Source organism: Corallococcus terminator (genome assembly GCF_049194865.1).
GTDB classification, from domain to species: domain Bacteria; phylum Myxococcota; class Myxococcia; order Myxococcales; family Myxococcaceae; genus Myxococcus; species Myxococcus terminator_A.
This window is the reverse complement of record NZ_JBLZWL010000136.1, coordinates 1-57671: the sequence shown is the minus strand read 5'-3', so window position 1 is coordinate 57671 and position 57671 is coordinate 1. Positions and strand designations below refer to the sequence as shown.

Here is a 57671-nt window from a genome sequence, read left to right as displayed (position 1 = left end):
CGGGCACGCCGCCCAGCTCCTTCGCGAAGGGCTCCACGAAGGGAATGGACGCGCCGCAGCCGATGGCCACCGCCTTCGTCCCATAACCCTTCTCCAGCGCGCGGAAGGCCGCCTGGAACGCCGGGTGCGACGGGTCCGTGTACCACCAGCCCGACGCCCCCTCCGTGTGGAAGCCCACCTCCAGCCCCCACGGGCACACCTTGCTCAGGTGCTCCTTCAACCGCCGCTCCACGTCCCGTGCCTCCAGGTCCGGGACGATGCGGATGCCCACGCGCGCCCACGCCGCGTCGCAGATGATGTTGCGCGCGTCCTTGCGCGTGCTCGCCTGGATGGCGTTGATGGCGATGCTCGGCTGTCGCCAGTTCATCTCCCACGGGTGACGCCCGCCCAGCACCTGGACGCCCGGCAACAGCCCCACCTGCTCGCGGAAGTACGCCTCGTTCCCCGGCAGCGACTGGATGCTCTCGCGCTCGCCCGACGTGAGCGGCCTCACCTGCTCCTGCAACCCTTCAATCGCGATGGAGCCGTCCGCGTTCGTCAGCGTGGCCAGCATCCGGCACAGCCCCATCACCGGGTCCGGCACCGGCCCACCCCACATGCCGGAGTGCACCGCCTGCTTCAGCGCCTTCACCTCCACGTCCACCGTGACGAGCCCTCGCAGCGCCGTGGTGATGGACGGCAGCCCCGTGTCGAAGTTCGCCGTGTCCGTCAGGACGATGGCGTCCGCCTTCAACAGCGCCGAGTGCTTCTGCAGGAACGCGGACAGATGCCCGCTGCCAATCTCCTCCTCGCCCTCGATGATGACCTTCACGTTGAGCGGCAGCCGGCCCGTGCCCTTCAGCCACGCGTCCACCGCCGACGTGTGGACCACGATGCCCGCCTTGTCGTCCGCGGTGCCTCGTCCGTACAGCCGGCCGTCGCGCATCCGAGGCTCGAACGGCGGGCTCTTCCACAGCCCTTCGTCGCCCGCGGGCTGCACATCGTGATGGGCGTACAACAGCAACGTCGGTGCGCCTGGCGCCCTCAGGACCTCGCCGTAGACGTACGGATGCGCGTCGTCGATTTCGAGTAGCTGGATGTTTTCAAACCCACGGTCTTTCAAGAGTCGAGAAGTCGCCTCCGCGCTCTGACGCACTCGGGCAGGGTCGAACCCGGGAAACGAGACGCTGGGTATGCGCACGAGGGCCATGAGGTCCTCGAGGTAGGCGTTCTTCTGGGACTCGAAGTGAGAGAGGGCCTGAGCGATGGGCATGCTCACCCCTTAACCTAAAAAGGCAGGCAGGCACTCCAGGTCCTCGCGCGGATGTTGCGCGGTCCAAGTATCATGCGGTGCCATGTCCGACACCCCGACACTGCTGCTCGTCGACGACGACAGCTTCGTGCGCCGCATCCTCAAGGACGTCATCGCCGACACGGGCATCGAGCTGCGGTTGCTCGAGGCCGCGGACGGAGAGGAAGGCCTCGCGGTGGCAGCGCGCGAGCAGCCCGCGGTGATGTTCCTGGACCTGTTCATGCCGAAGAAGAGCGGGCTGGAGGTCCTGGGCGCCATCAAGCAGGTGTCGCCCGGCACGCGCGTGCTCGTCATCAGCAGCATGGATGCCGAGCCCGTCGTGGAGCAGGCCATGGCCGCGGGCGCGGTGGGCTTCGTGGGAAAGCCCTTCCATCCGCTGGAAATCGCCTCGGCCGTGCGCCAGGCGCTCGCTCACTGACTTCAGAGGTGTCTGCGTGTCGTCTCCTGCTGTGGGTTACTGGGTAGCGGACAACCTGGGCCGCGTGTTGGGCCCGCTCGCCCTCCAGGCCCTTCGAGAGCTCATCTCCTCCGGGCGGCTCAAGGCCGCCGTGCGCGCTTCTCGGGACGGCACCCAGTGGGTGGCCGTCCAGGAGCTGCCGGAGCTGCGCGACCTCTTCACCGCGCGGCCGTCGCCCGCCATGGAGCAACAGCAGGCCGAGCGCCTGCGCACCCAGCTCCGGGGCTTGCAGAACCTGCCGCCCCACGAGGTCTTCGGCGCCAAGCCGACCGCGAGCCTGGATGAGGTGCGGCTGGCCTTCTTCCGCATGGCCAAGCGCTTCTCGCCCGAGCACCTGTCGCCGGACACGCATCCGGAGCTGCGCACGGTGTCGGCGGAGATCTTCGACTTCCTGTCTCGCTGCATGCGCGAAATGGAGGTGCTCCACGCGCAGGGCGCCTACCAGCAGGAGCGGCCGCTGCCTCCCCGGCTGGACATGGACGGGCCGCTGCCACCCCCGCCGCCGCCGGCCGTGGCCTCGGTGGCGCCCATCATGGCGCCGCCCGTGGCCGCGCGGGTTCCCGCCGTCGCGCCGCAGGCCATGGCCGTTGCGCCGCAACCCGTCGCTCCCCCGCCCCAGCCGGTGATGCCGGCCCGTCCGCCGCCGCCGGTGATGCACGCGACGGCCGCGCCCGCCGCGCCGCGCCCGCCGCCGGTGCAGCGCACGCACACGCTGCCGCCGCCCGCGCCTCCGCCGCCCGCGGCGCCGCTGCGCAAGGTCGCGGCAGCGCCCACCTATTCCAGCGCGGAGTTCGTGGGTCTGGAGCGCCGCACGGATGATCGCATCCACGCGGACGTGAAGGTGTCGATGCAGAACACCGGCATCTTCACGGACCACCGCATCATCAACCTCTCCTCCGGCGGCCTCTTCATCGCCACGGACAAGCCGCTGCGGCTGGGCACCCTGGTGGAGCTGACGCTGCGGTTCGATGACCCCTCGCGCGTGATGACGCTGCGAAGCTCCGTCATCTGGGAGAACTCGCTGGAGGACGGCAAGAACCCGCGAGGTTATGGGTTGCGGCTCAGCAGCCTCCGTAAGGAGGAGCGGGATTTCATCCAGCAGTTCGTGAGCCGCAAGCCCCCGAAGAAGCCCTGAGCGAAAAGCAGTCCCGCTCCGGGCGGCTTGCTACATCAGCTGACCGAAGAACACGGCCCCGGTCATCACGAAAGCCGCCATCACCGCCATCACCGCCTTGAGCTCCAGGTCATCGCGGCCCATCACATTCATGAAGTTCATGGTGTCCATCCTTCGCTGTGTCCCCTCCCCCTTTCCTACGGGACACCTCGAAATCGATTGCATCCCCCTCCCGGCGCCCTCTCGCCGTCAGCCAGGATGACTTCCGTGCCCGCCGACGCCTCCGCCGCACCGCCTGCCTACTGGTTGCTCGAAGGGCTGCCCACCCCCGCGTCGGTCGTCCGGGGAGATGAGGTGGTGTTCGCCAACGTGGCCATGGCGGCCCTGCTGGGAATCTGCCTCGAGGAGCTGAAGGCCACGCCCGTCTCGGTGCTCATCGCCCGCGCCGCCCCCGTCGAGCGTGGCTGGGTGGAGGCGGTGCACGAGGCGGTCACCCGTGACGGAAACCGTCCGGAGCATCCGCTGTGGATGCGCCTTCGGGGCGCGGACGGGCGGGAGCACACGGTGACGGTGACCTATTCGCCGGGCGCCGCGCCGGACGAGACGGTGGTCCTGATGCACGACGCGGCGGGGATGGACACCACGCGCCGGCTCACCGAGGCGCTGGCCGCCGCCTCCGCGGACATGCTGCGCGCGCGCGACGAGCACGAGGTCCTCGAGACAGCCATCGAGGCCGTCCACCGCCAGGGCTTCTATTCCGCCATCCTCCTGGTGGAAGGAAACACGTTCCGGCACGGGCCCATGCGGCAGCAGCCCGCCATCGTCGCGCTGGCCGAGCGCAACTACGGCATGCCGATCTCCGAGGTCCGCATGCCTCTCGACACCCTGCCGCACCTGGCGGAGGTGCTCGCGCGGCGCAAGGCGGCCTTCCATCAGGACGCGCTCGGCGCGGCCCACCGCATCCACACCAGCGAGGTCTTCGAGGACATCCGGCGCGCCTATCCGCCCGGCATCCGCGCCCTGGACGCGCCCATCTTCGTGGAGGGCCAGCCCTTCGGCATCCTCACCGCGCAGGGCCTGGACCTCACGCCCTCCTCCGCGAGCACGCTGGAGTTGTTCGCGCAGCTGCTCGGGGCCGCGCTCGAGAACGTGCGTCACCACCGCATGGCGGCGGAGCGCCTGGGCGAGGTGACGCGGCTCCAGGAGGAGCTGGTGGCCCAGGAGCGGCTGACGGTGCTCGGCGAGGCCGCGGGCGTGGTGGCGCACGAGGTGCGCAATCCGCTCGGCGCCATCCTCAACGCGGTGGCGGTGCTGCGCCGCGAGGCGCACCTGGGCCCCACGGGGCAGGCCGCGGTGGGCATGCTGGAGGAAGAGGCCATCCGGCTGGAGGACATCGTCCGGGACTTGCTGGACGTGGTGCGCCCGCTGGAGCCGCGCCCGCGTCCCGTGCACCTGGGTGAGCTGGTGCGGCGCGCGCTGGGCCAGCTCCATGGTCCACCGGACGCGCCCACGCTGCGCTTTACCGTGGACGAAGCGCCGGACACGCCCGAAATCATGGGCGATGAGACGCTGCTCCAGCTCGCGGCGACGCACCTGGTGCGCAACGCGGTGCAGGCCTCACCGCCGGGTGGGCGCGTGCGGCTGAACGTGGAGCCGGTGGAGGGAGGCGTGAGGCTGGTGGTGGAGGACGAGGGCCCGGGCATCCCCGACGTGGACCCGCGCCGCGTCTTCGAGCCCTTCTTCCTCACGCGCGCCAACGGGCGGGGCCTGGGGCTCGCCATCGTCAAGCGCGTGGTGCTCGCGCACGGCGGGCAGGTGCACGCGAGCGGCCGGCCAAAGCGGGGCGCTCGCTTCGAGGTGCTGCTCCCGCTGGAGTCTAACCGTAGGTTTCCCGCCTGATTCGCTTGTCGTCGATGCCGAGCGCGTGCAGGTGGCCGAGCACCGTCTCCATGAAGCGCGGCGTGGCCGGCGTGCGCGTCTCCAGCGCCTTGCGGCGGTCCCACGGAGTAATCGCGGGGCCGCACGCGTAGACGAGGCACGTGGCGTGGTCCGGGATGAGCTCTTCCAGCAAGGCAAGATGGACGCGGCCCTTGCGCACGTCGGCGCCGAAGCGCGACTCGTCCAGCTCGCGGGTGAGCGTGTGCACCAGCCGGACGCGGCCCGGGTGCTGGCTCGCCAGCGCCTCCAGCTCGTCCCGGTAGAGCACGTCACCCCACGTCTTGTTGGACATGACGAAGGTGTGGCGGACCTTGAGGTCGCGGTGGAGCGCGTCCTTGAGGATGCCGAAGTTGGGCACCGCGCCGGAGCCGGCCACCAGGTGGACGACATGGTCCGTGCGCTGGTCCACGTCCTCCGGCAGCACATAGGGGCCCATGAAGCCCAGCACCTTGAGGCGCGCGCCGGTGAGCCGCCCGTGGACGAGGAACGGGGACAAGAGCGGCGGGTAGCGGGTGAGGCCGGGGATGAACTCCTCGTCCTTCACGGTGATGGCCACGTGAGGCTCGTGAGGCGCGGAGGCCAGCGAGTACGAGCGCTGGGGCTCCTTGCGCCCCTTTTGTTCCTGCAGGTAGGCGGACAGGCGCCCGAGCGCGTGGAACTGGTGCGGGTCGATGTTGATGAACTGGCCGGCCTTGTAGTCCGGACGGGGCTCCCCGAAGTCGAGGAAGAGCGTTGCCGTATCGTGCGTGTCCATCCGCACGTGGGCGACGGTGACCTCGTACTCCACGGGCTTCCTGCTGCGCGAGAGGGTGGATTCGGCGGCGCTCATGTTTTCCTCCCTTAGCGCAAACCCAGGGTCCTCGCCGATGGGTTCGAGCGTCCCGGGGTCATCGGTTCGTGACACGCGGGAGGGGTGGTCTGGCCCCGGAGTCGGTCCGGACCGTTGGCTGCACGACGGGACGGCTTGCGGGCAGGTGGGGGGCTTTGCGTGAGCACTGACCTGGAGTCGTCGCGGGACTACATCTTCTGGTGGCCAGTGGCGGCGCTGAAGCCCTGGCGGCGGTGGTCGGACGCCAGAACTCCGGCCGGTCCATGCTCTTGGGCCGTCCCCGCAGTGGAGGCGAACGACCCGTGCTCCGCATTCTCTTCTCCCTGATGGCCCGACTGCCGGAAGGTGTCCGGCGCCACGTGGTGCGCACCTTGATGGACGGCGTGTGGGATGCGCTGGCGGACGAAGTCGTGGAGGGCCGGGGCAACATCCCCGACGTGCCCTGCCTCTACATCTGCAACCACCTGTCCAACGCGGATGGCTTCACGCTGTTCCGCGCGTTCCGCCCCCGGAAGCTGTACTTCCTGGCGGGAGTGAAGCTCCAGAGCACGGTGATGACGCGGCTGGCCTCGGAGGTGATGGACACCATCGCCATCAAGCCCAACTCGCCGGACATCGAGGCGGTGCGCCGGGCGGTGGAGACGCTCAAGGGCGGCGACTCGGTGCTCATCTTCCCCGAGGGTGCGCGCAGCCGGAATGGCGCGCTGCAACAGGCGAAGAAGGGCGTGTCGCTCATCGCCAAGCGCGCGGGTGCCCCGGTGGTGCCGGTGGCGCTGATGGGGACGGAGAAGTTGATGCCCATCAACGACTCGGACATGGGCGGCGAGCAGCTGTATCACGCCCACGTCCGCGTGCGGGTGGGCCCCGCGTTCCGCATGGAGGACCTGGAGCCCGAGGTCGCTGGCGCGGAGGACCCGAGGCAGGCGCTGGTGGACGCGATGATGCGTCGGGTGGCGAGGCTCCTGCCCCCCGAGTACCGGGGCGTCTACGCGGATGACGCACCCCAGGTGCCCAGGCCGCTGGAGGCCGAGCCCCCCGCCGCGTCGCCGCCGTGATTCCGCAATGAGGCGTTGCGGTCGCCATGGGAGCACGGACAATGGGGGTCCCCCGTGACGACCGCCCGCGCCCGAGAACATGTCTACGTGTCCACCCTTCCCGGACTGGAGCCCGCGCTGGAGGCGGAGTGCTCCGCGCTGGGCTGGGAGCCTTACCTCGTCGAAGGGGGTGTGGAAGTCGAGGGGCCCCCCGGGCTGCACCAGGAGGCCAACCTGCGCTTGCGCACCGCGAGCCGGGTGTTGCTGCGGCTGGGCACCTTCCACGCGGATGACGAGGGGGCGCTGATTCGTGGCCTGCGCGGGCTGGACCTGTCACGCACGTGGGACCGGAGCGCGCCGCCCCGGCTCTCGGTGACGCTGCACCGCGCGGGAGTCCCGAGTCAGGGCGTCGTGTTCTCGGCGGCGGCGAAGGCGTGGGGGCTGGCCGACGTGGGCCGGGCGGGACCGCTCGACGACGAAGGTGGGCCAGGGCTCACGTTGCTGGTCCGCGTGGAGGGCAACGACTTCACGGTGAGCGCGGACACCAGCGGGGAGCCGCTGCATCGCCGGGGTTATCGACAAGAGGTGAGCCGCGCGCCGCTGCGGGAGACGCTCGCGGCGGGCCTCTTGATGCTGGCCGGGTATGACGGCACGCAGCCGCTGGTGGACCCGATGTGTGGCTCTGGGACCTTCCTGGTGGAAGGCGCGTGGATGTCCCTGCGCCGCGCTCCGGGCCTGCTGCATGGCTTCGCCTTCGAGTCCTTCCCAGGCTTCGACGCGAGCGCGTGGGCCGCTCGCAAGGCGCGCGCGGAGGCGGAGTCGCTGTCGGCACCTCGCGCGCCCGTGTATGGCTTTGACATCAACGCGGGTTCGCTGGGCACGGCGCGAAGGAATGCACGGCGCGCGGGGATGACGCTCTCGCTGGAGCGCAAGGATTTGCGCACGTTGACGGCGCCCTCGGGTGCGCCTGGGTTGCTGGTGGCGAACCCGCCGTATGGCAAGCGCCTGGGTGAAGGCGATGACCTGCCCGGCCTGTACCGCGCGCTCGGCAACACGGTTCGCAAGGGCTTCGCGGGCTGGCGCGCGGCGCTGCTGGTTCCGGACGACTCCGCGCTGGTGAAGGCGCTGGAGCTGCCCGGTGCGCGCAGCGTGCCCGTGCGAAACGGCGGGCTGCGGTGCCGGCTGCTGCTGACCTCGTGAGCCGTGCTCGGTGAGGGGCTCGGGAGGAACCGGATTCGCGGTTTCGCCCCGCGTATGCTCCAGTGGTCGCCCCTGTCAGGTCCACCCGGCCTCCCCCACCCCACCATGACGACTGGTAGCGATTCGACGCCTCAAGACCTTGGAATGAAGCGCGCGGTCTCCCGCTGGGAGCTGGTGGGCTTCTCCATCAACGACGTCATCGGCAGCGGGGTGTATCTGCTGCCCGCCGCGGCGGCGGCCAACCTCGGCTCCGCGAGCACGGGCGCCGTGGTGCTCGCCGGACTGGCCGTGCTGCTGCTCGTGCTGTGTTTCGCGGAGGCCGCCAGCTACTTCGACAAGCCCGGCAGCGCGTACCTCTACACGCGCGAGGCCTTCGGTGAGCTGGTCGGCTTCCAGGTGGGTTGGATGACGTGGCTGGCCCGCGTCTCGTCGGTGGCCTCGCTGTCCGTGGGATTCTCTCGCGCGCTCGGCTACCTGTGGCCCGGTGCCAACGAGGGTGTGGGCCAGGCGCTGGCCATCTCGCTTCCGCTGCTCGCGCTCACCGCCATCAACGTCTTCGGCGTGAAGGGTGGCGCGCGGACCGCCGTGTTCCTCGCCATCACCAAGACGGTGCCGCTGCTCATCTTCATCGGCGTGGGCATCTTCTTCGTGTCCACCCCGCTGGCCACTTCGGTGGTCGCGAAGAATGAGGGCAACCTGGGCGCAGCCGTGTTGCTGCTCCTGTTCGCCTATGCGGGTTTCGAGAACACCGCCGCGCCGGCCGGTGAGTTCAAGAATCCGCGCCGGGACGTTCCCTTCGCGCTCATCGTCCAGATTGGCGTCGTCACGCTCATCTACACGGCGGTGCAGTGGGTCGCCCTGGGCACGCTGCCCGGTGTCGTGGACGCGAAGACGCCCCTGGCGGATGCCGCCGCGCGCTTCCTCGGCGGCTGGGGCGGACTCCTGATGACGGTGGGCGGAGTGCTGTCCATTCTCGGAACCAACAGCAACACGGTGCTCGCGGGGCCGCGCTATCTCTACGCGCTGGCGCAGGACGGCTTCGGCCCGGCGGCGCTCGCCACGCTGCACCCGCGCTACCGCACTCCGATGTTCGCCATCCTGCTGCAGACCGCCATCGCGCTGCCGCTCGCCTTCTCCGGCTCGTTCGAGGTCCTCGCCACGCTCTCCGTGGTGGCTCGACTGGCCACGTACTTCGGCACGGCGGTGGCGGTGCCGGTGCTGCGGCGCAAGCTCCAGCAGCCGGCCAATGCGTTCCGCATCCCTGGGGGGCCGGTGATTCCCATCGCCGCCGCCTCGCTGTGTGTCGTGTTCGCGCTGAGCGCCGAGCGAAAGAACCTCCTCGCCGGGGCCATCGCCCTCGCTGTCGGCTTCGTGCTGTATCGCTTCCAGCGCAAGCCGGACGGCAAGGCCGCACTCGAGTAGCGCGGGGAGGGCCCGGCTCCCTGGCCCGTTCACCGGGAGCCCGGGTTTCATGCTAGCGGTGAGCGCGTGGACGCACGTGTCACCCTCTTCGAGCCCCGGACGAGTCCTCCCGAAGAGGGAGGAAGCCTCCCCAGCCCCTTCGACGAGCTGGGGCCCTCGGCGCTGGGTCGACAGGCCGCGGCGGTTCTTCAGGCGGAGCTGCGCTCGGGACACCTCGCTCCGGACGTGCCCACGTCCCTGCTGGAGAATCCCGAGGGCGGAAAGATGTTCGGCGTGCTCGTGGTGCGCCAGCCCGATGGACGCGTCGGGTTCCTGAGAGCCTTCTCGGGGATGCTCGCCGGACGCTGGGATGTGGAGGGCTTCGTTCCACCCCTGTTCGACCGCGAGGCACGAGCGCGCCTGGAGCCCACGGGCGAGGCGACGGTGAAGACGCTGCTGGCTCGGCATGAAGCCCTGCGTACAGCACCTGAGCTCCTCGAACTGCGTGCGGCACATGCGGCCCAGTCGGCTCGGCACACGGCGGAGCTCTCGGTGCTGCGCGAGCTGCACGAGGCCCGGCGCAAGCAACGTCATGCGCGCAGGGATGAACTCACCCGGAAACAGCCAGGAAGCAACGAGCCGTCATCCGGGGAAGCCACCCCGGAGAATCGCGCCGCGCTCCATGCGCTCGACCAGGAGAGCCGAGGCGACAAGGCCGAGAAACGCCGCTTGGAAGCGACTCAGGTCGAGGAGCGTGCGCACGTCGAGCCCCAGCTCGCGCGGCTGGAGCGACGACTTCGTGCCGTGGAGCGCCTGCGCCACATGGTGAGCCGTGCGCTCATGCGGCGCATCCATGACACCTACGCCATCACCAGCGCGCGCGGTGAGCGTCGCCTCCTGCGAGCGCTCTACGAACGCGCACAGCCGCCCTCCGGCGCCGCTGACTGCGCCGCACCCAAGTTGCTCGCGTATGCCCATGCCCATGGGCTGCGCCCTCTCGCGCTCGCGGAGTTCTGGTGGGGCGCGGCGCCTCCGGCGGGAGGACGTGTCTCCGGTGCGTACTACGCCGCGTGTCGCGACAAGTGCGGCCCGCTGCTCCCCTTCATGTTGGAGGGGCTTCAGGTCGCGCCTCCTCGAACCTTCTCACCGCCGCCCGCGGCCCCTGGCGCGCTGACGGTGCTGTTCGAGGACGCGTGGCTCGTCGTCATCGACAAGCCCCACGGGCTTCTATCCGTGCCGGGACGCGAAGAGTCGCTCACGGACTCCGTGCTCACGCGATTGAAGGCCCGACATCCCCAGGCCACGGGCCCGCTCCTGGTGCACCGACTGGACCTGGACACGTCGGGGCTGCTCGTCGCGGCGCTCGACTCACGCACGCATGCGGCGCTGCAGAGCCAGTTCGTGCACCGGGAAGTGCGGAAGCGTTACGTGGCGTGGGTGGACGGACACGTGCGGGAGGACCAGGGCCGCATCGACTTCCCGATGCGCGTCGACCTGAATGACAGGCCTCGACAGATTCACGACCCGGTCCACGGCAAGTCCGCGGTGACGGAGTGGCGCGTCCTCGAACGGCGTGACGGAAGAACCCGCGTGGCCTTCTTCCCGCTCACTGGAAGAACGCATCAACTCCGGGTCCACGCCTCGCATCCGCTCGGACTCGGAGCGCCCATCGTCGGAGACCGACTCTACGGCCATGACGGAGAACGACTCATGCTCCACGCGGAGTCACTCACCCTCCAGCATCCAGGAACAGGGGCGAGCGTCACCTTCGACTGCCCTGCTCCCTTCTGACGTCGGAGGCCAGCGCCTGCGTCAGCGGCCTGCGCAACGAGGAGGCCCCTTACGAGCCTCCTCGTCACACGCTCAGCCCTCGGCGGTCGGAGCAGTTTCCTCGGAGGACGCCGTCTGCGGCGCCTCGGGCAGCGGCTCGACAGGTACCGCGCCGCCCACGGACGCAGCGGGCTTCACGCCCAGCTCCCGCGTCAGCTTCGGATTCACACCCGTCTCCGCCAACAACCGCTCGAGCTGGATGCGCGCCCGTCGATTGTCCCGGTGCACCCGCCGCGCGAGGATCAACTCGTTCTTCAACGAGTGCTCCCAGCCCGTCAGCTCCGTCACCGTCACCTGATAGCCGAACGACTCCAGCGTCAGCGCGCGGATGACGTTCGTCAGGTGCGAGCCGAACTCGCGCCGGTGCCACGCATGCGCGTACAAGAGGCCCATGCTCCCGTGCGCCGCCTGTCGATTCTCCTTCAGCTGCGCGGCCACCTCCGCCTGACAGCACGGCACCACCGCGACGTGGTCCGCGCCATACCGGACCGCCGCGATGAGCGCGTCGTCCGTGGCCGTGTCACACGCATGCAGCGCCATCAGCAGGTGGATGCGCTCCGGATACGCGGCCTGGTCGATGTGCGCCGTCTGGAACTGCATCCGCGAGAAACCCAGCCGCTCGGCGCGCCCCTTCGCGCGCTCCGTCAGCTCCGGACGCCCTTCCACCGACAGCAACGTGCCCGTGGCGGCGTCCTTCAGGAACAGCTCGTAGAGCACGAACCCCAGGTACGCGTTGCCGCTGCCCGCATCCACGAACACGGAGGACTCGGGATGGCGCGCCTTCACGTCCTCCACCGCCGGACGCAAGAGCCCCATCAGGTGGTTGACCTGCTTGAGCTTGCGCAGCGCATCCGCGTTGAGATGGCCCTCCCGCGTGAGCAGGTGCAGCTCGCGCAAGAGCGCCTGCGACTGGTCCGGCAGAAGCTCCCGCCGGACCTGAGAAGCCTTGACGTTGCGCCTCAGATGGACACCACCTCGAGGACCTCGGGAATGATCTCCCGCAGGCGCCCCTCGATGCCCATCTTCAGTGTCGCCGTCGACGACGGACAGCCCGCGCACGAACCCTTCATGTGCAGGTAGACGATGCCGTCCTCGAAGCGGTCCAAGGTGATGTCGCCGCCGTCCATCGCGACCGCCGGACGAATCTCCGCGTCCAGGATGTCTCGGATGCGGGCCTCCACCGAGCCGCCACCGTCGCTCGCCGTCGCCTGACGCGCCGCCGCAATCGCCTCCTCGTCCACCACCGGCTCGTTCGCCGTCAGGTGCGTGTCCAGGGTCTCCATCACCTGGTCATTCAGCTCGTCCCACTCACCATCGTCACCCTTCGTCACCGTCACGAAGTTGGTGCCAATCATCACCGCCGTCACACCGCGCACGTCCATGAGCTTGCGCGCCAGGGGCGACTTCGCCAGGGCCTCCTGGGGATTCGTGATACTCACCGCGCCGCCCGCCAACAGTCGCCGATCCACCACGTACTTCAGCGTGCTCGGGTTGGGGGTCCATTCCAGCTGGATGTTCACCGACATGCAGTTCTCCTCGGTCCTCTCCTCTAAGGCGCTCGCGGCCCCATAGCAACCCGACCCTTGGGGAATCAAACCTTCGCCCCCTCCCCGCCACGTCCGCTCCCCGTGACTCATCGGGGAATAAAAGAACAGCCCGAATTCGCGGCAGAACCGGTTATCCACTATGGTGGACGGACCTCCGCGCCCCTGTGAGCTTCACATGGCCATCAGTCCCCTGCGCCGTCCCACCGAGCAGCCCCAGCCTCCGCCGCCCCGCATTCCTGGAAGCGTGCTAGAGGGGCTGTTCGTGCGGGGTCTGAAGGTCTCGGGTCGGCTCGTGGAGGAGCTGGCCGCGCTGGGCTACGACATCAAGAGGCCGGAGACGGACTACCCCGTCCAGGTCTGGCAGCGCGCCGTCGCCCTGGCCCGCCAGGAGGCCTTCGGCGAGCTGAGTGATGAAGAGGGCTACCGGCAGGTCGGTCGCACGCTCGTCAACGGCTTCGCTGAGACGCTGGTGGGACGCGTGGCGGCGGTGGCCCTGCCCATGATTGGCCCCGCGCGCGCCGCCGAGCGCATCCCCCGCTACCTGTCGATGATGGGCCGCGCCGATATCGAAATCACCATGTCCCAGGTGGGCGAGCGAGGCCGGCGGCTGCACATCACCGACCGCTACAACCGCCCGGACCTGATGGCCGGCGGCCTGGAGCGGATGTTGGAACTGGCCAACGCCCAGCCCCGAATCACGGTAGAGGAGCGCAGCACGGACGGTTACCGTCTGCTGGTCCGCTGGTAACTCGCGCCCGGGTCGTCGACGGCGCCCACTGGAGCGCCCATGTCCTACCCTCCCCGACTCGCCCATCTCGCCACCCGCGCCGTGGTGGTGGCCAAGCTGGCCCCCACCTACGCCCAGGCGCACCAAATCGACGAGGAGGAGGCCGGGCAGCGACTGTCGGCCGCCCTCGCCGGGAGGATGCTGCCCGCGCTGCTGGAGTCCGCGTGGGCCTCCATGAAGGGCACCACGAAGCGGCTCAATGACGACGGGCTGCTGGAGAAGGTCGCCACCACCCTGTCGGACCGCCCCACCCGCCCCGGCCGCGTGGCGCCCGCATCTCCCGCCTGGAGCGCGTTCCTCGTCCTGGCGGACCTGGAGGCCGGCACCGCCAGCGACGCGGCCCGCCGGGTGATGGAGTCCGAGGAGGGACGTCGTCGAGGTGACGCTGGCCTGGCCGAAGCGGGCCGCTTCCTTGCCGCCGAATTGACACGAGGGAAGTAGGGGCCGGCCGGCCGTGGCAAGGGGGGCCCGCCGTCGTTATAGGCTGGCCCCACGACCTGCCCGCGCCGACGCCGATGTCCACCCCGCTGCCCACCACCCTGCGCATCCTGCCCTCCATCCACGAGGTGCCCGCTTCCCTCTGGGACGGGCTCGTGGACGAGGCCGCCATGCCCTTCCTGGAGTGGGCCTTCCTCGCCGCGCTCGAGGACAGCGGCAGCGCGGTGCCGGAGCGCGGCTGGCACCCCCGGCACCTGACGCTGTGGCGCGGCTCGCGCCTCGTCGCCGCCGCGCCCGCGTACCTCAAGGACGACAGCCAGGGGGAGTTCGTCTTCGACGCGCCCTGGGCCACCGCCGCCGAACGCGCGGGGCTGCGCTACTACCCGAAGCTCGTCTTCACCGTCCCCTTCACCCCCGCCACCGGCCGGCGCGTGCTGGTGGCCCCCGGCGAGGACCGCGCCGCCCGCGAGGCGGAGCTGTACGCGGGCGCCCTGGAGTTCGCCCGCGCCGAGCAGCTCTCCGGCATCCACGTCCTCTTCCCCACCGAGGAGGAGCTGCCCACGCTGGAGTCCCAGGGCTTCGCCATGCGGCTGGGCGTCCAGTACCAGTGGCACAACGCCGGCTACCGGACGATGGAGGACTTCCTCGCCCGCTTCCAATCCAAGCGGCGCAACCAGGTGCGGCGCGAGCTGCGAGCCCCCGCCGAGCAGGGCCTCACGCTGCGCACCCTGCGGGGCGATGCCCTCCAGTCGGTGGACGTGGACACGCTGTACCGCCTCTACGTCTCCACGGTGGACAAGTACCCGTGGGGGGCGCGCTTCCTCACCCGCGACTTCTTCGCGCGGATGCGCTCCCACTTCCGGCACCGCTGCGAACTGGTGGAGGTCCGGAGGGAAGGGGCGCTGGTGGCCGGCGCGTTCAATTTCAGGGCGCCAAAGGTCCTCTACGGCCGTTATTGGGGATGCTTCGAGGAGCATCCGTTCCTGCACTTCAACGTCTGCCTCTACCACCCCGTGGCGGAGGCGATTGAACAGGGACTGACGCGCTTCGAGCCCGGCGCGGGCGGGGAGCACAAGCTCACCCGAGGCTTCGAGCCGCGCCTCACGTACAGTGCCCACCTGCTCCTCCACCCGGGGTTGGAGCGGGCGGTGCGTGGCTTCCTGGAGCACGAGCGGGCGGCCGTCCGGGGAGGGCTGCCTCAGTGGCGGGCGGAGACAGGTTTCAAGGGAGAGGCCTGAAACGGCCCGCTTCCGAGGTCATCAAAGGGAGTCCGACAGACTTATGGCGCAGAAGGACGAGCACGACAGCTCCGTCGTCACGGAGACGGTACCCAAGCAGAAGCTCAAGAAACCGACGCTCTACAAGGTTCTTCTGCACAACGACAATTACACGACGCGTGAGTTCGTGGTGGCCGTCCTGAAGGAGGTCTTCCACAAGTCGGAGTCGGATGCCGTGCAGATCATGCTGCACATTCATTACAACGGAGTCGGAGTGGCCGGCGTCTATACGTTCGAGGTCGCCGAGACGAAGCTCAAGACGGTGGAGGCCGCGGCTCGGGACAATGGTTTCCCCCTGCGACTCTCCATGGAACCCGAGGAAGGTTGAACCGTGGCAGGACCGCTGATTGCCAAAGAGTTGCAGGCCAGCTTCCGCACCGCCCTGGAAGAGGCGCGGAAGATGAGCCACGAGTACCTGACGCTGGAACACCTGCTCCTCGCACTCACCAAGGACTCGCGCACGCGGGAAGTCCTGAAGGCGTGCGGGGCCAACGTGAAGCGCCTCCAGGAGCGGCTCGTCTCCTTCCTGGAAGAGACGGTCGAACGCCTGCCGGACGGGGTGGAGGCCGAGCCTCAGCAGACCATCGGCGTGGAGCGCGTGCTCCACCGCGCCGCCATGCACGCCCTGTCCGCCGAGCAGAAGCTCATCGACGGGGGCGACGTGCTGGTGGCCCTCTTCCGCGAAGAGGAGAGCCAGGCCCTCTACCTGCTCCAGCAGGAGGGAGTCACCCGGCTCGACTTGCTCAACTACATCTCCCACGGCATCTCCAAGGACGAGGAGGCCGGCGAGGACGACGCGTCCGAGGGCGCCCAGGGAGGCAACGCGCCCGCGGGTGACGACGACGAAGGGGAGTCCCCGCGAAAGAACCCGCTGGAGGTCTACACCACCCAGCTCAACATCGAGGCCAAGGAGGGGCGAATCGACCCGCTCATCGGCCGCGACAAGGAGCTGGAGCGCACCATCCAGGTGCTCAGCCGCCGCCGGAAGAACAACCCGCTCTACGTGGGCGAGGCGGGCGTGGGCAAGACGGCCATCGCGGAGGGCCTGGCGCTCTACATCCACGAGGGCCGCGTCCCGGAGCCCTTGAAGAACGCCGTCGTCTACTCCCTGGACATGGGCTCGCTGCTGGCGGGCACCAAGTTCCGCGGCCAGTTCGAGGAGCGGCTCAAGGGCGTGCTCAAGGCGCTCCAGGAGCAGAAGGACGCCATCCTCTTCATCGACGAAATCCACACGATTGTCGGCGCGGGCGCCACCAGCGGCGGCTCCATGGATGCGTCCAACATCCTCAAGCCGGCGCTAGCCAGCGGGAAGCTGCGCTGCATCGGCTCGACGACGTACCAGGAGTTCAAGTCGTCCTTCGAGAAGGACCGCGCGCTGTCGCGGCGCTTCCAGAAGATTGAAGTCGCCGAGCCCTCCGTCGAGGACACCGTCCTCATCCTGGAGGGGCTGAAGAGCCGCTACGAGGAGCACCACGGCGTGAAGTACACGCCGGAGGCGATTCGCGCGGCGGCGGAGCTGGCGGCCAAGCACATCAATGACCGCTTCCTGCCGGACAAGGCCATCGACGTCATCGACGAGACGGGCGCGGCGGAGAAGCTCAAGCCAGAGGGCGTGCGCACCAACACCGTCACCGGCGCGGACGTGGAGACCGTCGTCGCGAAGATGGCGAAGATTCCCGCCAAGAGCGTGTCGGCCAGCGAAGGCGTCCAGCTCCAGAATCTGGAGAAGGAGCTGCAGGCGGTCATCTTCGGGCAGGACAGCGCCATCAAGGACCTGGTCGGCGCCATCAAGCTGGCGCGCTCGGGGCTGCGTGCGCCGGAGAAGCCCATCGGCTCGTTCCTCTTCTCGGGCCCCACGGGCGTGGGCAAGACGGAGCTGGCCAAGCAGCTCGCGCAGACGTTGGGCGTGGAGTTCCTGCGCTACGACATGAGCGAGTACTCGGAGAAGCACACGGTGAGCCGGCTCATCGGCGCGCCGCCGGGCTACGTCGGGTTCGACCAGGGCGGCCTGCTCACGGACGCGGTGCGCAAGCATCCGTACGCCGTGGTGGTGCTGGATGAAATCGAGAAGGCCCACCCGGACCTCTTCAACATCCTGCTCCAGGTGATGGACCACGCGACGCTGACGGACAACAACGGCCGCAAGGCCGACTTCCGCAACATCGTCCTCATCCTCACCACCAACGCGGGTGCCCAGGAGATGAGCACCAAGTCCATCGGCTTCGGTGACCTGACGAAGCCGGCCGACGCGATGCGCGCGAAGAAGGCGATTGAGCGCACCTTCACGCCGGAGTTCCGCAACCGGCTGGACGGGTGGATTCTCTTCTCCGGTCTGCCGCCTGAAATCATCCTCAAGGTCGTGGATAAGGAGGTCCGCCTCCTCCAGAAGATGCTGGACGAGAAGAAGGTGAAGCTGGAGCTGACGCCGGCCGCCCGCGCGTGGCTGGCCGAGCATGGCTATGACCCGGCCTTCGGTGCCCGGCCCATGGCCCGCCTCGTGGACAACGCGCTGAAGAAGCTGCTCGCGGAGGCGCTGCTCTTCGGTGACCTGAAGAACGGCGGCACCGCCCGCTACGACGTGGACCCGGCTGGCGAGGGGCTCAAGCTCCAGGCGATTGCAGTGCAGCCCGAGCCCGCGCTGGCTTAGTCGACTCCGCGCGGACGTCCGGAAATGAAGAGGCCCCGATTCCCAGGTGAGGGAGTCGGGGCCTCTTCGCATCCACGGTGTCGCCGTGGGTGGCGCTACTCGACGCGGTAGATTTTCACCGCGCTGGAGAGCTGCTCGGAGATGATCTGCAGCGTGGTGGCCGCCTCACCCGTGGAGCCGATGCGGGCGACGGTCTCATCCATCATCTTGGAGAGGTCATTCACCGCCAGGGTGATTTGGTTGATGCCCACGTTCTGCTGGCTCACGGCGGCGGCAATCTGACGGACGGCGGCGGCGTTGTCCTGGACGATGGAGGACAGCTCTCGCAGGTTCTGCCCGCTGGTGCGCACCTGGGCCAGGCCCGCCTCCATGCGCTCCGCGCCGCGCTCGGTGATTCGCACCGCGGCCGTCACCGAGTTGGCGATGTCGTCCAGCAGCTCGCGCACCCGCGTCGTGGCTTGAATGGATTGGTCCGCCAGCGCGCGGATTTCGCGCGCCACCACGCCGAAGCCCTTGCCGTGCTCGCCCGAGCGCACCGACTCAATCGCCGCGTTGAGCGCGAGCATGTTGGACTGGTCCGCCAGGTCCTTCACCGTCTGGGTGATGCCGCCAATCTGCTGCGTGCGCTCCCCCAGCTCGAGAATCTTCTGGGCAATCTCGCCCACCTGGACGCGGATGTCGTTGAGGCCCGCCATCGTCTGCTCGATGGCCGCCTCGCCCGAGCGGGCCAGGGCATCCGCGCGCTCCGCCACGGACAGCACGCTCTCCGCCTTCTGCGCGGCCAGCATGGAGGTCTGCTTGATTTCCTGCGCGGTGACTTGCGTCTCCTGGAGCGCGGCGGCCTGCCGGGAGATGGTCTGCGCCTGGTCCGTGGAGGAGGTGTTGAGGTGCTCGGTGGACTGCGTGAGCGCCTGCGCCGCCTGCTGGAGGTTGAGCGTCACCTCGCGCAGCCGGCCCACCATCTGCGCGAAGGAGCTGGCCAGCCGGCCCACCTCGTCGCCGCTCTTCACCTGGATGGGACGGGTGAGGTCCCCGGACTCGACGATGTGGCCCGCGACTTCCGTCAGCTCTCGCATGGGCCGGACGATGCTGCGCCCGAAGGCCGCCGCCACCGCCACGCCCAGCGCCACCAGCAGGAGCGCGAAGCCCACCATCCGCCAGCGCAGCTCGGACACCAGCATGTCGATGTGGTCCCGGGAGATGCCCACGTGCACCGCGCCCAGCCGACCACCGGCCACCGGCGCGGACACGTTCATCGCGTGAAGCACCCGCCCCTCGGACTCCACTTCCAGCACGGCGCCCCAGCCCGTCTCCGCGCTCACCTCGCCCTGCGCTGCCGTCGCCTCCTTCAGCGACTGCGGAAAGGCACCTGGGAGGCTGTGGGCCGTGACACCGCCGACGGCGTCCGTCAGGAAGACGTACGTGACGTCCTCGCTGGTGCGCGAGACGTTCAGCAGGGGCTGGAGCGCGGCGATGCCCGCCGTCACGCCCTGCTCGGCGGACACCGCGAGGGTACGGGCCAGGAGCTGGCCTTCGCCCATGTGGCTGTCGATGAGGTCGCTCTCCAGCCGCCGCGTGGCGATGCCGGTGAGGATGGCGGCCACCGTGGCGCTGACGAGCGTGGTGACGAGGACGAGCTTCGGCGCCAGTCCGAGCGACTGACGGAACTGCTGGCCGAGCTGCGTGGTGAACGAGGTCTGTTCGGTGCTCACGGCATCACCACCCGGAAAACTTCGGGACGACTCCCGCGCGGGCGCGGGGCGAAAGCGAACGACTCGGGACAATCATGCACGGGCAAGGTCACTTGCCCACCCCGCCCTCTCCGCGCCCACCGGAGCGGAAGTTGGGGGGGATGCAGCTCTGGAGGATGAGGTCCGGCACCGAGGCCAACGGCACGCCCTGGTCCGTCGCGCGCAGCTCCAGCGCCGCGCGCGGCATTCCATAGACGACGGACGTCGCCTCGTCCTGGGAGAAGGTGACGCCCCCGGCGTTGCGGATGGCCAACAGGCCCCGCGCGCCGTCCTCGCCCATGCCGGTGAGCACCACGCCGCCGCTGCGCCGGCCGAACGCCGAGGCCAGCGACGACAGCAGCACGTCACCGTTGGGACAGGGGCCGCCCCGGCTGCGCTGCATGCGCGCGAGGCCCGCGGAGTCCACCAGCAAGTCCTGGCCGTCCTGCGGGAAGTACACCCGGCCCGGCTCCAGCCGCTCGCCGTCACGGGCCACGTCCACCGTCAGCGGCGTCACCTGGGACAGCCAGCGCACCATGCCCTGGGTGAAGCCCACGGTGATGTGCTGGGCGATGAGGATGGGCACCGGCAAGTCTTTGGGCAGCTTGGACAGCAGCTCCGCCAGCGCGGGCGGGCCTCCCGTGGAGGCCACCACGCCGAAGACGTCCACCCGCGCGCCGATGGGCGGCGGCGTCACGGAGTTGGTGCGCTGGCGGCGGGAGATGACAGGCACCTCCGCCATGAGGCACACCGAGTGGGCCAGGTCGCGGCCCCAGCGGCGCAGCTCCTCCACGTTGGTGACGTTGGGCTTGCCGATGAGCTCCAGCGCGCCGGCGCTCATCGCTTGAAAGCCCAGGTCCACGCCTCGCTGCTCCGCCACGGCGCTCACCACAATCACCCGCGCGGGGGACTGGGACATGATGGCCGCGATGGCCGCCGGCCCGTCCAGGCCCGGCAGCAGCAGGTCCATGGTGATGACATCCGGACGGAGCAACCGCGCGAGCTGCACGGCGCGGTTGCCGTCCCCGGCCCGACCGACGACCTCGATGCGAGAGTCCTCGGTGAGCAGGGCCGTCAGCGTATTGGCCATGGTGGGCGAGTCGTCCACCACCAGCACGCGAATGGTACGACGGGTGTTCACGCGCGCCCTCCCCTGCGACTCATCACGTCGAGCACCTCGGCGAGGAGCCGACCCGCGGCACACTCGCGCTTGCTGAGATAGCCATCCGCGCCCGCCGCCATGCCCCGCTCCCGCGCGGCGGCACTGTCATGCGCGGAGACGAGGATGACGGGCAACGACGACGTCTCCTTCTTCTCGCGCAGGCGGGCGATGAGCTGTGTTCCGTCCATCTCTTCCATGTCCAGGTCGCAGATGACGACGTCGTACGTGTCCGTCGCCAGTCGGTCCAAGGCGCGTGCGCCGCTGGCCGCCAGGTGCACGCTGAAGCCACCCGCCTCCAGCATCGCCCGGTGCAGCGCTCGCGCGGTGAGCGAGTCATCCACCACCAGCGCCCGGCGCTGCGCGGCCACCGTCGCCTGCCCCGACTCCGTCACCAGCCAGTCCGGCCGGCAGATGAGCAGCAGCTCACCCCGGCTCAGCGTCGCCGCGCCCTGCCACGCGGGCACGTCCCGCACCTCGGACGGCAGCGGGCGGATGACCAAATCACGGTCTCCCACCACCGCGTCCACGCCCAGCGCCACGCGCTTGCCACCGCTCTGGACGATGAGCAGCGGCTGGCCTTCCGCGGGGGGCGCCAGGGCCCTCAAGCCCAGCCGCGCGCCCAGGTCCACCACCGGCAACAGCTGCCCCTGGTATTCCAGGTGCGCCTTGCGCTTGCCGATGCGCAGCGAGTCCGCGCGCGCCAGCTGCGTGGCCTCCACCGCCAGCATCGGCAGGCCCACCAGCTGCTCCAGCGCGCGCACCACCAGCACCGGCGAGCTGCCCAGGTCCACCGGCAGCGTCATCACGAAGCGCGTGCCCTGCCCCGGCGTGCTGTTCACCTCGATGCGGCCCTGCAGCGCCTCCACCGACGCGCGCACCGCGTCCAGACCCACGCCCCGGCCGGACGTATCCGTCACGTCGCTGCGGGTGCTGAAGCCCGGGCGGAAGATGAGGTCTCGCACCTGGTTCTCGTTGAGCCGCTCCGCCTCGTCGGAGGTGACGACGCCGCGCGACTCGGCCACCTTGCGCACGCGCATCACGTCGATGCCCGCGCCGTCGTCCGAGCACTCCAGGAAGAGCAGGTTGCCCTGCTGCTCGATGCGCAGCGTGAGCGCGCCCTCCTGGTGCTTGCCCGCCTTCTCGCGCTGGGCCGGCAGCTCCAGGCCGTGGTCCACCGCGTTGCGCAGCAGGTGCACCAGCGCGCCCTGGAGCTTCTCCAACAGGCGCCTGTCCAGCGACAGCTCGGAGCCCACCACGGACAGCCGGGCCTCCTTGCCCAGCTGGCGCGACAAGTCCCGCACCATGCGCTGGAGCGGATCCAGAATCGTGCGCACCGGGCGCGTGGTGATGGCCTTCAGGCCCTCCTCCAGTGCGTCGACGATGTCGCTCGTCTCCTCGCCGTCGGTGCGCAAGAGGCGCGACGTGCCGGCGAGCAGCGTGCGGGCCTCGGCCGTCTCCGCCAGCAGCCCCTGCTTGGCCAGCACCGTCACCGCGCGGTCCAGCTCGCGGCCTCGCTCCTCCACGCGCAGGCGAACCTCGCGCAGCCGCTCCACCTCGCGCATCAGCGACGTCACCTGCCGCACGCTGACGCGCCAGCCCGTGTCCGCCGACTCCGGCTGCGCGTCCTGGTTCAGCGCCGACGCGGACTCCACCAGCGCGCTCTCCTCGGGCGTCGCGGGCTCCGCGGGCGAAGCCGAAGGAGCCTGGCCCGCCGACGGCGCCCCCACCGTCTCCGGCGCGGGCCCCTCCGCCACGAGCTGCGCCAGCGCGGCGGCCGGGTCCGGCAGCGCGTCACCCCGCCCGTCCGCGTGGGCCTGGGCGCGCAGCATGAAGAGGTCCAGGCCGTGCAGCAGCACGTCCACCACGGACCGGGGCATCTTGCGCGAGCTGGCCTTCAGCGGCGCGAGCGCGTCCTCCAGCTTGTGGGCGATGTCGCCCAAATCCTGGAGGCCCAGGCTGGAGGCGCTGCCCTTGAGGGTGTGCAGGTGCCGGCCCAGCCGGACGTAGAGCTTGGCGAGCGCGGTCGCATCCAGGCCCTCGCGCTCCAGCTCCAGCAGGTCCATGGTGACCTTCTGGATGACCTCCTGGGCCTCCACGGCGAAGCCCGTGACGAGCCCTTGCAGCATCGGGTCAACGGGCATTGCGTCCTCCCGACGAGCGCGTGGTGAACAGGCGCTTGAGGTCGATGAGGTGGATGAGCTGGCGGTCCTGGGTGAAGACCTCCATCACCGGCCCCTCGGCGCGCACGCGCGCTGACTCCACCACGCTCGCGGGCAACGTGGTGGGCCGGGGAATGGCCTCGCAGTCCAGCGCGCACAGCTCGCCGTCGCCTCTGTCCACGACCAGCAGCACCGCCGGGTCCTGCCGCCAGCCGTGGCCACCCAGCATGGACGCGAGGCTGAGCGCGGAGAGCACCTGACCCTGGAAGCGCAATACGCCAACGACGTGAGGCGCGGACAGGGGCACCGGCGTCACCATGCGCAGGGGCAGCGCGGCGCGGAGCATCTCCAGGGAGAGCGCGTAGCGCTCCTCGCCCAGGGGGAACTCGGCGATCCAGTGCACCGCCTCCTCGACGGTCGTCTCCGCCTGCTCCCGAAGCCGTGACGCGCGCCGCTCCAGCAGCTCCGCCGCCTCCTGCTCCTGAGCCTCCTCCATGTTCCGAGGAAGGATCTTCATTCGAGCGCCCCCAGGTTGAGGTAGGCGTCAGCGGACGCCTGATAGAACCGCGCCGGAAGGGCCTCCGGCCCGTCCACGAGATGGTCTGGTGGAAGGCGCTCGGCGCGCACCCGCAGGGCACGCATCAGCGGCACCGCCGCCTCACGCGCCCCAGAGCGCTCGCGCAACAGCGCCAGCTCCAGCAGTCCCGGCAGATAGTCCGGCGCCTGTCGCACCAGCGACTCCAGCACCGCCGACGCACCATCCACGTCACCCTCCTCGATTCGCTCCAGCGCCGTCAGGTGCAGCCGCGCGGGCGGGGGCGGCGGCGTCACCTCGACGCGCACCGGCACCGGCGTCACCTTGGGGCGACGGATGAGCGGCGGGGGCGGCGCGGCGCGCTCCACGAAGCGCGGCACGGGCGGGGGCGTGGTGCCCTCCCCCGGCCCCAGGAGCCGGAACGTCTGCAGCTCCGGCGTGCCCTCGCGAACCATGCCCGCGGGCACCCGGTCCGCCTCCACGGCCCCCAGGAAGAGCAGCCCGCCAGGATTGAGCGCCCGGGCCAGCAGGGCGATGGCCGCTTCCCGCGCGGCGAGGGAGAAGTAGGTGAGCACGTTGCGGCAGAAGATGAAGTCGAAGCGGCCCAGCCGCTCGGGCAGCGGCGCCAGGAGGTTGGACTGCGCGAAGGAGGTGATGCGCCGGATGACGGGCAGGATGGTGACCTGCCGGTCCGCGCCGTCCAGGTAGAGCGGGAACAAGCGGGGCGCCGACTCGCGCCGGGACCAGGTGCCGTAGGTGGCGCGCCGCGCCGTCTCCAGGCTGGCCTCGTGCAGGTCCGTGCCCACCACCTCCACCGCGAAGCCGTGGGGCACCGAGGCATGCAGCGCCGCGGCCAGCGAGTACGCCTCTTCACCCGTGGCGCAGCCCGCGCTCCAACCCCGCAGCGCCAGCACGCCCCGGCGCATGGCCGCGGGCACGCCGACGTGAGAGAGGTAGCGGAAGTGCTCGGGCTGACGGAAGAAGTACGTCTCCCCCACCAGCGCCGCGCGCACCAACGTGCCGGACAGCGTCGAGTGGGGAAACAGCAACTCCCCCAGCAGGTCCGCGGACGAGCGGCCACGCGCCAGCTCTCCACGCACGACGCGCTCCATCGCCTCGTTGGCGATGGCGTCGTCGCGGAAGCCGGTGATGGATGACACCACCTCCCGCGCTCGGGTCAGAAGCCGCGGGTCGAGCTCTGCGCTCATGCGCTCCGTCCAGCCTCCGCGGCCTCGACCATCCGGGGCAGCTCACGCAGCAATCCGCGCGCGACGAACACCCTCGGGTCCAGGATGGGCAGCAGGTGGCCGCCCGAGCGCAGCATGCCGATGAGCCCCTCGCGCAGCGGGCCGTGGTCCGCGCCGCCCACGCGCTCGCGCCGGTCGATGTCCGTCGCCGCGTACTCCTCCGGGTCCTTCACCGTGTCCACCGCGAGCGCCAGCGCCACCCCATCCACCTGGATGACCACCAGCATCCGCTCCACGCGCGGCAGCGAGTGCTCCACGCTCAGGCGCCGCGCCACGTCCAGCACGCACAGCGCCTCGCCCCGCACCTCCACGTATTCGCGCAAATACGAGGGCGCCGTGGGCAACGGCCGCGTCGCCGGGTGCAGCAGCACCTCGCGTACCGAATCCAGCGGCACCGCGAACTCCAGCGTGCCCACCGTCACCCGCAACACCAGGAGGGAGCCGGTGCGCGCGCGTCGCCGCGAGTTCGCCAGCGCCTCACCCACCGCGTGCAGCAGCTCGTCCGCGCGGAAGGGCTTGGCCAGGAACGTCTCCGCCCCCAGCCCGATGCACGCCTCCGCCCGGGACTTCTCCGAGGAGATGATGATGACGGGGATGTCCACCGTGGCGGCGTCGGACTTCATCCGCTGGAGGACCTCGTCGCCGTCCATCTCCGGCATGGACAGGTCCAACAACACCGCGGCTGGCCGCAGGCGGGAGACCTTCTCCAGCGCCTCGCGGCCGTTGCTCGCCGTGTGGATGGTGTAGTGCCCGGAGAGGATGGCGCGCTCGAGCGCCAGGATGGCGTCGCTGTCGTCGACGAGCAGCAGGGACGGCAGGCTCACGGCATCAGGCCTTGGACAGGAACTGACGGACGGTCTCCGTCAACTCGTGGTGGGACACCGGCTTCTGGATGAAGGCGTTGGCGCCCGCCTCCGTGCCGCGCTGGCGCAGGTCCACGCTCTTCTCCGCCGTTAGCAGGAGAATTGGCACGCTGCGAAGCTGCGCGTTCTTGCTGGCCCGCACCTCCTTGACGAAGGTGATGCCGTCCATCCCCGGCATGTTGATGTCCGCGATGACCAGATTCACGGGGACCAGATTGAGGATCTTCAATGCCCGAGTGGCGTCATCCGCCTCCAGCGCCTCCACTCGGAGGTTCATGAGGTAGATCTTGACGATGTTCCGAACGGTCGGGCTGTCGTCCACCAGCAAGACCTTGGTGCTGTTGGTGCTCACGGTGCCACGGCTCCTGCGCAAAGGCTCGCCCACGCGGCGGGACACCCTCACGAAACGTTGGAGACTCTACCGTGAGGGCTCACACGGTAGATAGCGGGGGGGACCGCCCGCCGTGACAGCAGGCGGGCAGGTGTCGGATGACCTCGGGGTTTGCCTCCCCGGGCCTACTCGCTCGGCGGCTTGGAGGCGGCGGGCTCCGCGCCCTCGTCCGCCTTGAGGTCCACCGGCGGTGCGCCAATGGCGTGATAGCCACCGTCCACGTGGATCATTTCGCCCGTGGTGGAGGGCAACCAGTCCGACAGCAGGGCGCAGGCCGTCTTGGACACCATGTCGTGGCTCTCCTTGGAGTTCCAGCCCAGGGGGGCCTGCTTGCCCCAGCCCTGCTCCAGCGCCTTGAAGCCCGGAATCCCCTTGGCGGCCATGGTGGCCAGGGGACCGGCGGCCAGGATGTTCACCCGGATGCCCTTGGGGCCCAGGTCCCGCGCCAGGTAGCGCGCGGTGGACTCCAGCGCGGCCTTGCACACCCCCATCCAGTCATAGATGGGCCACGCCACGTTCTGGTTGTCGAAGTCCAGCGCGACGATGGAGCCGCCCGGGGGCATCAGCGGCATGCACGCCACGGCGAGCTCCTTGAGGGAGAACGCGGAGATGCGGAACGCCGTCTGGACACTCTCCCAGGGCGTGTTGAGGAAGTTGCCGCCCAGGGCGTCGTCCGGGGCATAGCCGATGCTGTGCAGCACCCCGTCCACCCGGCCCCAGCGCTGCTTGAGTGACTCCGTGAGCGCCGTGAAGTGGGCGGGGTTCGTCACATCCAGCTCCAACACCTCGGTGCCCGCCTTGAGGCGCTTGGCGCTCCGCTCGGTGAGGGACTTCGCCCGGCCAAAACCAGTGAGGACGATTTCCGCCCCCTGTGCGAGCGCGTGCTCGGCGATGCCGAAGGCGAGGGACTGGGGCGTGAGGACCCCGGTGATGAGCAGCTTCTTGCCCTGGAGCAGCATGTGCGGCGGCCTCGTGGGGAGAGGAAGGGGTGCGGAGCGCGCTGTCTAGCACTCCTTTCGGTTGAAACGGGACGAAAGGGGGCCCCGGAGTCCCTGGGTGTCGGGGTCTTCCCATCCCAGGCAGTGAAGCCGCGTTCACGAAAAACCCCCAACGGGGCGGCCTTCCAGTAAAAGACGACACCGCCATGGCGAACTTCCAGGACACGTTCCTTTCCGGCGCCAACATCGACTTCATCGAGGGGCTCTACGCCCGCTATCTCGAGGACCCCGCCAGCGTGGATGCAAGCTGGCGCGAGGTGTTCGAGCGAAACGATGGTGCCGGCCGTCCCATCTTCAACGCGAAGCTGCTGGAGGCCCCCACTCCCGCCGCACCCGCGGGCAAGGCCAATGGCAAGGCTTCTGCCACCGCCCAGCCGCCCGCGCCGGCGGCCGCCGCTGTCCCGCCCGCGAGCACGGCGCAGGCCCAGGCGCTGGAGCTGCAGTCGAAGGTGGACCAGGCGCTGTTCGCCTTCCGCCTGCGCGGCCACCTGCGCGCCAGTCTGGATCCGCTGGGCCGCCCGCGCCCGGCGCTGGAGCACGTCGCGGACGTGGGCATGGTGGACGACAGCCACTTCTCCGCGCGCGAGCGTGAGCAGGAGGTGGAGAGCAGCAACACCTTCCCGCAGCAGCGCGTGAAGCTCGGAGAGCTGCTGTCGCGCCTGCACAAGACGTACACCGGCAGCATCGGCGTGGAGGTCATGCAGATCCTCGACAGCCAGCGCCGCCGCTGGCTGATGCAGCGGATGGAGCACAGCGAGAACCGCACGGACTTCTCCGTGGAGGACCAGCGGCACATCCTGACGAAGCTGTCCTACGCGGAGGGCTTCGAGAACTTCCTCCACACCAAGTACGTGGGCGCCAAGCGCTTCAGCCTGGACGGTGGCGAGGCGCTCATCCCCATGCTGGATGCCATCGCCGAGGTCGGCGCCAGCATGGGCCTGAAGGAAGTCGTCATCGGCATGGCCCACCGCGGCCGCCTCAACGTGCTGACGAACATCCTGGGCAAGCAGCCCAGCCAGATCTTCAGCGAGTTCGACGGCCCCAAGGACCCCAAGGCGTACCTGGGTCGCGGCGACGTGAAGTACCACATGGGCTTCTCGTCGGACCACACCACGCGCCAGGGGAAGAATGTCCACCTGTCGCTGGCCTTCAATCCCAGCCACCTGGAGGCCGTCAATCCGGTGGTGGAGGGCCGCGTGCGCGCCAAGCAGGAGCGCGGCGGGGACACCGAGCGCGTGGGCGTCATGCCCCTGCTCATCCACGGCGACGCGGCCTTCATGGGCCAGGGCGTCGTCGCGGAGACGCTCAACCTGTCCGGCCTCAGGGGCTACGCCACCGGCGGCACCATCCACGTCGTCATCAACAACCAGGTCGGCTTCACCACCGACCCGCATGACTCCCGCTCCTCCATCTACGCGACGGCCATCGCGCAGATGCTGGACATCCCCATCTTCCACGTGAATGGAGATGACCCGGAGGCGTGCGTCCACGTGGCGCGGCTGGCGGCCGAGTACCGGCAGACGTTCCACAGCGACGTGGTCATCGACCTCATCTGCTACCGCCGCTACGGCCACAACGAGGGTGACGACCCGTCCTTCACCCAGCCGGCGATGTACGACATCATCCGCAAGCACCCGACGGTGCGCACGCTCTACGCGAAGACGCTGGCGGAGCAGTCGCGAATCTCGGCGGAGGACTCGGAGGCCATCAAGCAGCGCTGCCTCCAGGAGTTCGACGCGGCGCTCGTCCGCGCACGCGAGGAGAGCCAGTTCAAGGAGCCCAACGCGCTGGAGGGCCTGTGGAAGCCCTACCAGGGCGGCTCGGTGAAGAACGCGCCCCAGGTCGCCACCCGCGTGGACAAGGCGAAGCTGCGCGAAGCGCTCCAGCGGCTGTGCACGGTGCCGGAGGGCTTCCACGTCCACCGCGACGTGGAGCGCACCGTCATCAAGAAGCGCCTGGGCATGCTGGACAGCGAGGAGCTGCAGTGGAGCGAGGGCGAGACGCTCGCCTACGCCACCCTGCTCGCGGACGGCCACCCGGTGCGCCTGTCCGGCCAGGACTGCGAGCGCGGCACGTTCAGCCACCGCCACGCGGTGCTGCACGACGTGCAGACGGGCGAGGAGTACACGCCGCTCAAGCAGTTCTCCACGGGCCGCGCCAGCTTCCAGGTCGTCAACAGCGCCCTGTCGGAGATGGGCGTCTTGGGCTTCGAGTACGGCTACAGCCTGGACGTGCCGGACGGCCTCACCATCTGGGAGGCCCAGTTCGGTGACTTCGCCAACGGCGCGCAGATCATCATCGACCAGTTCATCGCGGCGGCGGAGAGCAAGTGGCGCCGGCTCAGCGGCATCACCCTGCTGCTCCCGCACAGCTACGAGGGCCAGGGCCCCGAGCACTCCAGCGCGCGTCTGGAGCGCTTCCTCGACTTGTCCGCCGAGGACAACATCCAGGTCTGCTACCCCACCACGCCCGCGCAGATCTTCCACCTGCTGCGCCGTCAGGTGCTGCGCCCCGTGCGCAAGCCCCTGGTCATCATGTCGCCCAAGAGCCTGCTGCGCCGGCCGGAGGCGACGAGCAAGCTGGAGGAGCTGGCCACCGGTGGGTTCCAGGAGGTCATCCTGGACAAGGTCGCGCCCGAGGGCGTGACGCGGCTGCTCTTGTGCAGCGGCAAGGTCTATTACGACCTGGTGAAGGCCCGGGACGAGCGCAAGGACAACAGCATCGCCATCGTCCGGCTGGAGCAGCTCTACCCGTTCCCCTTCGACGAGCTGGCCAACCTGGTGGGCAAGCTGCCGAAGCTCGCGGAGGTCTTCTGGGTGCAGGAGGAGCCCCGGAACGCCGGCGCGTGGCACTTCATGTTCCCGCGACTGCACGACCTGGCGTCGTCGCGCTCGCAGCAGCAGGTGAAGTTGGGCTACATCGGCCGCGCGGAGGCCGCCAGCCCCGCAACCGGCTTCCCCAAGACTCACGAAATCGAGCAGCAGCTCATCATCGAGGAAGCCATCTTCCGAGGGACCAAGAATGGCCGTTGAACTGAAAGTGCCGCCGCTGGGCGAGTCCATCACCGAAGCGGTCGTCGGCAAGTGGAACAAGAAGCAGGGTGATGCGGTGTCCGCGGACGAGCCGCTCGTCGTCCTGGAGACCGACAAGGTCACCATCGACGTGCCCTCGCCCTCGGCCGGCTCCCTGGCCAGCGTCGCCTTCAAGGAGGGCGACAAGGTGCGCGTGGGTGACGTGCTCGGCCTCATCACCGAGGCCGGTGCCGGTGCCGGCGCTCCCGCCGCGAAGCCCGCCGCGGCTGCTGCCCCCGCCGCCGCGCCCACCCCGGCCCCCGTCGCCTCGGCTCCCGCCGATGCTGGCGCGGACGCGCGGATGACGCCCACCGCCCGGAAGGTGGCGGAGGAGAACAAGCTGGACGTCACCCAGCTGAAGGGCAGCGGCACCGCGGGCCGCATCACCAAGGAGGACGTGCTCGGTCAGCTCAACCGCCCGGCCGCGCCTTCCCAGCCCGCCGCCCCCGCCCAGCCCGCGGGCCCCCGCCCCAACGCCGCCCGCGAGGAGCGCGTCCGCATGACGCCCCTGCGCAAGCGCGTGGCGGAGCGCCTCATCCAGGCCCAGTCCAACGCCGCCCTGCTCACCACCTTCAACGAGGTGGACATGGGCGAGGTGATGGCGCTGCGCAAGAAGTACAACGAGAAGTTCCAGGCGAAGCACGGCGTGAAGCTGGGCTTCATGAGCTTCTTCGTCCGCGCCTCGATTGAGGCCCTCAAGGCCTTCCCGCAGGTCAACGCGGAGATTGACGGCGAAGACGTCATCTTCAAGCACTACTACGACATCGGCGTGGCGGTGAGCGGCAGCCGCGGCCTCGTCGTCCCCGTGCTGCGCAACGCGGACAAGCTGTCCCTGGCGGAGCTGGAGAAGGGCGTCGCGGACCTGGGCACCCGGGCTCGCAACGACAAGCTGGGCCTGGCCGACCTCCAGGGCGGCACCTTCACCATCACCAACGGCGGCATCTTCGGTTCCATGCTGTCCACGCCCATCATCAACCCGCCTCAGACGGGCATCCTGGGCATGCACAACATCGTGGACCGCGCCGTCGTCCGCGACGGGCAGATTGTCATCCGCCCCATCATGTATGTCGCCCTCACCTACGACCATCGGCTCATCGATGGCCGCGAGGCCGTCCAGTTCCTCGTGCGCGTGAAGGAATGCATCGAGGACCCGGAGCGCCTGCTCCTCGACGTCTGACGCCTTCTCCTTGATGTCTGGGTTGTAGGTGACGCGCCGCGCCGCGACTTGCCAGGGAGGCCCGAGCTCAGTGCAACTCGGGCATTCCAGGTCGCTGGCTGGACTTCCAGGCAGGCGCTTCACTACAACTGGACATTGTCTCCCGGTCGTCGGGGGGCGGGAAGAACGGGCGGCTCTCACACGTCGCCCCGCGAGACTGAAGGAAGTGCAATGGCAACCGGTACCGTGAAGTGGTTCAACGACGCGAAGGGCTTCGGCTTCATCACCCAGGACGGCGGAGGTGAGGACGTGTTCTGTCACCACACCGCTATCAACATGGATGGCTTCCGCACCCTCGCCGAGGGCCAGAAGGTGGAGTTCGAAGTGGCCCGCGGCCCCAAGGGCCTGCAGGCGCAGAACGTCCGCGCGGGCTGAAACGTCGTCGTAGGTCCTGGCCCTTCCCCGCGGGGGGCCGATGAACGGAGGCCCGCCCCTGGAGTTGAGGGAAGCGGGCCTCTTGCTTTTGCGGGGTACGGGGAAGGCCCCGGGCGCGAACGCCCGGAGCCCCGAGCCTCACATCAGAGGTTCTTCTTGAAGTGGTCCATGATGCGCTCCCACTGGCGCTCCTTCACCAGCGGGTCCGGCACCATGTGCGTCAGGCCGCTGAGCGGCAGCAAGTCGTGCGGCTTGCCGGCGCGGAAGAGCGCGTCGCTGAGCTTGAGCGTGTGGAAGAAGTACACGTTGTCATCCGCGGTGCCGTGGATGAGCAGCAGCTTGCCGATGGGCTTGTCCGTCTTCGCGTAGGTGAGGAGCGAGCTCTTCTCGTACGCCTCCGGGTGCTCCTGGGGCAGGCCCAGGTAGCGCTCGGTGTAGTGCGTGTCGTAGTCGAGCCAGTCCACCACCGGGGCGCCGGCCACCGCGGCCTTGAAGACATCCGGGCGCTTGAGGGCGGCGAGCGCGGCCATGTAGCCACCGAAGCTCCAGCCTTCGATGCCCACGCGGTTGATGTCGATTTCCGGCAGCTCCTTGGCCAGCTCCTGGATGGCGGCTGCCTGGTCTTCAATGGTGATGGTGGCGAAGTCGTACTTCACCTCGCGCTCCCAGGCGGCGCCGCGCAGCGGGGTGCCGCGCCCGTCGAACTTCACGACGAGGAAGCCGTGGTCCGCCATCCACTGCGGCATCAGGTGCGCCGCCATGCTGTGGTGGACGACGGTGGTGGTGGGGCCGCCGTAGACCTCGACGATGACGGGCAGCTTCTTGCCCGGCTTGAAGTCACGCGGGCGGGTGATGGAGGCCCAGAAGCGCTTGGGGCCCACCTGCCGCACCTCGGTGTTGGGGATGAAGGGCGGCTCCTGCGCCACCTCGGGCAGCTCGCCCACCTTCGTCCCATCCGCGCGCAGCACCTGGGTGCGGCTCATGGTCTTCAGGCTGGAGCCGTTGACGACGAGCACGTTGCCGTCGCGTGAGGCGGAGCCGCCTTCGATGCCGTCCTTGTTGCCCGTCACGCGCTCCGGCGCGCCGCCCGCCTTCACGCGCCACAGCGCGCTCTGCGTGGGGTTGGGGCCGCCGTTGAAGTAGAGGGTGCGGTCCTTCTGGACGAAGCGCGACAGGTTGCGGAAGCCCGCGTCCGGCTTCACCACGCTGCGCTCCAGCGAGCCGTCCGCCTTGCGCTGCTCCACCTCGGGGCCACCGTTGCGCTCGGTGTACCAGAGGAAGCCGCTGCCATCCTCGAGCCACAGCGGGAAGTCCTGCTCCAGGTTGAGCCAGGCGGAGTCCTTCTCCACCAGCAGCTCGCGCGTCTTGCCCGTGGCGGGGTCCACCGCGAGCAGCTGCTGCTCGGTCTGCACCCGGTTCTGCACCAGGATGGTGAGCGGGGCGCCCTTCGGCCACGTCACGGTGGCCAGGTACGGGTACTTCGCCGAATCCCACTGGACCCACGTCGTCTTTCCGCCGGTGACGGGGGTGACGCCCAGGCGCACCTTGGCGTTGGGCTTGCCAGGGCGGGGATAGGCGAAGATTTCGCCGCCGCGCTCGGGGTGCATCACGTCGACGATGGTGAGCTTCTCCACCTCGGCGGTGTCGGACTCGGTGTAGGCCACCGACTTCGCGTCGGGGCTCCACCAGTAACCGGAGAAGCGGCTCATCTCCTCCTGGGCGACGAACTCGGCCACGCCGTTCGACTTCGCGTCGGAGCCGCCCTTGGTGACTCGCTGCTCCTTGTTGGCGGCGACGTCGATTCGGTAGACGTCATTGTCCCGGACATAGGCCACCTGCTTGCCGTCCAGGGAGAAGCGCGGGTCCAACACGCCGGGGCCCGTCTTCAGCTCCGTCACCTTGCCGCTGGCGCGCTCCACCACGTAGAGGCGGCCGGACAGGGGGACGAGCAGTCGCGTGCCGTCATCTGAAATCTGGTACGAGGTGAAGCCTCGGGCGCTGACGCGCATGCGCTCGCGGCGGGCCTTCTCCTCGGGGGTGAGCGTCTCGTCGGAGCCCTTGAGAATGGCCTCGGGGGTGAGGACCTCCTTCGTCTGACCGGACTCCACGTCGAACGCGTAGAGCGTCTGCACGTTGGAGGTGGCCTGGGTGCGAAGGAAGAGGACCTGCTTCTCGTCCGGGGTGACGCGCACGCCCACCGGGCGGCCACTCGAGAAGTTGCGAGTCTCCGCGAGCTGTCGCAGGAAGGTGTCTTGCTTTCGCTCCGTCTGGGACATGGGTAGGGGCTTCATCTCCTGGGCGAGTGCGGACGTGCTCACGAAGAGGAGCGCGGCGGTAAGTACCTGGCGCATGGGTCGTCGAAATCCCGCCGGTGGCGGGGCTCCTTTCACGGAAAGGTGCGGGGAAGCCTACACTCGGCCGCCGCGCAAGCTGAGCAAACCCACAACGGACGTGAGGATTCCCGAGGGATGGAGACCGAAGACGACGCCCTGCGCCACCTGAGGCTGGCGGGCATCATCCGCCTGGGGCTGGGAGGCGGGCGAGGCCCCACGGACGCCTATGTCTTCGACCCCCATCGGCTGGCCCTCCCCTCGTGGGCGTGCGCGCTCGGGGAGTCGGGCTCCCCTGCCCTCCTGGTGACGCTCGACAGGCACCTGGACGTGGTGGTGCCCAGAGAGCCCGGGAAGGTGCCGGACCGCTCGGCGGGACTGCGCGCGCTGGACGAGCACGCCCGCTGGTCGTTGGACGTGCGCAACTACGACCACATCCTCGCGGCCATGGAGGCGGGGCTGGTGGGAGACGCCTTGCTGGTGGCGAGGACGCGGCCCCGGGGCTCCTTCGCGGGAGACACCTATGTGGACACGCGGGGCCGCCCTCACCGGCTGGTGTCGGTGACCACCGTGGACCGGGCGTCCGAGGCGTGGAATCACCCCGCGCCCGGTGACGCGGTGCGGGAGGTGCTGGAGCGCGCGGACCAGGTGTTGCTCGACATCGACCTGGACTGCTTCACGTCGCTGAGTGACGCGGACCCGACGACGGTGATTCCGTGGCCTCGCGCCGTCATCCGCGAGTTCCTCTTGCCCGAGGGCTCCGAGCCCTTCTGGGACGCGGTGCTGAAGCGCACGGTGGCGCTGACGCTGGCGCGCGAGCCGCATCACTGCGGCGGGTTGCTCGCGTCGGGTGAGTTGTTCCGCGACGCGGCGGAGGTGCTGTTCCGCGAGCTGCTGCGCGTCGAGCCGCCGTAGGACACCGCGGGATTCGAGGTGGCTCCGCGCGAATGCAGCGGGCCGGACGCGTTGCCAGGAGTGGGCCGGCATCAACTCGTGGCGCATCGGCGCTACCACGCCGAGTTGGGCAAATCGCAGTGAGCGCGACCGCCGCGCCTATAGCGGCGAGTCGAGGAAGCTCGGCCGCAGGTCCGTCACCTGTCCACCGGCGAGCGAGAAGCGGCTGCCGATGGGAGGACGGTCCCCATTGAGCACGTAGCCGAAGTCGATGCGGAACGGCATGACGTTGAACTGGGGGAACAGCACGCGCAGGCCCGCGCCCACCGACGTCACCATGTCCGGTCTGTCGTTGAACGCGCTGCCCGAGTCGAGGAAGAGCACCCCGCCTACGTGCACCGTTTTGATGACGACGGGCGCGGTGCGGTACTCCACGTTCACCAGCAACATCCGCTTGCCGGAGTACTCATCCGCCGGTGCGCCGCGAAGCCCATTGCCACCGCCCAGCAGGGTGATTCGGTCGAACAGGTCATCGATGTTCACATCCAGCAGGCCGCGCGCGACGAAGCGGCCTCCCAGAATCTTGGGCGACACCTGCGCCAGCTCCGCGGCCCAGTGACGGTTGTTCCACGTCGCGCCCACACCGAGCTGTCGACGGATGGCGCCTGAGGCGGACACGGTGGTGAGCGCCTCGCCCCAGCGCAGCCGGTAGCGCGCCGCGAGCCCCGCCTCCGTGAAGTGATTGTCGTCCCCGAACACGGGAGGCGCGTAGCGCACCGTCGCGGAGACCCAGTGTCCCATCTGGTAGTCCTCCGAGAGCACGTACGAGTCCACGTCGCGCAGCACCTCGTACCGGGCCTCGAAGGCGCGCAGGGACAGCGAGGCGTAGCCCGCGTCCTCCGCGCGCGGCAGGTAGTTGCGGCGGAACCAGTCGGCCTGTCCCTCCGTCAGCATCGACGAGGACGGCGGGTTGTAACCGTAGTGGTACGCGCCCAGTGAGCCGCTCACGTTGAACTTGTAGCGCAGGCCATACGAGCGCGTGTACGAGGCCGCGCCCGCGACCTCCTCGGTCCGGTACACGTATGGCACCGTCGGCCCCTCGGGATAGGGGAGCTGCCAGATGTCCGCGCCCCGGTAGACGCGATTGGTCTCCACGTTCCACGCGACGGACGTGCTCATGCTCCACGGCGTGGACAGCGAGTAGAGCGGACGGCTGACGGAGAAGCTTCCCCGAGAGCCCTCCGCCTTGCCGCTCTCGCGGCCGATGATGAGCGCGATGGACTCGCTCAAGGACCAGCGGCTGCCGAGCACGCGCGGGTCGGTGTAGCTCTGGCCGAGGCTCAGCGTGTCCAGGCGCAGCGTGAAGTCGAGCGCCAGCTTCTTGCCCCGGCCCAGGAAGTTCTGCTCCGTGCCCTGGAGCCGGAGGTACTGGAGCAACGAGCCCACCGCGGAGAAGTCACTGTTGAGGCGCAGCGACCAGATGTCCTTGGTGACGACGAGCAGCGCCACCGTCCCAGGCACCTTGCCCTTCACGGGGACGACACGCACCACGGAGAACAAGCGCAGGCCGCGCAGGTTGCGCGCCGTCTCGTCCGCGAGCCTCGTGGCGTACGGCTGCCCTGGTGGCAGCAACACCTCGCGCCGGACGACCTCCTCGCGGGTGCGGATGTGGAACATGTTGAGGAAGTTCGGATACGGGTCGCTCTCCGCGACCACTTCCTCGGTGTCGACGAGGACTTCGGCCAGCGGCAGACCCTCGGGAGAGGGCTCTATCTGTCGGCCATGTCGAGCCAGGGCCTCGACGATGAGGGCCTCCTCGTAGTTCTCCTGGGAGAGTCCCGGAGGACGCGCCGACGCGGGCTCCACCGACGTCCCCGCCGGTGCCTTCTCGCCTTCCTCTGTCGCGCGAGCCTCCTCCTGCGCCGGAGACGCGACGACGGGAGCCGGCGTCTCGGCGACGGGCTCCGCCTGGAGGGAGGTCAGGGTGAGCGGAACGACGATGAGGACGAGCAGCGGGAGCGCCACGCCGCCATCCTGGCATGCGCGGACTTCCTTGCGAGCATCTTCATCGCACGGCTCCTCGGATTGCGGCGTGAAATGCCGACTGACATCCTCGCTGGATGGATGCGAATGCCCGCGAGTACCTCGCGATTCAGATGTTCTATGGAGAGCGCCGCGCTCGACGCTCTGGCATTCCATACCTGCACCACATCGACGAGGGACTGTGGGTCCTCCGAGCCCTGGGCGCGAGCGAACGCGCCCAACGCGCGTACTGTCTGCACCCACTGGTTCAGGAGGATGACGCGCGAGCCGAGGCCTGGGCCCACGCGCTCGCCACCGGGGCGGACCTCTCCTTGCCACCCATCGACGGTGTGAGTGACGACCCGCGCGTCCTCGCGCTCGCGCTGGACTATCGGCAGACGGCCAATGCCGCACTGTCCCATCGACCGGACTTGAAGGGGCCTGGCGACATCGCGCTCAGCACGGAGCCCGAGGTCAACGACATGCTCCGCGCCGACAAGGTCCAGAACTACAAGGACTTCATCCGCCATCACCAGGGAACCCATCCCCGGTCCGCCGAGCTGGAGCGCTACTTCCAGGCATGGCTCGCGCGCCTCGAGGTGTCTCGTGAGCAGCTCGCGGTCTGGCATGACGCGCTCGAACACGATTGCGCCCAATTCAGCAAGTAGAGTCCCGGACGGCGGTCGCCCCGCCAGGGGGCACCCATGAGCGAGCCGGACGTCACGCGCTGTCAGCCTTCATCCCGTCTGCCCACGTCACTTCAAGAACTGCAGTCGCTGCGCGCCTGGCGAGTACCGATTACCGCCCCGGCCGACTTCAAGCTGGAGCCGACCGACATCCTGATCGCGACGTATCCCAAGTGCGGCACCACCTGGACACAGCAAATCGTCCACGGACTGCGCACGAGAGGCTCCATGGACTTCGAGGAGATCTCCCTCGTCGTCCCCTGGCTGGAGAGTCCACCGCTTCCCGGGCTCGACCTCGCCGGACCCCAGGTCGCCAGCCCCCGAGCCTTCAAGACCCATCTGCACTGGGAAAGGATTCCCAAGGGGGGCCGGTACATCCACGTGATGAGAGACCCAGCGGACACGCTGACGTCCTTCTACCATTACGTGAACGGATGGATGTTCGAGCCCGACTCCATCACCGTGGAGGAGTTCTGCTTCGGCATCTTCCTGAAGGACGCACGCTTCGGTCGCTACTGGGAGCACCTGCGCTCCTGGTGGCGGGTGCGTGAGCGAGAGGACGTGCTCCTGCTGTCCTACGAGGACCTGAAGGAGGACCTCGCGGGCTCCGTCCGCCGCATCGGCGCCTTCATGGGCCTGACAGTGGATGACGACCTGGTCGCCCTGGTGACGCGCCAGTCCACCTTCGAGTTCATGCATGCGCATGAGCACCAGTTCGACGACCATCCCACGACCACCGTCGTCAACCAGATGACCGCGCTTCCACCAGAGCTCCAGACCACCAAGGTCCGCGCGGGCCGGGTGGGCGACTCCGTGGAGCTGCCCGCCGCCGTGCATGAAGCGCTGAAGGAGACGTGGCGCGTCGACATCGAGGTGCCGCTCGGCATCCCGACCTATGCGCGAATGAGGCGGTTGCTCCACGCCTCGCGTTAGCGGCGTCAGCGCGGTTCGATGCGCTCGTACCCCAGCGCATCCAGCACGTCCTCATGCCCGGCGAGCGCGGTGTTGATCTCCTTGAGGTCCTCCGCGCTCATGCGGCCCAGCGAGTCCCCGTTGAAGTCCCGAATGGGGCTGTGCTCGCCCATGATGTCGAAGGCGCGGCTGACATCCAGGCGCCCCAGCTCCGGGATGAGTTCGAGGATGCGCGCGGCGGTCGCCTCCGGAGACTGGCAGAGGTCTTCGTAACGGAAGAAGAGCGAGTCGCGCAGCACGGCGCGGTTGCGCAACTGCAACCGACTGGAGCGGACCCAGTGCGCCGTCGCGGTGGAGAGCGGGTAGCCACGCTTGCGGCGCACGCCCTCGGCGAAGGCGTAGGGATTGCGGCAGGACACGATGAAGCGCGCGGGTGCGAAGTGCTCCTGCAACAGGGGTGCGGCCACCACCATGGGCGGGCTCTTCTCCACGAGCACGGCCTTGCGCAAGTCCCACGCGCGGTGCCAGACGGCCTTGATGCGCTCCCAGTGGTAGCGCCGAGGGTCTCCGAACTTCGCTTCGTTGCTCGTCCAGTTGCGCAGCTCCTCGCTCTCGGTGTCGGGAACGGGCATCGCCTCCGGGTCGTCCCGGTGCACGAGCCACTGCCCCTCGTGGTTCATCGAGTCGAACACGGAGACCTGGTCCGACGTGGCCAGCAGCCGAACCAGCAGCGTGCTGCCACTGTTGTTCGGACAGATGACGAAGACGTACAGCGGCGGCTTGCTCACCGTCTGCTCCACGAATCACCCCCAGCGAGGTGGAGACGCTTCTCACGAATCGACACCACCCGTCATGCCGAAGCGCGGCGAACCCTGCCGCCCCGGACACCGCGCGCGAAGCACACCGGTGACGGACACGCCCTACTCCGCCGTCAGCGCTTCGATGGTCGGCTCCATCACCACCTCGGCGTTGAGGCTCTGGGCGATGAAGCAGTACTTGTGCGCCTTCACGAACATCTCCCGCACCTTCTCCACGTCCGTGCCGGGCGCCACGCGGATGAGCGGCGCGAGCCGCACCTTGTTCACGCGCTTCACCTTCTCCACCGTGTCCACGAACACCGTCACCTGGTCGTCGTAGGTGCGCACGTCCAGCCGCAGCTTCTTCGCCAGCGCCAGGAACGTGAGCAGGTGACACTGCGCCACCGACGCGCCCAACAGGTCCTCCGGATTCCAGCGCGCGTCACTGCCGCCGTAGTTCGTGCCCGAACTCACGAGCAGGTCAGGCTTGCCCTCCGTGCCCGCCACCGCGTCGCGGCTGTACTCGCCAGCCGTTGAACCCTGCCACTTGAGCCGCAGCGGAAACCCTTCCACGTCACACCTCCAGAGTCGCGTGTCCTGTGGCGCTCAGCATGGGCGCCGTTCTTCTCAACCGAAGGAGCCCGGCTCACGCCCCGCGCAGGTCCGCGCCCTTCGGCACCGGCAGCTTCTCCCCTCGGGCCACCGCCGAGACGATGCGCGCCAGGCGCTCCACGCCGTCCGACAGCGCCGCCGGCCCCGGCTGGAGGATGAGGCTGCTCTTCACCTCGTAGAGCTGATCATCCAGCACCGCCCGCACCTGGGACCAGCCCGGTCGCGCCGCGATTTTGTCCCGCTTCGCCTTGCGGCCACACCAGCTCGCGATGACGCCGTCCGGGTTGCGCCGGGCGACCTCCTCTGGCTCGAAGATGCGCCCCTTCGCGCCCTGCGACGCGCGCGACTCGCGGCAGATGTCCTCGCCGCCCACCAGCTCCACCAGCTCCGAACACCAGCGGATGCCGGAGATGAGCGGCTCGTGCCACTCCTCGAAGAAGATGCGCGGCCGGCGCGGCAGCTTCTCCGCTGCTTCCGCGTGCCGCTCCAGGTTCGCCGTCAGCTCCGCGGCCAGCTTCTCCGCCGCCTCCGCGCGCCCCACCAGCGCCCCCGTCACCCGCACCGTCTGCAATATCTCCGCGAGCGAGCGCTGGTTGAACAGGTACACGGGCACGCCGCGCTTGGCCAGCTCGCGGCCGATGTCCGCCTGCAGGTCGGAGAACCCCAACACCAGATCCGGCTTCAGCTCCAGGATGCGCTCGAAGTTCGCGTCCAGGAACGACGACACCCGGGGCTTCTTGCGCGCCTCCGGAGGCCGCACCGTGAAGCCCGACACGCCCACCACCAGCTCCCCCGCCCCAATCCGGTAGAGCACCTCCGTCGTCTCCTCCGTCATGCACACCACCCGCCTCGGATAGGGCGGCGCGGAAGAAAGCAACTCGGTCAGGTGGACGCTCATGCCGCCACCCTAACGCGCTCCCGCTTGCTCGGCCGCTCCAGCGCGACGTCCCCAGACATGTCGAAACATCTCGGGAAAGCGGGTTTCACACTCCCAGTCGCTCACGTTGACGGTCAAACCGTCCTACGGGCCGCACGCTTCGTATCAACCGATGTCCGGTGCCGGACTTTGGCGCGCCCAGGCCGGTTTCTCGGCGTTTGGCGCACTGCGCCAACCTGGCAGGTCGCTTGGGGAGTGGACGATTGCGGTGTTAGCATTCCAGCGCATGTTCGACCGGAGCGACGTGTGCCTTCCCGGTCGGTGGGGGCAGACATGATCGAAAGCAACGCCCCGACGAATGGCGCCCCACCCGACAACATGGTGGACCCGTTGCTGGGACGGGTCCTCAACGAACGCTTCCGCATCCTGGAGACCCTGGGAGCCGGTGGCATGGGCCGCGTGTACAAGGCCATGCAGGCGCCGTTGGATCGGCTCGTCGCGCTGAAGGTCCTCAACCCTCACTACAACGACGAGGGCAAGGATCCGGGCTTCCAGAAGCGCTTCTTCCTGGAGGCCAGCGTCACCGCGAAGCTGCGCCACCCGAACACCGTCACCGTCATCGACTACGGCAAGACGGACGACGGCATCTATTACATCGCGATGGAGTACCTGGATGGGCTCACGCTCGGCCAGCTGCTCACGCAGGTGGGGCCGATTCCGTGGGCGCGCGCGCTCAACATCACGCAGCAGATCGCCCGCTCGCTGCGCGAGGCCCACAAGGTCGGCCTCATCCACCGGGACCTCAAACCCGCCAACGTCATGGTCCTCAACCAGGAGACGGACCACGACATCGTCAAGGTGCTCGACTTCGGCCTGGTGAAGTCCTTCATCGGTGAAGCCGACGCGCAGCAGGATACGTCGCTCACGCAGGCGGGCATCATCCTCGGCTCGCCGCAGTACATGGCGCCGGAGCAGGCGCGCAACATCGCCGACCCGCGCAGCGACGTGTACAGCATGGGCGTGGTGCTCTATCAGATGCTGATGGGCCAGCCGCCGTTCTTCGCGGCGCAGAGCATCGACGTCATCGTCAAGCACATCAACGAGCCGCCCCCCGCCTTCGGCGCCATCTGGCCCGGCCACGCCGTGCCCGCCGAAGTGGAAGCGCTGGTGATGAAGTGCATGGCGAAGCTCCCCGTCGAGCGCTACCAGTCCATGGACGAGGTGCTGGAGGCCATGCGCCGCGTCGCGCACGCGGTGGGCGTCAGCGGCGTCTTCAGCGGCCCCCGCCTCACCGGCGTCGGCAGCGGTCCTCGCAGCGGCCCCATCAACGCGCCCGGCTCCGGCCCCAGCACCATGGCGCTGGACATCGCCGTCGAGGAGCAGCAGCCCGAGAAGTCCGGCAAGAGCCTGATGCCGCTGGCCATCTTCGGAGGCTCGCTGCTGCTGGGTGGCGCCGTGGCGCTGGCCTTCGCCCTGCGTCCCACCACGCCGATGCCCAAGCCCCTGGCCTCGCCCCCCATCACGGCGACAGCGCCGGCCCACCCCACGCAGCAGCCCGCCGTCCCCACGCAGCCTGTCGCCGCGAACACCCCGGCGTCCACCGCCGTGGGCTCCGCGGACGACGAGCTGGCGCTGGCGCCGCTCGTGCCCGGCAATGGCCCGACGGTGCGCTTCGATATCACCAGCGAGCCCAGCGGCGCGCGCGTGCGCTACCGTGGCAGGGACCAAGGCGCCACGCCGCTGAACCTCAAGGTGCCCCTGGACGATGATGGCAGCGCCCGCGCGGAGCTGACCTTCTCAATGGACGGCTACCAGCCCGTCACCGTCGTCGCCGTGGGCTCCGGTACCAAACAGGCCGTCACCCAAAAGCTCAAGAAGAAGTCGAGTCCTCCCCGTCCCCCGCGGGCCCCTGACTCGAACGACAAATTCAAGGACAACCCGTACTAGTGAGACACTTCAAAGCCCTTCAACGAGTGGGCCTGCTCGCGCTGTGTCTGTGCGCGACGCAGGTCCTGGCGGACGCACGTCTCGAAGCGCGTCGCCACTTCCGCAACGGCATGAGCCTCATCGGCAAGAAGGACTACGACGAGGGCATCGCCGAGCTGGAGCAGGCCTACGCCATCAAGCCGCACCCCAACGTCCTCTACAACATCGCCCGCGCGTACCAGGACGCGGGCAGGACGGCGGAGGCGCTCGACGCCTACAAGCGCTACGTCGCCAGCAGCCCGGTGGACGGGCCCTCCGTCGAAGCCACCATCGCCGCGCTCGAGGAGAAGCAGCGCGCGAACGAGGCCACGGCGGAGTCGACCGACAAGTCCGCGCTGCCCATGCCGCCCCCGCCCGCCAGCATCCAGTCGCAGCAGCAGTTGGGCGCGCTCCTGGAGCGGCTGGAGAAGGCGATTGAGCGCGCGGAGACCATGCCCACGACGGGCACGGGCACCGCGACGCCGTCCACGTATGTGCCGTCCGCGCTGCCCGGCGTCGCGGAGACCGCGAACGGCGACGATGGCGCGGTGCCCTACGAGGAGCGCGTCGTGACGGCGAGCCGCCGCGCCCAGTCCTCGCTGGAAGCGCCCAACGCGACGACGGTCATCACCTCCGAGGACATCCGCCTGTCGGGCGCCACCAGCCTGCCGGAGCTCTTGCGCCGGGTGCCTGGCGCGGACGTGATGTCGCTGGGCATCGGCAGCGCCAACGTGTCGCTGCGCGGCTTCAACCAGCGCATCGCCAACAAGGTGCTCGTGCTGGTGGACGGCCGCACCGAGTACCAGGACTTCCTCGGCCTGACGCTCTGGTCCACCATCCCCATCGGCCTGGACGAAATCGAGCGCATCGAGGTCATCCGCGGCCCGGGCAGCGCGCTGTACGGCGCCAACGCCATGTTGGGCGTCATCAACATCATCACCCAGGCCCCGGGCTCGGGCCCGCGCGCGCGCTTCAACGTCACCGCCGGCACCGGAAACAGCGTGGCGGGCTCGTTCCTCAGCCACGGCAACGCGGGCGCGCTGCGCTACCGCACGTCGGTGGCGTACTCGCAGGCGGACAAGTGGAGCCGCGACTACGCCAGCGACCGTCCGGACATCGTGCTCCGAGACCCGGACCCGGACATCGGCGTGCGCGGCGCGCGCGGCACCCTGTCCGCCGTGTACAGCTTCGGCGAAGGCAAGCAGGTGGGCCTGTCCGGCGGCGTGCACCGCTACACCACGGAAATCTATCCGCTGGGCCTCCTGCGCAACTACTTCATTGACGGCCTGGGCGCGTACGCCAAGGGCGACGTGGAGCTGGGGCCGCTCAAGCTGAAGACGTTCTGGAACCACATCTCCGGCAACGCCGGTCCCCAGTACGAGCCCATTGGCCAGCGCTCGCTGGGCACGGAGATCAGCTCCAACCTCTTCAACGCGGAGCTGCTCTTCGCGCGCGCCTTCCAGTTGGGCGGCGAGCACCAGCTCAACGTGGGCGTCGAGGGGCGCCTCAAGCGCGTGGGCTGGGACTACCTGGGCCCGCTGCGCGAGGAGATCCACGCCGCGGCCTTCGTGCAGGACGAGTGGCGACTGGCCGAGCCCCTGCGCCTGGTCGCCAGCTACCGCGTGGACCGGCACCCGCTCCTGGACAACGGCACGCCGGGCCTGGCGCACTCGCCTCGCATCTCCGCGCTGTTCATCCCCATTGAAGGCCACGCGTTCCGCATCAGCGCGGCCTCCGCCTTCCGCGAGCCGACGTTCCTGGAGAGCTACACGCGCCTGCTGGTCCCCGTACAGGGCGTCAACGGCGCCAGCGCGCTCACCACCGGCAACACCGGGCTGCGCCCCGAGCGCCTCACCGCGTTCGAGCTGGGCTGGCGCGGCGAGTCCGCGGAGCTGGGCATGGACTGGGACGTGGCCCTCTACCAGAACCGGGTGAAGGACCTCATCGGCCTGTCCGCCTTCGAGCGGCTGCCCCCGGGCGAGTCGTATGACGCGTCCACGGGCAACTACCTCATCGGCCGCTCGCGCTTCGTCAACGAGGACTCCATCTACACCGCGCGCGGCGCGGAGGCGGGCCTCACCCTGGCCCCCGTGGACGGCCTGGGCATCAAGGCGAGCGCGGCCTTCCAGAACGTGACGTCGGACCTGGAGGACAAGGCGGCGTGCGGGCCATGCAGCCAGGCACCGCAGCTCAAGCTGTACGGCGGCATCACCTACCGCACCAAGGCGGAGCTGGAGTTCGGCGTGGACGTGGCCTACACCTCCTCCACCACCTGGATTGAGCGCGAGCCCGCCGCGTCGGACCCCACCCGCATCGAACTCGCCTCCAACCCGCTGGGCGCCCACGCCGTCATCAACGCGCGCGTCGGCTACTCAGCGGTGAAGAACGTGGTGGACGTCGCGCTGGTGGGCAGCCAGCTCGGCGGCGCGCACTCCCAGCATCCTTTCGGCAACCGCATCGAGCGACGCGTCTACGCGACGCTGACGGTGACTCCATGAGCCGCACCCTCCCTTCCTGGAAGCAGTCGCTGGGAGGCGTCCTCGCCGCGTCCCTGCTCGTCACGGGCTGCGAATCCCCCTCGGTGGTCCCCACCGCGGACGGGCAGCAGAACATCCGCTCCGCCCGCATCGAGGGCAGCCTCGTCGTGCAGTCGCGCACGCGCGGCAACGCGGTGGTGTTCATCTACGACGCGGCCCGGCCACCGCCGCCGCAGGGCACCGGCCGCCCCATCGCCTTCACCGTCATCCCGGCCGAGCAGCTCTTCGGCCCTGCGCTCGGCACGGACGCGCCCGGTCCCTTCACCGCGCCCTTCGCCCTGAGCCTCGTGGCCGCGGGTGAGTACACGCTGCGAGGCTTCATCGACGTAAACTCCTGCCAGGCCGGCGTGGTGCCCTGCCACTTCTCCGACTTCAATCCCTGGTACGGCGTCACCAGCGAGCCCAACACGGGTGACGTCGGCGGCGCCGCGGTGGACCCCAGCACCGGCATCCCCCTGAAGCTGATTGTCACCGAAGACGCGGACGGCAATCCCCAGCCCCTCACCAACATCACGGTGAGCTTCTCGCAGGCCAGCGCGCAGGTTCCGGTGGACCGGCCCGCCTTCCAGGTCACCGTCCTCAATGGGGACCACACCATCACCGCGGGCTCGCCGACCAAGCTCCTGCGCCTGACACCGCAGACCATCGAAGTCGGCGCGGTGGAGCAGCGCAACAAGGCGTTCCTCGTCAGCTACGTGGACGCCAATCGCGACGGCGCCCCGGATGACGCCAACGGCGACGGTGCCGCGGACCTCTGGCCGCGCGTCGTCGTGCGCAAGCTGGCGGAAGGCCCCGGGCTCCTGGAGGACAACGACCTGGACCGCAACGGCATCCTCGACGAGAGCGGCTTCACCGACTACGTCCACGCCGACGGCACCCGCGACGAGAAACCCGACCTGGTGGTGCTGGCCGCGGGGCTCTCCACGGACTCGCTCTATAACGCGCTCACGAATCCGAGCACTGGCGCACCGATCATGACGCCGGTGCCCGTACAGGAACTGGTGGTGGGCGTGCAGGCAGCCGCCCTGGATGCCAGCGACCCGACCAGGCCGCCGGCGCGGCTGGAGGGGCTGCCCAAGGGGCGCTACTCGGTGGTGCTGATCCAATCCACCGGGCAGACCTGGCGGGTCCCCAACGAGCTGGCCCCGCCCATCGCCGCGGGCATCGGTCTGACGGGCGTGGAGAGCCAGGCATTCGTGCTCGAGGTCCCCTGATTGCCTGCATCGTCAAGTGGGGTGTGTGACGCCCCACACTGGGAAAACGAGAGGAAGGACGGTGCTTTGACTTCGGCATGTCCTTCCGTCAACATGATTGAGTCTCAAGGGGGACAGCCCCACCAGAGGTTGATGATCCGATGAAGGCCGGCACCCTCCCCTCTCCAGAGCCCGTTCCCAACCGCACCACGACGGACCCGGCGCGCCCTCTGGGAGGCAGCCGGCCCGCCACGGGTGCAGCGCCCCAGCGCGTGCTGCTGGTGGATGACAGCCGCTCCATCCGGACGCTGCTGAAAATCTACCTCATGGCCCGCAACTTCGAGTTCCTGGAGGCGGAGTCCGCCGAAGAGGGACTGAAGGTCGCCGAGGCGGAGACCATCGACCTCATCCTGACCGACTTCCACATGGACGGGATGAACGGCGCCGACTTCGCGGCGCAGGTTCGCGCCAACGCCAACCCCAAGCTGGCCAAGGTCCCCATCCTGATGATGACGGGAGACCCGAACGTGGCGGAGGTCCGCGCCCTGGGTCAGAAGGCCGGCATCAGCGCCTTCGTCCGCAAGCCGGTGAGCTGCGCCCAGCTCATGACGCTGGTGGACACCATCCTCCCGCTGCCGCGCAAGTAGTCGCCCACGCGGCTCGCGCCGTCACTCACGCCGGGTTCCGGGCCGCCGAAGCGGCGCGGGCCCGGCGTTTTCGCATCGCCTCTCCCACGCGCACCGCGAACAGCATTGCCAGCACCGCGCCGTAGATGAGCGGCTCTGTCACGTCCTGCTTCACCCGCCACACGAAGTGCACCACGCCCAGCGCCGCGGCCACGTACGCCAGCCGGTGCAGGCGCTGCCAGCGAGGAAAGCCCAGCCGGCGCACCCAGCGGTTCGTGGAGGTGACGGCCAGCGGCACCAGCAGCACCAGCGCGGTGAAGCCCACGGTGATGAAGGGGCGCTTCACCAGGTCCTCCAGCAGCGCCTTCAGCGACAGGGCCTGATCCAACACCAGGTACGTGAGGAAGTGCGCGCACGCGTACGTGAAGGCCAACAGGCCCAGCGTGCGGCGGATGCGCACCGGCCACGTCCACCCGGACACGAGCTTCAGCGGCGTGCAGGCCAGCGACGCCATCAGCAGCACCAGCGCGAGCAGCCCCGTCTGGTTGAGCGCCGCCTCAATCGCGTTGGGTCCCAGCGCGCCTTGGGGCCCCTGCACGGCCAGGAGCGCCAGCGGCGCGAGGCCACCCACGGCGAGCGCGGGGTTGAGCCACGGGTAGGGAGGCGAGGCCATGGCTCAGTAGTTCTTCCGCAAGTCCAACCCCGTGTAGAGGTGGGCCACCTGCGCGGCGTAGCCATTGAAGGGCAGCGTGGGGCGGCGCGTGAGTCCCTCGCCGATGCGCCGCTCGGTGGCCTGGCTCCAGCGGGGGTGCGCCACGGCGGGATTCACGTTGGCGTAGAAGCCGTACTCCTGGGGCCCCGCGAGGTTCCACGTGGTGGCGGGCTGCTCGCGCGTGAGGCTGATGCGGACGATGGACTTGATGCCCTTGAAGCCATACTTCCACGGGACGACGAGCCGCAGCGGCGCGCCGTTCTGCGCGGGGAGCTGCCGGCCGTACAGGCCCATGGCCATGAAGGTGAGCGGGTTCATGGCCTCGTCCAGCCGCAGCCCCTCCACGTAGGGCCAGTCCAGCACCCCGCGCTTCTGGCCGGGGAGCTGCTCCGGGTCCATCAGCGTGGTGAAGGACACGTAGCGCGCGTGGCTGGTGGGCTTCACCCGGGCGAGCAGCGCGGCCAGCGGGAAGCCCAGCCACGGAATCACCATGGACCACGCCTCCACGCAGCGCATCCGGTAGACGCGCTCCTCCATGGAGAACCAGGAGAGCAGCTGGTCGATGTCCACCGTCTGGGGCTCGTGCACCTCGCCGTCGAGCGCGACAGTCCACGGCCGGGGCTTGAGGAAGTGCGCCAGCCGCGCCGGGTCGTTCTTGTCCAGGCCCAGCTCGTAGAAGTTGTTGTACGTGGTGACGTCCTCGTACGGCGTTCGCGGCTCGTCCGTGTCGAACTCGCCGGACGCCTTCGCCACGGGCCCCGTCACCGGCCCCGCGTCCGGGACATAGGCGTCCATGGCGCGGCGCTGCTTGCCGCTCAAGAGGTACAGGCCCCCCGCGACGGCGGCGGCGGTGCCTGCGAACAGGCCCGCGTTCTTCAAGAGCTCGCGGCGGCGCAGGTAGAGCGGCTCAGGGGTGATTTCGGAGCCGGGCGGCTCCACGGGCGGCTTGTCGCTCATGCCCCTTTATAACGGGCCAACCCGTCCGGCCGTTACATCGCGGGCTCCCGCCGAGGCACGGGACGCGTCCTCGCGAGCGTCCTTCACCCGCCACAGCCGCCACCAGGGCGTGCCAGGGGACTGGTGGTGCTCCCAGTGGTAGCCGAAGAAGAAGCACGACAGCATGGCCCACAGGTGGTTGCGCGGCAGCGTGCGCGCGTGGTGGGGCGCCATGTCCGGAGTGTCCGGGCGACGGTGCGGCTGGTAGGTGCCGAAGTAGAAGAGCTGCAGCGTACCCAGCACGGCGGGCAGCACCCAGAACGCGAGGATGCGCGGCTGGGAGACGCCCAGGAAGACGAAGATGTTGAACTTGGCCGCCATCACCCCCAGTTGGGGCAGCGTGGTGTAGCGGGCCATGAACGTCCCCAGCCACGGCCAGAAGGACTGGGTGCGCGTGGAGAAGTCCGGGTCCGCGTCGCCCGTGGGCTGCTCGTGGTGGGCGTGGTGGTTGAGCACCAGTCGGCGGTACGACAGGCCGGCGAAGAGGAAGCAGGCGATGGTGCCCACCGTCTCGTTCACCCAGCCCTGACGCGCCACGGTGCCGTGCATGGCGTCATGGCCGGTGATGAACAGGCCGGTGCACAGCCACGCCTGGAAGGCGACCTGCAGCCAGGTGAGCGGGGAGTCCCAGGGCAGCTCGGGCGACAGCATCATCCACGCCAGATGCGTCCCCCACGCGCCAATGACGACAAGCGCGACGAGGACGCCCCAGGGTCCAAGCGGGGCCGGACGATAGCGGGCCGAGTTCTCCATCTCTCCTGACTCATGGGGCCGGTCCGCCCGCCGCGCACGGGAAACTCACCGTGCGTGGGGGCGTACCAGCGAGCGTGGCTACTTCCGCACGCCGGGGTCGGCCGCGGGTGCGGTCGCCTCGCGAACGAGCTCCTCCGCCGTGACGTAGTGGGGCGCGATGTCCACCGGAACGTCCTTCAGGCGCTCCAGCACCTTGCGCACCGAAGGCCGCACCACGCCCATCTTCGCCAGCAGGGCCTCCGCCGCCTTCCGGTCACCCTTCCCCTGGATTTCCATCAACTGCTTCGTCAGGGAGGTGACGGACTGCTTCATCTTCTCCGGCACCACGGCGAAGGTGCCGTCCGCGTTGACCTTCACCGCGCCGGTGTCGAGGAAGTGATTGAGCTGGAGGGCCACGCCCTTGCCGTGCGCCTCGTCCGTGCCGAAGCGGATGGAGCGGAACGAGGAGGCCAGGAACGTCGTGTACATGGTGCGGCCCATCGACTTGTCGATGACCCCCGTGTCCATCAGTCGCTGGAGCGCCCACAGGCCGGAGATGTCCGCCTTGGCCTCCTCGAGCGCGCTGGAGGCCACCTGGAGCGCCTGCCGCACCGTCGTCGCCTTGCCGCCCACGGTGATGTTGTGCGGCCCCAGGCCGTGCATCAGCTCGTGCATCAGGATGTGCGTGAAGAAGGCGTCGAAGGCGACGTCCTGCTGGTCCTTCGCGGAGAGCGCCACCTTGGCGATGGGCACGAGCACGCGCTCGAACTTCGCCTCCTGCACGTTCTTCAGCATGACGCGCTTGGAGCCCATGGCCTCCGTGACGCGCTCGTCGTTGGGCAGGTTGTACGCCGCCGTCTGCACGCCGCGGTTGGCGTCGCCGGAGGAGAACAGGCTGTTGACGACGCGGATGGGGGCCAGCGCGCCCAGCTTCGGGTTGCGCAGCTTCGGGTCGATGGGGAGGTTGCTCTCCAAATCCTGGAGGTGGTCGCTGAACTTGGACAGCTTGCCCGTCTCCGCGTCGTCACGCAGGCCGACGAAGGCCTCGAACGCGGCCTTGTAGTTGAACCAGCCATCCTCGTAGACCTCATAGGGGCCGACGGTGGGCTCGATGCTCGCGTCCAGCTTCATCCAGGCGACTTCGCTGGCGTAGTAGTCGTTGGACAGGAACGCGTCCGCGCGCGAGGTGAGGAACGCCTTGAGCGTGGGCTGCTTCGTGAGCGCGGCGGCCTCGCGGAACAGCGCGGCGGCCAGGGCCAGCTCGCCCTGGTACTCCACGCTGTACGGCACGGAGATGAACTTGCCGTCGGTGCCCTTGCGGATGGTGGTGTAGAAGCCCGTGGCCTCCTTCTGCTGGGCCTCGGGCAGCGCCTTTATCCAGGCCTCCACCTCCGCCTTCGTGGAGCCGGCCGGGTAGAAGTTGCCAGCCTCCGGCTTCGGGGGCACGCCGGGCAGGAAGGGCCGGCCCTCGTCGAGGCTGTTCCACGGGCCCTTGTCCAACAGGAACGCGTGCAGGCGCGCGCGGCCCAGGGGCGTCTCGTCGTCGCGCAGCAGGTTCAGCAACACCGTCTCGTTGCCCGCCCAGCGCTGACGCAGGAACAGCGCGTCCATCAGCTGCGAGGCCTGGACGACGCGGGCCAGCGCGCGGCGCTCGTTGTCGGGCAGGGCCTTCAGGTCCACCCGCAGCTCCACGGGAGCAAAGCGCGCGGTGAGCCGCTGCAGCTCGGCGGCGTCGGGGAACGAGGTGGGGACTTTCTCCTCGGCGACAGCGGAGCCGGACAGCAGCACCGCCCCCAGGAGGGACAGGAGGGTTCGGTTCATGGCCCTTCCCTACTCCAACCCCGCTCGCCCTCCCAGCAATGCGTGGCGCGCGTGTACGTCAGAACATTTCAACCAGACGGTCCCATGACGCGTGACGCGACGCGCGTCGGGGCCTGCTGCCAACATGGGAGAGCCCTGGATTCCCCAGGTTCCTGGAGCCGGCCGAGGGCTGGCTCATGAGGAGACTCCCATGACGACGAACCGACTCTCTCTTCTCTCCCGGTGGCGCGCGGCGCTGTGCCTGTTGGCCGGGCTCACCGTGGGGCTCTCGTCGGCCTCCGCGCGCGCGGCGGACGAGGTGAAGCTGCTCAAGGCGGTGAGCATGGTGAGCAGCCGCTATGGGCAGTCGTGGCAGGACGTCACCTACCTGGTGGTGGTGAAGAACCTGGCCTACGAGAAGCAGGTGGCCATCCACGACAAGCAGCCCGACGGCACCTGGACGGACCTGGCCGCCTCGTATGTGGGCGACGCGGGCGCGGGGAGCGAGCTGTGGAAGGTGACGCGGCAGTATCAGAGCTGGGGGACGACGCCCCAGCCGACGCGGGACTTGGAGTTCGTGGCGAAGTTCACCGCGAACGGCCAGACGTACTGGGACAACAACGGCGGGGCCAACTACCACCTGGGCCGCGGGGATGGGGCGCTGTTGCCGCGCGCCAACGTGCTGGTGGCCACCAGCTACTCGCAGCCCAACGGCGACGTGGGCATCGGCATCGACGTGAAGAACCTGTCCTACTCGAAGAGCGTCACCGTGGTGTACTCCACGGACGGGTGGGCCACCTCGCACGAGGTCGCCGCTGCCTTCACCTCCAGTTACACCGTGGGCTACGCCTACGTCTCCAGCCCCAACGCCCAGGGAGTGGAGCGCTGGCTGGCCCTGATTCCCGCCGTGACGGCCACCCCGTCCTTCTATGTCCGCTATGAGGTGAACGGACAGACGTACTGGGACAGCAACTTCGGCTACAACTACCCGCCTATCTACCCTCCCCTGTAACCCACCCGAGGGGGAACCCGGGGGCCAGGCCTTCACGGGCCCGGCCTTGAGGCAGGCTCCCGGGCATCCTCCCCTCGACAGGCTGTTTCGCATGGTTATGGGGAGACGACGCTTGCCGCCCACCCGGGCGCCCGGAGGCCCTGTACCCATGACCGTCGAAGCTCCCCCCCAGCGGGAAACCCACGCCTTCCAGGCGGAGATCAACCAGCTCCTCAGCCTGGTCATCAACTCGCTCTACAGCCACAAGGAGATCTTCCTGCGGGAGCTGGTGTCGAACGCGTCGGACGCGCTCGACAAGCTGCGCTTCCGCGCGATTACGGAGCCGGAGCTGATGTCGGATGCGCCGGAGCTGGAGCTGCGCATCATCCCCGACGCGGAGAAGAACACGCTCACCATCGAGGACACCGGCATCGGCATGTCCCATGACGAGCTGGTGAAGAACCTGGGCACCATCGCCCACTCCGGCTCGCGCGAGTTCCTCCAGATGGCGACCCAGCGCGGTCAGAAGGACGTGCAGCTCATCGGCCAGTTCGGCGTGGGCTTCTACAGCGCGTACCTCGTCGCGGACCGGGTGGAAGTCGTCAGCCGCGCGGCGGGCAAGGACTCGCAGGCGTGGAAGTGGTCTTCCGAAGCCCACGGCTCCTTCACCGTGGAGCCGGCCGAGCGCGCCGCCCGGGGCACCGCCGTCATCCTCCACCTGAAGGAGGACCAGAAGGAGTTCCTGGACGAGTGGCGGGTGCGCTCGCTGATTACCCAGTACTCCGACTACGTGGGCCACCCCATCAAGCTCCAGGTGAAGAAGACCACCGGGACGGGGGACGACGCGAAGACGGAAGCCGCGCTGGAGGTGGTGAACAAGGCGAGCGCGCTGTGGCAGCGCGCGAAGAGCGAAATCACCGACGAGCAGTACCAGGAGTTCTACAAGCACCTGACGCACGACTGGGACGTGCCGCTGGCGTGGACGCACTTCAAGGCGGACGGCAACCAGCAGTTCACCGGCCTGCTCTTCGTTCCGAAGAACCCGCCGTTCGACTTGAACGCGCAGCAGCAGCGCGGGGTGCGGCTGTTCGTCAAGCGCGTGTTCATCATGGACCGCTGCGAGGAGCTGGTGCCGCAGTGGCTGCGCTTCGTGCGCGGCGTCATCGACTCGGATGACCTGCCGTTGAACGTGTCGCGCGAGCTGCTCCAGGACTCGCAGGTGGTGCGCGCCATCCGCAAGCACGTGGTGAAGAAGTCGCTGGACCTCCTGGAGAAGCTGGCCAAGGACAAGCCCGAGGACTACACGACGTTCTGGAAGTCCTTCGGCACGGTGCTCAAGGAGGGGCTGGCCACCGAGGCCGAGCACAAGGACAAGCTGGGCGGCCTGTTGCGCTACGAGAGCTCGCGCGAGGAGGGCCTCACGTCGCTGGCGGACTACGTGTCGCGCATGAAGGAGGGCCAGGAGGCGCTCTATTACATGTACGGCGAGTCCCGGAAGGCGGTGGAGGACAGCCCGCACCTGGAGGCGCTGAAGCAGCGCGGCTACGAGGTCCTCTTCATGACGGACCCGGTGGACGAGTGGGCCGCGCAGGGGCTGCGCGAGTTCCAGGGCAAGCCGCTGGTGTCCGCGCTCCAGGCGGACCTGAAGCTGCAGTCCACCGACGAGCAGAAGAAGGAGCACGAGCAGAGCGCGGAGGGGTTGAAGGGACTCACCGCGAAGATGAAGGACGTGCTCCAGGACTCGGTGCGTGAGGTGCGGGTGTCGGACCGGCTCACGGACTCGCCGGTGTGCCTCGTCGTGCCGGAGGGTGGCTCGCCGGCGTACCTGGAGCGGCTGCTCCAGCAGCGGGGCAAGGGGACGCCGCGCGTGAAGCGCATCCTGGAGATCAATCCCAAGCATCCGGTCATCGAGCACCTGAAGGCCGTGCACGAGAAGGACCCCGCGCAGGCGCAGGTGTCCGAGTGGATAGAGCTCTTGCATGACCAGGCGCTGCTCACCGAGGGCAGCACCATCTCCGACCCGAACCGCTTCGCGCGGCGGCTGACGTCGCTCCTCACGCAGGTGGCGGGACAGGCCGCGAAGGCGCCGGGGCCCGACGGTTCGCGGCCGGCGGCGACCACGCAAGCCGCGAGCTGAGGCCCGGGGCCATGGACCTCCCCGCCCTGCTTTTTCGGGGCTGGAGGTCCGTGGCGGGCCTGTTCCGCCGACGTCTGGTGGACAGCGCTGGCGGCCTTTCGCGCAAATCGAGGCCGCACCATTAGACAGCCTTGTGAGTGATAGGGAATGATGGCCGGATGTCCCAGACCTCCTTCGCCGTCTTCACTTGCGACATCCTTCCGACGGCGGCCCCCTCGGAGCGCGCCGCCATCCAGGGAGTGGTCCGAGCCGAGCTCATCAAGCCCCAGCGGCGCGTGCGTCAGCCGCTCGGCAACCAGTGGCTGGTGCGCTTCGATGATGGGGGCTTCAATGCCTTCGTCCTGGTGATGAGCACGCTGCGAGCGCGCCATCCCGATGCCTTCCGCTATCTGGTGGTGGGCTGGAATGACATGGGCTCGGTGGCCCTCTATCCGCTGGGTGGGGCCGCGGCCACGACGCTCAGCCTCGTGACGGCGATGGCGGCCGTGGCCTCCGGCGCGGATGAGCTGGCGGCGCCGCTGCTCTTGGCCTCGGGGCCGCTGACCGCGGACTCCTTCCCGTTGCAGTGGACGGAGGAGGCGAGCGACGCGGAGGACCTGCTGGGCGCGCCGACGTCCCGGACGAAGCGGCTGGCCCCCACGGGCCCCAAGCGCAAGGTGGGGCGCCCGAGGAAGGCGCCTGTCGCGGCGGCGAGCGTCGGGGTGGCGGAGGTCGCCAGCGTGGTGGTGCGTGAGCCCGCGCCTGTCGCGGCGGCGCCGGTCGCGGAGCCCGCTCCGGCGAGCGCGAGTGAGGAGTCGACGGGGGGCGCGCGGAAGAACGCTCGGCGCAAGGTGGGTGGTGGCAAGACCCGTGGGAAGCAGGCCGCGAAGCGCGCGGGCGCGAAGGCGCCTGGCAAGAGCGCCGCGAAGAAGGCACCTCGGGCGGAGCGCGCGGCGGAGGCGGTGAAGCGCAGGCAGCCCAAGGCGACCAGCAAGCGCTCCGGCGGGGCGCTCAACCGCAAGCGGCGCGGCGCGAACGTGAGCGCCAAGCGCTCCACGGCGGGCAAGTCGGCGCGCGGCGCGGCGTCGAAGGCCAAGGCTCCTCGCGGGGCGGCGAAGCGCAAGGGCAAGAACCGCGCTCGCTGAGCCGTGGATTGACCGCCGCGCTCGTCGAGACCGAGCGCGGCGCTCGCTGCATCAAGGATTGCGCGCCACTCCCGTAGAGCCGTGACCGAGCGCGGCGCTAAGAATACAGCCCGAGGTCCGTGAGCACGGCCTCGGCCGCGCGTCGACCCGAGCCCAACGCTCCATGAATCGACGCGCTGTCCCGGTGGTCCCCGCACACGTAGAGCCCGGGTGACAGTCGGACCGGACGGTGCGGCGGCTCCAGCGCATCCACCGTCTGCGCCGGCAACGCGAACGGCAGCGAGTACGTCCGCAAGTGTCGCCACTCCGTCACGCTCGCGCCGAACCACGCCGTCAACTCCTCGCACACCCGCGCGCGCAGCGCCTCCACGTCCGAGGACACGCCCAGCACCGACACGGACACGAGGGCCTGTCCTCGTGGCGCATACGCCGGGGACACCTCGCTCATCACCGCCACGTTGTTCACCACGCCCTGGCCCTCGCCATTGAGCACCAACCACGGCCCCTCCACCGGAGGCGCGGGCGCGGCGAAGTACAGACACGTCACCGCGTTCATCAGCGGCACCGGCATTCCCGGCAGCAGCCGCGCCGCGGCCGGCGGGTCCGCGGCCACCACCACCGCCTGGGCGCTCAACATCTCCCCATCCTCCAGCTTCGCGCGGTGTCCCCACACCTCCGCCACGGGCGTGCGCCCACGCAGACAGCCTGGAGGCAGCTTCGAGGCCAGCTGCTCGGGAATCGCGCCCATGCCCTGCTCCGGCACCCCCGCATCGCCCGAGGCGAACATCCGGAACACGAACTCGAGGAACCGGCTGGAGGTCGTCAACGAGCGGTCCAGGAAGACGCCCGCCAGGAAGGGCCGCAAAAACCCCTCCACCATCTCCTCCGTGAAGCCCAGCTCCTCCAGGTAGCGCCGCGAGGTGCGCTGGGGACGCAGCCACACGTCCACCTCCTCGCCCGAGCGCGCCTGCTGCCGCAGCTCCAGCACTCGCAGCTTGTCCCAGAAGGTGCCGACCGAGTCGAACAGATGCGCGAGCGCCGTCACAGGCTGACGCAGCGGGTCCACTACCGTATGCAGCCGCCCGCCCCTCCACACCTTCGCGCCCGGCAGGAAGCGCCGGAACTTCAGCGCCGCGACATCCAGCGTCCGCTGACCTTCCGGGTAGGCCGTGAGGTACACCTGAAAACCCCGGTCGAGCAGGAAACCCTCGTGCACGTCCGTGCGCACGCGGCCTCCGGGTTCCGCGCCGGCTTCCAGGAGCATCACTTTCAAGCGGGATTGGACGAGCGCTCGCGCGCACGCCAGCCCCGAGAGTCCCGCGCCCACGACGATGACATCCGGGTTCGACACGCGCTCTCCCACATCCACGCTGGCCCCCCTCCATGCTGGGTCGCTTGGAGCGCGTGCCACAAGTGGCACCGTCGTGCAGGTTGCTCGCGAGCGAACACTTGTGCAGAACTTGGAGGCGAGTCCTCGGCGTTCGAGGAGTCACAGCGCCGGGCTTCCCGGCGTCCATTAGCGGAGAGAAAGCGGGTATCCCCATGTTGATCGTGATGCGACCAGACGCGACGGCCCAGGACATCGAGCGTGTGAACGACGAGATCCGCCGTCGTGGCTGGCAACCGCACGCGATTCCAGGGGGCACTCGCACGGCCATCGGCATCACCGGCAACCCCGGCGCGGTGGAGCCAGAACCCTTCCGAGTGCTGCCCGGCGTCGCGGACGCTGTCTCCATCTCCCAGCCCTTCAAGCTCGTCAGCCGCGAGGTGAAGCCGGAGGACACGCAGCTGCGCGTGGGTGGCCTCACCATCGGCGGCGCGTCGTTCCACGTCATCGCCGGCCCGTGCTCCGTGGAGTCGCGCGAGCAGATCCTCTCCACCGCGCACGCGGTGAAGAAGGCGGGCGCCACCATGCTGCGCGGCGGAGCGTTCAAGCCGCGCACCAGTCCCTATGAGTTCCAGGGCCTCAAGGGTGACGGCCTGGCGCTGCTCATGGAGGCGCGCAAGGAGACGGGCCTGCTCGTCACCACCGAGGTGAAGGACACCGCGACGCTGGACGCGGTCGACGAGGCCACGGACATCCTCCAGATTGGCGCGCGCAACATGCAGAACTTCAGCCTGCTGGAGGCGGTGGGCGAGCGCCGCAAGCCGGTGCTGCTCAAGCGCGGCATGTCCGCCACCATCAAGGAGC

47 protein-coding genes and 1 pseudogene (1 of these 48 running past the window's edge) are annotated in these 57671 nt (G+C 69.3%); 26 read left to right on the top strand and 22 right to left on the bottom strand.

The genetic code is table 11. The features are described from left to right. Positions 1 to 1252 carry the 5' portion of a M20/M25/M40 family metallo-hydrolase gene (locus ACN469_RS39965; RefSeq protein ID WP_498777022.1) on the bottom strand. 140 nt of this gene lie to the left of the window's left edge, so 1252 of the gene's 1392 nt are visible here — the first part of the coding sequence; it begins with the start codon at positions 1250 to 1252; the stop codon falls past the left edge of the window. Between the two features lie 82 nt (positions 1253 to 1334). Here ACN469_RS39965 and ACN469_RS39960 point away from each other — a divergent pair, with 82 nt between their 5' ends. The 3 genes from ACN469_RS39960 (at position 1335) to ACN469_RS39950 (ending at position 4761) form a co-directional block, all read left to right on the top strand. Continuing rightward, positions 1335 to 1709, top strand: a complete 375-nt coding sequence (locus ACN469_RS39960) for a response regulator (protein ID WP_253994867.1) — start codon at positions 1335 to 1337, stop codon at positions 1707 to 1709. A 16-nt stretch (positions 1710 to 1725) separates the two neighbouring features. Then, complete coding sequence (locus ACN469_RS39955; protein ID WP_498777020.1) at positions 1726 to 2883, top strand: TIGR02266 family protein; 1158 nt, start codon at positions 1726 to 1728, stop codon at positions 2881 to 2883. 237 nt (positions 2884 to 3120) lie between these two features. Then, the gene (locus ACN469_RS39950; protein ID WP_498777018.1) at positions 3121 to 4761 is read left to right on the top strand and encodes a sensor histidine kinase; all 1641 of its coding nucleotides are present in this window, start codon (positions 3121 to 3123) and stop codon (positions 4759 to 4761) included. Here ACN469_RS39950 and ACN469_RS39945 read toward each other — a convergent pair. Then, positions 4739 to 5629 (bottom strand): ferredoxin reductase domain-containing protein, encoded by an 891-nt coding sequence (locus tag ACN469_RS39945; RefSeq protein WP_498777016.1) that lies wholly within the window; start codon positions 5627 to 5629, stop codon positions 4739 to 4741. The genes ACN469_RS39950 and ACN469_RS39945 overlap by 23 nt on opposite strands. A gap of 302 nt (positions 5630 to 5931) precedes the next feature. Between ACN469_RS39945 and ACN469_RS39940 the strand changes: the two genes are divergently transcribed. From ACN469_RS39940 to ACN469_RS39925, 4 genes are all read left to right on the top strand, one after another. After that, positions 5932 to 6684, top strand: a complete 753-nt coding sequence (locus tag ACN469_RS39940) for a lysophospholipid acyltransferase family protein (protein WP_498777014.1) — start codon at positions 5932 to 5934, stop codon at positions 6682 to 6684. Between the two features lie 54 nt (positions 6685 to 6738). Next, complete coding sequence (locus ACN469_RS39935) at positions 6739 to 7863, top strand: THUMP domain-containing class I SAM-dependent RNA methyltransferase (RefSeq protein WP_498777012.1); 1125 nt, start codon at positions 6739 to 6741, stop codon at positions 7861 to 7863. A gap of 144 nt (positions 7864 to 8007) precedes the next feature. Beyond that, positions 8008 to 9285, top strand: a complete 1278-nt coding sequence (locus tag ACN469_RS39930; RefSeq protein ID WP_498777010.1) for an APC family permease — start codon at positions 8008 to 8010, stop codon at positions 9283 to 9285. Between the two features lie 66 nt (positions 9286 to 9351). After that, positions 9352 to 11055, top strand: coding sequence for an RluA family pseudouridine synthase (locus tag ACN469_RS39925; RefSeq protein WP_498777008.1), 1704 nt, complete (start codon positions 9352 to 9354; stop codon positions 11053 to 11055). A gap of 72 nt (positions 11056 to 11127) precedes the next feature. Here the strand turns inward: ACN469_RS39925 and ACN469_RS39920 are convergent, their stop codons facing one another. Together ACN469_RS39920 and ACN469_RS39915 are read right to left on the bottom strand one after the other, a co-directional pair. Next, complete coding sequence (locus tag ACN469_RS39920; protein ID WP_498777324.1) at positions 11128 to 11910, bottom strand: class I SAM-dependent methyltransferase; 783 nt, start codon at positions 11908 to 11910, stop codon at positions 11128 to 11130. A gap of 143 nt (positions 11911 to 12053) precedes the next feature. After that, positions 12054 to 12620, bottom strand: a complete 567-nt coding sequence (locus ACN469_RS39915) for a NifU family protein (RefSeq protein WP_498777006.1) — start codon at positions 12618 to 12620, stop codon at positions 12054 to 12056. Positions 12621 to 12816: 196 nt separating this feature from the next. Between ACN469_RS39915 and ACN469_RS39910 the strand changes: the two genes are divergently transcribed. The 5 genes from ACN469_RS39910 (at position 12817) to clpA (ending at position 17790) form a co-directional block, all read left to right on the top strand. Further along, a complete protein-coding gene (locus tag ACN469_RS39910) occupies positions 12817 to 13389 on the top strand; it encodes a DUF2378 family protein (protein WP_498777004.1) in 573 nt (190 codons plus the stop codon). Positions 13390 to 13428: 39 nt separating this feature from the next. Continuing rightward, entirely contained in the window at positions 13429 to 13869 is a 441-nt protein-coding gene (locus ACN469_RS39905) for a hypothetical protein (protein WP_498777002.1), read from the top strand. Between the two features lie 74 nt (positions 13870 to 13943). Next, the gene (locus ACN469_RS39900; protein WP_498777000.1) at positions 13944 to 15104 is read left to right on the top strand and encodes a GNAT family N-acetyltransferase; all 1161 of its coding nucleotides are present in this window, start codon (positions 13944 to 13946) and stop codon (positions 15102 to 15104) included. A gap of 43 nt (positions 15105 to 15147) precedes the next feature. Continuing rightward, positions 15148 to 15471, top strand: a complete 324-nt coding sequence (locus ACN469_RS39895; protein ID WP_163870093.1) for an ATP-dependent Clp protease adaptor ClpS — start codon at positions 15148 to 15150, stop codon at positions 15469 to 15471. A gap of 3 nt (positions 15472 to 15474) precedes the next feature. Continuing rightward, entirely contained in the window at positions 15475 to 17790 is a 2316-nt protein-coding gene (clpA, locus tag ACN469_RS39890; RefSeq protein ID WP_498776998.1) for an ATP-dependent Clp protease ATP-binding subunit ClpA, read from the top strand. 95 nt (positions 17791 to 17885) lie between these two features. On the opposite strand, the gene ACN469_RS39885 is transcribed toward clpA, so the two are convergent. From ACN469_RS39885 to fabI, 8 genes are all read right to left on the bottom strand, one after another. Beyond that, the gene (locus tag ACN469_RS39885; protein ID WP_498776996.1) at positions 17886 to 19502 is read right to left on the bottom strand and encodes a methyl-accepting chemotaxis protein; all 1617 of its coding nucleotides are present in this window, start codon (positions 19500 to 19502) and stop codon (positions 17886 to 17888) included. 88 nt (positions 19503 to 19590) lie between these two features. Then, a complete protein-coding gene (locus ACN469_RS39880; protein ID WP_498776994.1) occupies positions 19591 to 20661 on the bottom strand; it encodes a chemotaxis protein CheB in 1071 nt (356 codons plus the stop codon). Then, positions 20658 to 22823: a hybrid sensor histidine kinase/response regulator gene (locus ACN469_RS39875; RefSeq protein WP_498776992.1), complete on the bottom strand. Its 2166-nt coding sequence runs from the start codon at positions 22821 to 22823 to the stop codon at positions 20658 to 20660. Before ACN469_RS39875 ends, ACN469_RS39880 begins: the two co-directional genes overlap by 4 nt. Next, positions 22813 to 23358, bottom strand: coding sequence for a chemotaxis protein CheW (locus ACN469_RS39870; protein WP_498776990.1), 546 nt, complete (start codon positions 23356 to 23358; stop codon positions 22813 to 22815). The genes ACN469_RS39875 and ACN469_RS39870 overlap by 11 nt, the downstream gene beginning before the upstream one ends. Continuing rightward, positions 23355 to 24584: a CheR family methyltransferase gene (locus ACN469_RS39865; protein WP_498776988.1), complete on the bottom strand. Its 1230-nt coding sequence runs from the start codon at positions 24582 to 24584 to the stop codon at positions 23355 to 23357. The genes ACN469_RS39870 and ACN469_RS39865 overlap by 4 nt, the downstream gene beginning before the upstream one ends. Beyond that, positions 24581 to 25447 carry a response regulator gene (locus ACN469_RS39860; RefSeq protein ID WP_498776986.1) on the bottom strand — a complete coding sequence of 289 codons (867 nt, stop codon included), beginning with the start codon at positions 25445 to 25447 and terminating at the stop codon, positions 24581 to 24583. Before ACN469_RS39860 ends, ACN469_RS39865 begins: the two co-directional genes overlap by 4 nt. A 4-nt stretch (positions 25448 to 25451) precedes the next feature. Beyond that, positions 25452 to 25838 (bottom strand): response regulator, encoded by a 387-nt coding sequence (locus tag ACN469_RS39855; RefSeq protein ID WP_498776984.1) that lies wholly within the window; start codon positions 25836 to 25838, stop codon positions 25452 to 25454. Between the two features lie 164 nt (positions 25839 to 26002). Next, entirely contained in the window at positions 26003 to 26836 is an 834-nt protein-coding gene (gene fabI, locus ACN469_RS39850; RefSeq protein WP_498776982.1) for an enoyl-ACP reductase FabI, read from the bottom strand. Positions 26837 to 27021: 185 nt separating this feature from the next. Here fabI and ACN469_RS39845 point away from each other — a divergent pair, with 185 nt between their 5' ends. From ACN469_RS39845 to ACN469_RS39835, 3 genes are all read left to right on the top strand, one after another. Next, on the top strand, positions 27022 to 29907 hold the full coding sequence (locus ACN469_RS39845) for a 2-oxoglutarate dehydrogenase E1 component (RefSeq protein ID WP_498776980.1): 2886 nt from the start codon (positions 27022 to 27024) through the stop codon (positions 29905 to 29907). Beyond that, positions 29897 to 31123: a 2-oxoglutarate dehydrogenase complex dihydrolipoyllysine-residue succinyltransferase gene (gene odhB / locus ACN469_RS39840; protein WP_498776978.1), complete on the top strand. Its 1227-nt coding sequence runs from the start codon at positions 29897 to 29899 to the stop codon at positions 31121 to 31123. The genes ACN469_RS39845 and odhB overlap by 11 nt, the downstream gene beginning before the upstream one ends. Before the next feature lie 210 nt (positions 31124 to 31333). Continuing rightward, positions 31334 to 31537 carry a cold-shock protein gene (locus tag ACN469_RS39835; RefSeq protein ID WP_498776976.1) on the top strand — a complete coding sequence of 68 codons (204 nt, stop codon included), beginning with the start codon at positions 31334 to 31336 and terminating at the stop codon, positions 31535 to 31537. Between the two features lie 143 nt (positions 31538 to 31680). On the opposite strand, the gene ACN469_RS39830 is transcribed toward ACN469_RS39835, so the two are convergent. Further along, entirely contained in the window at positions 31681 to 33888 is a 2208-nt protein-coding gene (locus ACN469_RS39830) for a DPP IV N-terminal domain-containing protein (protein ID WP_498776974.1), read from the bottom strand. 117 nt (positions 33889 to 34005) lie between these two features. Between ACN469_RS39830 and ACN469_RS39825 the strand changes: the two genes are divergently transcribed. Beyond that, on the top strand, positions 34006 to 34782 hold the full coding sequence (locus ACN469_RS39825) for a hypothetical protein (protein ID WP_498776972.1): 777 nt from the start codon (positions 34006 to 34008) through the stop codon (positions 34780 to 34782). A 138-nt stretch (positions 34783 to 34920) separates the two neighbouring features. Here ACN469_RS39825 and ACN469_RS39820 read toward each other — a convergent pair whose 3' ends face one another. After that, the gene (locus ACN469_RS39820) at positions 34921 to 36786 is read right to left on the bottom strand and encodes a BamA/TamA family outer membrane protein (protein ID WP_498776970.1); all 1866 of its coding nucleotides are present in this window, start codon (positions 36784 to 36786) and stop codon (positions 34921 to 34923) included. 95 nt (positions 36787 to 36881) lie between these two features. On the opposite strand from ACN469_RS39820, the gene ACN469_RS39815 reads away from it, so the two are divergent. Then, the gene (locus ACN469_RS39815; RefSeq protein WP_498776968.1) at positions 36882 to 37451 is read left to right on the top strand and encodes a hypothetical protein; all 570 of its coding nucleotides are present in this window, start codon (positions 36882 to 36884) and stop codon (positions 37449 to 37451) included. Between the two features lie 36 nt (positions 37452 to 37487). After that, positions 37488 to 38402 (top strand): sulfotransferase domain-containing protein, encoded by a 915-nt coding sequence (locus tag ACN469_RS39810; RefSeq protein ID WP_498776966.1) that lies wholly within the window; start codon positions 37488 to 37490, stop codon positions 38400 to 38402. A 5-nt stretch (positions 38403 to 38407) separates the two neighbouring features. Here the strand turns inward: ACN469_RS39810 and ACN469_RS39805 are convergent, their stop codons facing one another. The 3 genes from ACN469_RS39805 to ACN469_RS39795 all read right to left on the bottom strand — a co-directional run bounded on the left by ACN469_RS39805 (position 38408) and on the right by ACN469_RS39795 (position 40688). After that, the gene (locus tag ACN469_RS39805) at positions 38408 to 39169 is read right to left on the bottom strand and encodes a sulfotransferase (RefSeq protein WP_498776965.1); all 762 of its coding nucleotides are present in this window, start codon (positions 39167 to 39169) and stop codon (positions 38408 to 38410) included. Between the two features lie 132 nt (positions 39170 to 39301). Next, entirely contained in the window at positions 39302 to 39751 is a 450-nt protein-coding gene (locus ACN469_RS39800) for an OsmC family protein (protein WP_498776963.1), read from the bottom strand. Positions 39752 to 39824: 73 nt separating this feature from the next. Next, positions 39825 to 40688 carry an ABC transporter substrate-binding protein gene (locus tag ACN469_RS39795; RefSeq protein WP_498776961.1) on the bottom strand — a complete coding sequence of 288 codons (864 nt, stop codon included), beginning with the start codon at positions 40686 to 40688 and terminating at the stop codon, positions 39825 to 39827. 312 nt (positions 40689 to 41000) lie between these two features. Here ACN469_RS39795 and ACN469_RS39790 point away from each other — a divergent pair, with 312 nt between their 5' ends. From ACN469_RS39790 to ACN469_RS39775, 4 genes are all read left to right on the top strand, one after another. Then, positions 41001 to 42614 (top strand): serine/threonine protein kinase, encoded by a 1614-nt coding sequence (locus tag ACN469_RS39790; protein WP_498776959.1) that lies wholly within the window; start codon positions 41001 to 41003, stop codon positions 42612 to 42614. Next, the gene (locus tag ACN469_RS39785) at positions 42614 to 45130 is read left to right on the top strand and encodes a TonB-dependent receptor domain-containing protein (RefSeq protein WP_498776957.1); all 2517 of its coding nucleotides are present in this window, start codon (positions 42614 to 42616) and stop codon (positions 45128 to 45130) included. The genes ACN469_RS39790 and ACN469_RS39785 overlap by 1 nt, the downstream gene beginning before the upstream one ends. Beyond that, positions 45127 to 46383 (top strand): hypothetical protein, encoded by a 1257-nt coding sequence (locus tag ACN469_RS39780; protein WP_498776955.1) that lies wholly within the window; start codon positions 45127 to 45129, stop codon positions 46381 to 46383. The genes ACN469_RS39785 and ACN469_RS39780 overlap by 4 nt, the downstream gene beginning before the upstream one ends. A gap of 140 nt (positions 46384 to 46523) precedes the next feature. Beyond that, entirely contained in the window at positions 46524 to 47009 is a 486-nt protein-coding gene (locus ACN469_RS39775; RefSeq protein ID WP_498776953.1) for a response regulator, read from the top strand. Between the two features lie 25 nt (positions 47010 to 47034). Here the strand turns inward: ACN469_RS39775 and msrQ are convergent, their stop codons facing one another. From msrQ to ACN469_RS39755, 4 genes are all read right to left on the bottom strand, one after another. Further along, a complete protein-coding gene (gene msrQ / locus ACN469_RS39770) occupies positions 47035 to 47661 on the bottom strand; it encodes a protein-methionine-sulfoxide reductase heme-binding subunit MsrQ (RefSeq protein WP_498776951.1) in 627 nt (208 codons plus the stop codon). 3 nt (positions 47662 to 47664) lie between these two features. After that, entirely contained in the window at positions 47665 to 48657 is a 993-nt protein-coding gene (gene msrP, locus ACN469_RS39765; protein WP_498776949.1) for a protein-methionine-sulfoxide reductase catalytic subunit MsrP, read from the bottom strand. A gap of 6 nt (positions 48658 to 48663) precedes the next feature. Next, entirely contained in the window at positions 48664 to 49449 is a 786-nt protein-coding gene (locus ACN469_RS39760; protein ID WP_498776947.1) for a fatty acid desaturase, read from the bottom strand. Positions 49450 to 49527: 78 nt separating this feature from the next. Then, a complete protein-coding gene (locus ACN469_RS39755) occupies positions 49528 to 51249 on the bottom strand; it encodes a DUF8614 domain-containing protein (RefSeq protein ID WP_498776945.1) in 1722 nt (573 codons plus the stop codon). Between the two features lie 190 nt (positions 51250 to 51439). Between ACN469_RS39755 and ACN469_RS39750 the strand changes: the two genes are divergently transcribed. The 3 genes from ACN469_RS39750 (at position 51440) to ACN469_RS39740 (ending at position 55480) form a co-directional block, all read left to right on the top strand. After that, entirely contained in the window at positions 51440 to 52240 is an 801-nt protein-coding gene (locus ACN469_RS39750; protein WP_498776943.1) for an endonuclease, read from the top strand. Positions 52241 to 52388: 148 nt separating this feature from the next. Continuing rightward, positions 52389 to 54356: a molecular chaperone HtpG gene (htpG, locus tag ACN469_RS39745; RefSeq protein ID WP_498776942.1), complete on the top strand. Its 1968-nt coding sequence runs from the start codon at positions 52389 to 52391 to the stop codon at positions 54354 to 54356. 158 nt (positions 54357 to 54514) lie between these two features. Then, complete coding sequence (locus ACN469_RS39740; protein ID WP_498776941.1) at positions 54515 to 55480, top strand: hypothetical protein; 966 nt, start codon at positions 54515 to 54517, stop codon at positions 55478 to 55480. A gap of 97 nt (positions 55481 to 55577) precedes the next feature. Here ACN469_RS39740 and ACN469_RS39735 read toward each other — a convergent pair whose 3' ends face one another. Further along, complete coding sequence (locus ACN469_RS39735) at positions 55578 to 56849, bottom strand: NAD(P)/FAD-dependent oxidoreductase (protein ID WP_498776939.1); 1272 nt, start codon at positions 56847 to 56849, stop codon at positions 55578 to 55580. 173 nt (positions 56850 to 57022) lie between these two features. On the opposite strand from ACN469_RS39735, the pseudogene ACN469_RS39730 reads away from it, so the two are divergent. Continuing rightward, a pseudogene (locus tag ACN469_RS39730) lies at positions 57023 to 57671 on the top strand (3-deoxy-7-phosphoheptulonate synthase); the annotation flags it as partial.

Coding starts and splice junctions, on each gene's coding strand:
- ACN469_RS39960 (WP_253994867.1), top strand. CDS start 1,335: ATGTCCGACACCCCGACACTGCTGCTCGTCGACGACGACAGCTTCGTG.
- ACN469_RS39950 (WP_498777018.1), top strand. CDS start 3,121: ATGACTTCCGTGCCCGCCGACGCCTCCGCCGCACCGCCTGCCTACTGG.
- ACN469_RS39945 (WP_498777016.1), bottom strand. CDS start 5,629: ATGAGCGCCGCCGAATCCACCCTCTCGCGCAGCAGGAAGCCCGTGGAG.
- ACN469_RS39930 (WP_498777010.1), top strand. CDS start 8,008: ATGAAGCGCGCGGTCTCCCGCTGGGAGCTGGTGGGCTTCTCCATCAAC.
- ACN469_RS39920 (WP_498777324.1), bottom strand. CDS start 11,910: ATGGGGCTCTTGCGTCCGGCGGTGGAGGACGTGAAGGCGCGCCATCCC.
- ACN469_RS39915 (WP_498777006.1), bottom strand. CDS start 12,620: ATGTCGGTGAACATCCAGCTGGAATGGACCCCCAACCCGAGCACGCTG.
- ACN469_RS39910 (WP_498777004.1), top strand. CDS start 12,817: ATGGCCATCAGTCCCCTGCGCCGTCCCACCGAGCAGCCCCAGCCTCCG.
- ACN469_RS39905 (WP_498777002.1), top strand. CDS start 13,429: ATGTCCTACCCTCCCCGACTCGCCCATCTCGCCACCCGCGCCGTGGTG.
- ACN469_RS39900 (WP_498777000.1), top strand. CDS start 13,944: ATGTCCACCCCGCTGCCCACCACCCTGCGCATCCTGCCCTCCATCCAC.
- ACN469_RS39895 (WP_163870093.1), top strand. CDS start 15,148: ATGGCGCAGAAGGACGAGCACGACAGCTCCGTCGTCACGGAGACGGTA.
- ACN469_RS39875 (WP_498776992.1), bottom strand. CDS start 22,823: ATGCCCGTTGACCCGATGCTGCAAGGGCTCGTCACGGGCTTCGCCGTG.
- ACN469_RS39870 (WP_498776990.1), bottom strand. CDS start 23,358: ATGAAGATCCTTCCTCGGAACATGGAGGAGGCTCAGGAGCAGGAGGCG.
- ACN469_RS39865 (WP_498776988.1), bottom strand. CDS start 24,584: ATGAGCGCAGAGCTCGACCCGCGGCTTCTGACCCGAGCGCGGGAGGTG.
- fabI (WP_498776982.1), bottom strand. CDS start 26,836: ATGCTGCTCCAGGGCAAGAAGCTGCTCATCACCGGGGTCCTCACGCCC.
- ACN469_RS39845 (WP_498776980.1), top strand. CDS start 27,022: ATGGCGAACTTCCAGGACACGTTCCTTTCCGGCGCCAACATCGACTTC.
- odhB (WP_498776978.1), top strand. CDS start 29,897: ATGGCCGTTGAACTGAAAGTGCCGCCGCTGGGCGAGTCCATCACCGAA.
- ACN469_RS39835 (WP_498776976.1), top strand. CDS start 31,334: ATGGCAACCGGTACCGTGAAGTGGTTCAACGACGCGAAGGGCTTCGGC.
- ACN469_RS39830 (WP_498776974.1), bottom strand. CDS start 33,888: ATGCGCCAGGTACTTACCGCCGCGCTCCTCTTCGTGAGCACGTCCGCA.
- ACN469_RS39825 (WP_498776972.1), top strand. CDS start 34,006: ATGGAGACCGAAGACGACGCCCTGCGCCACCTGAGGCTGGCGGGCATC.
- ACN469_RS39815 (WP_498776968.1), top strand. CDS start 36,882: ATGGATGCGAATGCCCGCGAGTACCTCGCGATTCAGATGTTCTATGGA.
- ACN469_RS39810 (WP_498776966.1), top strand. CDS start 37,488: ATGAGCGAGCCGGACGTCACGCGCTGTCAGCCTTCATCCCGTCTGCCC.
- ACN469_RS39795 (WP_498776961.1), bottom strand. CDS start 40,688: ATGAGCGTCCACCTGACCGAGTTGCTTTCTTCCGCGCCGCCCTATCCG.
- ACN469_RS39790 (WP_498776959.1), top strand. CDS start 41,001: ATGATCGAAAGCAACGCCCCGACGAATGGCGCCCCACCCGACAACATG.
- ACN469_RS39780 (WP_498776955.1), top strand. CDS start 45,127: ATGAGCCGCACCCTCCCTTCCTGGAAGCAGTCGCTGGGAGGCGTCCTC.
- ACN469_RS39775 (WP_498776953.1), top strand. CDS start 46,524: ATGAAGGCCGGCACCCTCCCCTCTCCAGAGCCCGTTCCCAACCGCACC.
- msrQ (WP_498776951.1), bottom strand. CDS start 47,661: ATGGCCTCGCCTCCCTACCCGTGGCTCAACCCCGCGCTCGCCGTGGGT.
- msrP (WP_498776949.1), bottom strand. CDS start 48,657: ATGAGCGACAAGCCGCCCGTGGAGCCGCCCGGCTCCGAAATCACCCCT.
- ACN469_RS39760 (WP_498776947.1), bottom strand. CDS start 49,449: ATGGAGAACTCGGCCCGCTATCGTCCGGCCCCGCTTGGACCCTGGGGC.
- ACN469_RS39755 (WP_498776945.1), bottom strand. CDS start 51,249: ATGAACCGAACCCTCCTGTCCCTCCTGGGGGCGGTGCTGCTGTCCGGC.
- ACN469_RS39750 (WP_498776943.1), top strand. CDS start 51,440: ATGACGACGAACCGACTCTCTCTTCTCTCCCGGTGGCGCGCGGCGCTG.
- htpG (WP_498776942.1), top strand. CDS start 52,389: ATGACCGTCGAAGCTCCCCCCCAGCGGGAAACCCACGCCTTCCAGGCG.
- ACN469_RS39740 (WP_498776941.1), top strand. CDS start 54,515: ATGTCCCAGACCTCCTTCGCCGTCTTCACTTGCGACATCCTTCCGACG.